Genomic DNA, 57671 nt, shown 5'->3' on the forward strand with positions numbered 1-57671 from the left:
AATGCGTTTCAGGCCGCGAATGCCGACGAAATCCGTTTTCTTCTTGGAGACGGCCCAGGCAAGCCCGGCATCGTCAGGGGTCACCGTGCCGTCCGTATCCTGCCCGACGATGATATAGCCCTTTTCCGCACGCAGAATGTGCATGGTCTCAGTGCCATAAAGGCAGCCGCCCACGGCTTCCGCCCTTTCGCGGATCGCCGACCAGACCGCTGCGCCGTAATCTGCCGGAACGTTGATTTCGAAACCCAGTTCGCCGGTGAATGACACGCGGAACAGACGCGTCGGCACGCCGCAGAATGTGCCTTCGGCCACCGCCATATGCGGAAAGGCTTCCGGCGACAGGTCGATGCCCTCAACGAAGGGCGCGATAACCTCGCGCGCCTTCGGTCCCTGCACTGCAATGACTGCCCATTGTTCGGTGGCAGAGGTGAGCCAGACATTGAGATCGGGGAATTCGGTCTGGAGATAATCTTCCATATGCTGGAGAACGCGCGGTGCGCCGCCCGTGGTCGTCGTCACATGGAAACGGTCCTCCGCAAGACGCCCGACGACACCGTCATCGTAGACGAAACCGTCTTCGCGGGTCATGATGCCGTAACGGCAACGGCCGGGTTTCAGCGTATCCCAGGCATTGGTATAGATGAGGTTCAGAAACTTCGCCGCATCCGGGCCGACCACTTCGATCTTGCCGAGTGTGGAGGCGTCGAACACGCCGACGCTGTCACGCACCGTCTTACATTCGCGATTGATCGCCTCATGCATGTCCTCGCCCGCACGCGGGAAGAACCAGGCGCGCTTCCAGTTGCCCACATCCTCAAACACCGCACCCGCCGCAAGCTCTTCCTCGTGCATCGGCGTCTTGCGGGTGGGATCGAACAGCGCGCCGCGCGAATGGTTGATGAGCGTGCCAAAGGTGACCGGCGTATAAGGCTGGCGGAAGGTGGTGAGACCGACCTTGGGCAAATCCCGGCCGAGCGCTTCCGATGCGATGGCAAGGCCATGCATGTTCGACATCTTGCCCTGGTCGGACGCCATGCCATTGGTGGTGAAGCGCTTGATGTGTTCGACCGAATGCATGCCTTCGCGCACGGCAAGGCGAATATCCTTGGCGCAGACATCGTGCTGGAAATCGATGAAGGCCTTGACGCCGGCGCCCTCGCCAGCACCTTCGGCCGCACCGATCATGCCGCCTGTCCAGGCCCGGGCATTCTCGCCGGAAAACGCCACCGAACCGCCGCCAGCAGCTGCTGCCTCGGCAATGATCGCGGCAAGATCATCCGTGCCGTTGCACGCGCCGATGGAAACGCAGTTCTGCACATGGATATCTGGAAGGAAACGCTGGTTCGCCGCGTCAAACTTCAGCTTGCCGCGCGATTGCGAGAAGAGATGCACCGAAGGCGTCCAGCCCGCCGAAACGACCAGCGCATCGATGGCGATCTTGCGTTTGTTGGAACCGCCATTGCGGCCAACGGTCATCGAGGATACGCGCAGGCGGCCCGCGGTGTTGTAAACGCTGTGACCCGCCAGCACTTCGATACCGAGAGCGCGCGCCTCGTCCAGCAGGCGTTGATCCGGGTTCTCGCGGCAATCGACGATGGCGGCGATCTTCACCCCGGCCTTTTTCAGGTCGAACGCTGTCTCATAGGCCGAATCATGGGCGGTGTAGACACCAACATTGTGGCCGACGGATACACCATACTGGTTGAGATAGGTACGGGCAGCCGCAGCCAGCATGATGCCGGGGCGGTCATTGTTAGCGAAGACCATATGGCGCTCGATTGCGCCAGCGGCCAACACCACCTTTTTGGCGCGCACCTGCCACAGCCGCTCGCGCGGCTGATGCCTGGCAGGCGTGGCAAGGTGATCGGTCACCCGCTCCGCCAGCGCGACGAAATTATGGTTATAATAACCAAAGGCCGTCGTGCGCGTCAGAACCCGCACATTCGGCATCGACTGCAACTCGGCGAGAACCTTTTGCGCCCATTCGTAACCGGGCAGACCATCGATGACCGCACCGGTATCGAAACGCAGCGCGCCGCCAACTTCGGCATTTTCATCCACCAGAATGACGCTGGCTCCGGTTTTCGCGGCAGCAAGCGCCGCCGTCAGGCCGGCGACGCCGGCGCCGGCCACCAGCACGTCGCAATGGGCATAACGACCGGAATAATGATCCGCATCCGGCTCGCTCGGTGCCTTGCCGAGACCGGCGGCGCGGCGGATCAGCGGTTCGTAAATCTTGTGCCAGGCGGCCTTCGGCCACATGAACGTCTTATAGTAGAAACCCGCGGCGAACATCGGCGACAGAAGATCGTTGATAGCGCTCAAATCGAAGGACAGCGACGGGAAACGGTTCTGCGAGGCGATGATCGCGCCGTCGAAGACTTCCTGCACAGTGGCACGCACGTTCGGCTGCTTGCGCAGGCTGTCGCGCGACACGTCGATCAGCGCATTCGGCTCTTCAGGGCCGGCGGACAGGAAACCGCGCGGACGGTGATATTTGAACGAGCGGCCGACCAGATGCACGCCATTGGCCAGAAGCGCCGATGCGACAGTGTCGCCCTCTAGCGCCGGATAGATCTTGCCGTCGAAGGTGAAGCGCGCGGTTCTCGCCGGAGTGAGACGGCCCGCGCCCTTGATACGATAATCGCCGCTCATTTCCCGGCTCCCTTTTCTGCGGAAAGGACCGTTTCAGCATCGGGTTTCGGTTCACCCGCCTTGTAGGTCATCAAGAACTTGTCGCTGACTGAATCGCGGGCGGCGTTGAAGAAGCGGCCGCAGCCGTGAATGTGACGCCAGCGCTCGAAAACGAGGCCCTTGTCATTGTCGCGGATGAAGAAATATTCCGCGAAGGCCTCATCGGAGATATCGGCAATATTTGTCGGACGCGCGATATGGGCTTCGCCCGCCCAGCGGAATTCCAGTTCGGAACGGTCTTCCCCGCAATAGGGGCAATGGATCAGAAGCATCGTCGCTCCACCTAGAGAGAATTTTCCGGAAGTATGGTTCCGGCGGGTTGGTCACACAGCCGCTTTCCCATGGCTACGAAAGGGGAAAGCCGCTTTAAAAGCTGCTCGAAATTATCAAAGGGGCGCAACGCCGAGGCCCGGCCCATATTGACGATGGCGACCGCCATCATGTCGGTATCGATCGCGAAAGGGTAATCCTGCTCGCCATCCTCCTTCTCGCCAACAAAATAAACCATCTTGTTTGCGAGACTGGGAGCACAGAGAAGCAGGCCTTTTTCCGCCTTGAACGGCCAGTCTTTCTCACCCTGCATCTTCGCAATCTTCTGACTACGAAAATCCCTGGCCTCGGGAATGACGGCGCCGACGGGCATGGCGTCGGCCACGCCTGATATATTGATCGCAAGCATGGCAGCCGCCAGCATCAATGCGCCACCGCGGCAGCGGCAGCCTCATCGATAAGACGGCCGGTGCGGAACCGGTCGAGCGTCAACCCCGCCGCCAGACGATGCGGTTCACCCCGCGCAATGAGATGCGCGAAAAGATTGGCCGAACCCGGCGTTGCCTTAAAACCACCCGTGCCCCAACCGCAATTGACGAAGAGGTTCGGCACAGGCGTCACGCTCTGGATGGCGGAGCGGTCGGGTGTGTTGTCGGTGATACCGCCCCATTGGCGCATCATCTTGACCCGGCGGAAGATCGGGAAAAGCTCGCAGATGGCATCGAGCGTATGCGTGATAATCTGCAGGCCGCCGGTTTGGGAATAAGAGTTATATTGATCGGTGCCTGCGCCGATGACCAGTTCGCCCTTGTCGGATTGCGAAATATAGGCGTGGACCGTGTTGGACATCACCACGCAAGGGAAGATCGGCTTCAGCGGCTCCGACACCAGCGCCTGCAGCGGGTTGGAATGCAGCGGAACCCTCACATCCGCCATCTTCATGATGATAGAGGAATGACCGGCGGCGGAAACCCCGATTTTTTTCGCGCCGATGAAACCGCGATTGGTCTCCACGCCCGTCACCGCTCCGTCCGGCCCACGGCGAATGCCCGTGACCTCGCAGTTCTGGATGATGTGCACGCCGCGGTCGGACGCCGCACGTGCATAACCCCACGCCACCGCATCGTGGCGAGCCGTGCCGCCGCGGCGCTGGAGCGCTGCGCCATTGATCGGATACCGCGCATTGCCTGAGATATCGAGAGGCGGGCAATAGGCCTTCGCCTGTTCCGGCGTCAGCCATTCATTGTCGATGCCATAAAGACGGTTGGCATTGATATGGCGGCTGAAGGACTGCCGGTCATGAATATTGTGCGACAGCATCATCACGCCGCGCGCCGAATACATGACATTGTAATTGAGATCCTGGCTCAAGCCTTCCCACAGTTTCAGGGAATGCTCGTAAATATCCATGCTCTCTTCATAGAGATAGTTGGAGCGGATGATGGTGGTGTTGCGGCCCGTATTGCCGCCACCGAGCCAGCCCTTTTCCAGAACTGCGACATTGGTAATGCCGTGTTCCTTGGCAAGGTAATAGGCCGCTCCGAGCCCATGGCCGCCGCCGCCGATGATGATGACATCATAGTCCTTGCGCGGCTCGGGTGAGGCCCATTGCGCATCCCACCCCTTATGGCCCCGCAACGCCTCACGCGCCACGGCAAAAACGGAATATTTGCGCATTCGCAATCTGCTCCTCAAGAACCGGCCAGAGGCCGTAAAGATAGTCCCGGCCCGTATCATACACATGGCAAATCGGGAGGGGAGGCAATATTCATTTTGCGACGTCGCGATGATTTTGTTTCGACATTGCGGGACAGCCCGTATTTTGCAGGCGGATTATGCGCTACCGGCTGGACTTGGCGCAAATGATCTGTTATTGCACGTCACCAATCGCCCAGCTGGACAGCCGGACGAACCATTTTTCGTTTGCGTGCGAATGCCTTTATTCTCACAGCAAGATAACCAAACTAAAGGAACGGGTTTAACGTGCAGGTACTAGTCCGCGACAATAACGTTGATCAGGCGCTTCGCGCCCTCAAGAAAAAGATGCAGCGCGAAGGCATTTTCCGTGAAATGAAAATGCGTGATTATTACGAAAAGCCCTCCCAGAAGCGCGCCCGCGAAAAGGCTGAAGCCGTTCGCCGCGTTCGCAAGCTGGCACGCAAGCGTGCACAGCGCGAAGGTCTGGTTGCAGGCCCCCGCGCAGGCCGTTAATAGGCCGTCTTTTGGACGTTTTTGAATGCTTGTTGGGCGGGGGCGATCAATTCGCCGCCGCTCTTTGTGTTTGTGGCCGGAGAATGTTCTTGAGACCGGCCTGCGAGGGAACCCACACCGAATGATCGCTGTCGACGCCTGTGTTGTGAAAAACGCCGATGCCTCCGCGCGCCGGTTGCCACTGAAAAACAACAGAGGGTTCCGCGCTTCTCTGGTCATCTGCACCATCCTTGCCGGTCTTTCCGGCTGCGCGACGTCCAATCAGACGGAAGATGTGTTCAGGATCGACCGCGCCCAGGGCTCGCAGGAAAACATCGCCTCGCTCACCTCGGTCATCAACGCCAATCCGCAGGACCCTGAAGGTTACAATGTCCGCGGTTCGGCCTACGGCCGCGCCGGCGATTCGCGCCGCGCCATTGAAGATTTCAACAAGGCGCTGCAGCTGAACCCGCGCTTTTACCAGGCCTATGCCAACCGCGCGCTGGTTTACCGCAATAGCGGACAGCAGCAGCAGGCCCTTCAGGACTACAACGCCGCCCTGCAGATCAATCCGAGCTACGACGTAGCGCTGATCGGACGTGGCAATCTCTACCGTCAGTCCGGACGCGTGAACGAAGCTTTCAACGATTTCTCCCGCGCCATCGAGCTGGAAACAACCGACGGACGCGCCTGGCACAATCGTGGCCTGATTTACCAGCTGCGCAACCAGCATGCCCAGGCCATCGAGGACTTCTCCAAGGCGATCTCGCTGTCATCGACCTCGCCGGAACCTTATAACGGCCGCGGACTTTCCTATGTCGCCCTGAACGACGATGAAAACGCCTTCGCCGATTTTAACCACGCCATTTCGCTGGATGGCAATGTGGCGGAATCCTGGGCCAACCAAGCGCTCGTTTATGAGCGCCGCGGTGAGATGGCCAAGGCGGCCAAGTCCTATGCGCATGCGGCCCGGCTTGACCCGAAATACAAGCCCGCGCTCGACGGCGTTGCACGCACACGCGGGGCCGGCGCTTCCTGAGGCGTCCGGAACCAATAAAAAGCCGGCTGGTTTATAACCCGCCGGCTTCTTTTATTGAAGAAAAAGAACCATCAATGGCTGTCGCGGCGGGCCTCGGGCGCGGCGTCCCCCGCCCACAATTCAGCCTGCACGGCGTTTTGAAATTCCATGACCTCGCGCCGCATGGCGGCGTCCTCATAGCCAAGCGCCGTCAGACGGGCGGCCAGTTCACGGCACTCCCTGCGCCAGAAATCATTCGCCTCCACACCATGCAGCCGGTCGAGCATGGTTGCACATCGTTTTACGTCGGCAATGCGGTTCTTTGCCGGAAAGGCGATTACTTCTGAACTCGTCGTCACGCGGGCACCCTGCTCTTCGAGGAATCAATACCGACTTTTTAAAGGCGAGATGGTTAACGAAGTCTGCAGAGCGGGACAGACAACCCGCAAGGGCCGCCAGCAGCACGGTTCTGGCGCATCCAGACGCAGGAACCGGTGTCGCCAGGCAGGCCTGATCGGCGCGAATCGGCAGTTATGGAGGAATTTACCAATCAAGATTACCGAAATTTCATGCCGCAACCGTTAGAAGAAGTATATGTGTGTTGAAACAGCACCGGTCTCATCGTATATTTCTTGCAAAGAAAAAAAATGCCGCAGCGCAGTCAAAAATGGAGAAATCGTTCTCGGGAGGAGAGCACCATGTATGCACCTCGTGTCTTTTTCAGCATGATCGGTGCATTGCTTGCCTTTGCGGTTGGCACGTATTTCATCCACGGATCATTCTATACCGCATTCATCCAGACGCTCATCTGTGCAGTCATTCTGCAAATCGGCTATTTTATTGGAATTCTGGTTCTCGTCGCCCGAGAAAAACGGCGGATGCGGGAAACCTTTTCGCGGGATCGCAGCGCCGAGACCATGACGGCGGAACCGGCAAAAAGCGCCCCGCCGCACGGCGCCAAACTCACCGATATGTAAGCTTTTACGCAGCTTCTTTTATTGCGCCGCAAAAAATCGCTTGCATCCATACGCCTGACACTTTCTGCTGGCCAAATCCTGACGGTTGGTCAAAGCAGAAGGACACCACATGGTGAGCGGTTCACAGCCCATTTGCGTCATCATCGCTGCGAAAAACGCATCTGAAACCATCGATACCGCCATTCGCTCCGCTCTTGTGGAGCCCGAGGTCGGGGAAGTCGTGGTTATCGACGATGGCTCCACCGACACGACAAGCGACGTGGCGAATGCGGCAGATGATGGCACGGGCCGTTTGCGGGTCGTGCGGTTCGATGTGAATCGCGGTCCTTCGGCCGCGCGCAACCACGCGATTTCGATTTCATCTGCCCCGCTCATCAGCATTCTTGATGCGGACGACTTCTTTTTCAGGGGTCGCTTCACTGTGATGCTGGCCGATGACGACTGGGATCTTGTGGCCGACAATATCGCCTTCATCCAGCAATCGGTTCCCGGCGCTTCCTCCATGCAGCCGGACCGTTTCGAGCCGCAGGCGCGGTTTTTGTCGCTCACAGAATTCGTGGAGGGCAATATTTCCAGGCCCGGCGTGGAGCGCGGGGAAACCGGGTTTCTAAAACCGGTGATACGCCGCTCTTTTCTCGACAAACATGCGCTGCGTTATGACGAGGCTCTGAGGCTTGGCGAAGATTACGAGCTTTACGTGCGCGCGCTGGCCGCCGGCGCGCGTTACAAGGTCATCCGCCATTGCGGTTACGGCGCGATCGTGCGCGGCAACTCGCTGAGCGGTCGGCATCGGACCGAAGATCTTCGCCGCTTATACGAGGCGGATAAAGCCATCCTCGCTGGCTGCCGGCTTTCGGCGGAGGAAACGGCGATCCTGCGCGAACATGAAAAACATATCCGCGCGAAATTCGAGCTTCGCCATTTTCTCGATACAAAAAAGCAGAAAGGCATGGGCGGCGCGTTAAGCCACGCCCTTGCGCGCCTCCCCGCCCTGCCCGCCATCACGCGCGGAATATGGAGCGACAAGACTGCCCGATTCCGCAAATCGCCGCCGGTGCGTGATGTGCGTTATCTGCTGGACGGTACGCCGGTTTCGTAAGGGAAAAGGCGACCTCCGCCAATTTCTCGCCGTCATCCTCGGGCTTGTCCCGAGGATCTACTCACGTATCGTATGGTCGGTCGGTTGCAGATGCTCGGGACAGGCCCGAGCATGACGATAGAGACCCTAGAGGATGGCATCCTCAAGCGAAGGCGGCAGAAAATTCTCTGCCGCATCCACTCTTCGCCCTCAGAGATAATCCCGCTTCACCGTTTCCAGAACGGCGGCGAAACGCTCCTTGCGCTCTTCCAGCCGGCCATCCGGGCTGAGACGCGGCTCCGCGCGGCTTGCCTGCCACAGCGCCAGCGTGGAAGGCGCGGCCAGCACCTGCTTGGCCAATTTGCGCAATGACCGGGACTGCGTTTCCTGCGGCCGCACCAGCACGTCACCCTCATGCGCCGGACCTTCATGCACCGGAACGGAACCGGCCTCGGCAATGACGGGGCCGGGCGGCGGCGGGAAGCTCATACCCCAGAAGCGCGAGCCCTTTTTCGCCGCCTCGGCGCGGGTCGAAACCGGCACATAGCGCGGCTGATAGTCGACACCGACGCTGCCGGCCCAGTCGCTCCATTTGAAGCTGTTGATCGACGGCGAGGTGCTAACCGCGACCCATGGCACGCGGAAGGCATCGGCAAGGATTGCACCATGCATGGATTCAGCCACGATGAATTCCGATTGGGCAATGGCGCGGATGACCGCTTTCGCCTCGCCGCGCGGGTCGAGATAGGTGAGCCCTGCCGGCTCGCAGACCGTTTCCCACATACCGAATTCCGCCGATTCCCAGTGCGGAACGAAGGTCTTCTTGTAGAGTTTCGGCAGGCCTTTGAAATCGGGCATCTCGGTGACCATAACGGCCGGATCGACAATGCCTTTTTCGGGAGCGAGCCCGAGCTTGGCGGCGGTTTTTTCGCCGCGCACACAGCGAATGTCCCAGAATTCGGTGCTGGTATCCGGCACCGCGCCGTAACCATAACCGCTGCCGATCACCAGCTTGCGCTGTTTTCCCGGCAAAAGAACATCGTTCAGGACAGTGCCGACGCCGACGAGCATGACATCGTCATGCACATCGCGCAGGCCCGGAAGCAAAAAGTCCCACAGCCACAGGTTGAGATCGTCGCCGAAATTTCCGTGATGAGATTCCCAGTGGTAAGGTTTCATGAGGTCACTCCTGGGTGAAAAAACATATAGATTCTTGCAGGCGAGAATTCGCTCATCGCGAGCGGACGATTTTTCCGGCGCCGAGTTCGAAAGCGGCACGCAGCAGTGCCGGATCACGCATCGCCCACTTCAACAACAGTCCGAATTCGGGCGCCTTTCGCCGTTTCAAGTTGCCCGCCTGGCTCCACAGCGCCTGTTTGCGCGCCGTGTTTTTATAGGACGCAATGGAGGCGACATCGTCCGGCCGGCGTGAAAAACGCCCCTCCAGCGTATCGAGCGCCACCCAGGTATTGAACTGCTGGCGCAGGAATTCCGGCGAGGTATTGTCGATGCTGTGGAAGATATTGACGCCCATTCCGCGCATCGCACCGGCATCGTCACAGAGCAGCGTCCGCTTCGATGCGAGGATGGAATCGCAGAAAAACAGCACGTCTTCCGCCGCCAGTCTGAGCGCCGGATCGAAGCGGATTTTCTCAAAAAGAGGACGGCCAATCACCATGCAGGAGAGATGCAGGAAGCTCCAGTTGCGCAGCATCACACTTGCCAGATCCGGCAGTTCGATCACCAGCGGCTTCTCGGAAAGCCGTGCCGCGCCCTCATTTTTCTCCAGCTCGGAAATGGCGAAATGATAATAAAATTCGTCACTTGCCTGCATCGATGCCCAGTAGCACTCGCCGTCGTAAGTCTCTAGCGCGAAGGCCGCATTCTGCAGATGATCTGGCGTCCAGATATCGTCGGAATCGAGAAAGGCAACGTAGTCGGTGCCGTCAGGCACATGGTCGAGACCGGTGTTGCGCGCGCCGCCCGGGCCGGCATTGGCCTGCTTAATGACAAGAACCCGGTCTTTCTCACCCTGCGAAAGTTCCGCAAGTTCCTGATCGATCGGGTATGGCGATTCGTCATCGACGATGACAAGATCGAAGTCCTGGTAGGTCTGCGCAAAAACCGATGCGAGTGCACGTCCCAGGACACCGTGCTGCTTTTGGTAGTAGGGAATGACGACAGTAAATCTTGCCATTGTTTCGCCCCTTGCGTTGATCAAGAAGTGTCGGGCCCGATCCTAGAAACGGCCCCGATGGTATCGGCAACTCCCAACCGGCTTCCTCCCGCCGGCCTCCAGAAACAGGATGCTTGTATGCCCCCAGCGCCAAATGTAAAGACCATCACCACGAATGTCGGCTGGAGCGTTTTATCAAAAACAGGGACATTCGGGCTTAAATTTGTCACGGTCCCAATTCTCGCTCGTCTCCTCACGCCGGAAGAATTCGGGGTGGTGGCGGTAGGACTTACGGTTGTACAGTTCCTGACCATGATCGCCGGGGCGGGCCTGACGTCCGCCCTTATCGTTGAGAAGGAAGAGGATATGGAAACGATCCATACCGTCTTCTGGGCCAATCTCGCCATCTCCTGCACCATGGCCGCCGCCCTATACATCTTCGCGGAATTTTTCGGCGAACTGCTGGGTGCGGTGGAAAGCGCCTATCTGCTGCGCATCATGGCATTTCTCATCCCGCTGCAGCTTGCCGGTGATGTCGCCTATTCGCTGCTGGCGCGACGGATGAATTTCAGCAAGGACGCGCTGTGGAGCATGGCATCGGAAAGCATCGCGGCCATTGTCGCGGTCGCGCTTGCCTTTATGGGTTTCGGCGTCTGGGCGCTGATCATCCAGCTTTTTGCCGCGGCCCTCATCCGGCTTGTCGGGCTTTATGCCGTTTCCCGTTATTGCCCGCGCTTCGTCATGAAACCGCGCCGACTGGTGCCGCTTCTCGGCTTCAGTTCGGGGCTGATGGGCTCGGAAATCGCCAATTTCGTTACCTTCCAGTCACCGATGGTGGTCATTGCCCGGCATCTTGGTCTGGCAGATGCCGGCGCCTATTCCGCCTCCAACCGCTTTGCCAGCATTCCCAACCAGGTGGTTCTGTCTGCCGTCATGGGCGTTCTGTTTCCCGCGTTCAGCCGGATGATGGACGATCCACAGCGCCGTCGTGATGCGCTGATGTTCAGTACGCAGGTGCTGACCGTGCTTCTGGCGCCGATGATGTTCGGGCTCTGGGCCGTGGCGGAGCCGGCAATGCTTGTCATCTTCGGGCAGAACTGGGCCTATGCCTGGCCCGTTCTCGGTCTGCTCGCCCTGTCGAAGGCCATTCTGACGCCGTGCAGCACCTTCATCCCGTATTTGAAGGGAGCAGGTTATGGCCGCGTGCTGTTCTGGTCGGCGACGATCCGCGCCATCGTCACCACCGTCGCGGTCTGGCTTGCCGCGCTTTATGGCACCCTGATCGACGCGATGGTTTGGCTCTGCATCGTCAATGCGGTAACGCTGGTCGCCTATTCCTGGGCGGTGTTCAAGGCAAGCGATACGCCCTTCTTCCGCGGCCTTTATGTCAGCAGCCGGCCGATGATCGCAGCGCTGATCATGGCCGGTGCGGTGCGTTATCTGCTTCACGTTCTGGCTGAGCGCGTTCCCAATGCCACGCTTCAGGTTCTCATCGGCGCTGCCGTGGGTGGCGTCATCTATGCGGTGCTGATCCTGCTGACTGAACGGGCGCTGCTCGGGAAGATTCTCGGAATGGTCAAATCGCGGCGCATGCGGGACACTGCAACCCAAGGTTAGATCAACCGTAGAAAAACGCGCCTCATTTCCGCCGTTAACCGGCCTTTTCCGCGGTGATTTCCCTCACCGCGGCATGGCCGGATGGCGGTTCTTTTTGCAGCGCAATATCACGACAAATGACAATTTCACACTCTATGGCGATTTTTAACGATGGCCAGATTTATAAAAAGTATAGTAATTTCAAATATTTGATTTTTTACAGCGAAAGGAATGACGGGAACGCCAGACATTCACCCGCAAAATCTAAGCTTGTGTTTTTCCCGCGTCGCCACATTTTATCCCAAAGTCGAAACCAGACTTTCCAGTGCGGGCTTAAGTTCGCTCTGGTTGCAACGCGGCGTGGGTGGACGCCGCCCAATAGGGGTGACTGATGTGACTGTCGATCAGAACCTATCCTCCCGTATCAATTTGATGCGCATATTGCTGATTTCAGGGATCGTGTTCGTGCATGTGCCGCACGATGCCGAAACCAGTCCCTTTCTTGGCCTTTACGGCTTCTTCGATTGGCTGCGCGTTTTCCTGGGCGATGCGCTGTTCCGTATCGGCGTGCCCTGCCTCAGCGCCATCTCCGGTTACCTGCTGTTTCGCCGCGGCATGAGTGAATTCAATTATCCGGCAACAATCCGCTCCAAATCGAAGACCGTGCTTTTGCCCTTCCTTCTGTGGAATGGCGCGCTGTTTGCCGCCGTATTGCTGATCCAGCTCTTCGATGTCGGCGTGGGGTATTTCCCCGACCTCTGGAACGCCAGCCCGCGCGAAATCCTCAGCCATGGTACGGCGCTCGAAGAACTGCCGGTGAACGTGCCGCTTTATTTCCTGCGCGACCTTTTTGTCTGCATTCTGCTGTCGCCGGTGCTCGCATTTCTGATGCGCCGCTTCGCGCTGCCGACGCTCGCTATTCTTCTGATCATCACGGCCATGCCGGACCTGACGATCTTCATCGTGCAGAAGAAATCGATCCTTTTCAGCTTTTCGCTCGGCATTGCGCTTGCGCTGCACCGGGTCGATGTCAAGGCGCTCGATCCCTACGCCCTGCCGATCATGGTGCTAACCTTCACGGCATCCGCCATTCTTGCTACGGGTCTTTATTTCACCGGCCCGGAATTCACCTTCTGGCTGAACATGTCGCGCAATCTGCTCGCGGTCTTCGGCGCGCTTGGCTTCTGGGTGTCTTCATCGATCCTGATCCGCAGCAGGCTTGGCCAGCGGCTTGCCGAGACCGGCAGCCTCAGCTTCTGGATATTCTGCGCCCATTACCCGCTGCTTGTCATCATGTGGATGGTCTGGAACAAGGGCGGGCCGGACTTTTATCCCGCCTTCTATATCAGCGCGACATTGTCCGCCTTCGTCATCCTGATCATCAGCAACGCGCAGACACGCAAATATATGCCCACCGTCTATTCCGTGCTCACCGGGAGCCGCAGCGGCAAACGCAAGACGGCAACTGTTTCCGCGACCAAACGGGCCTCCATAATCGGCCCGCCCACATCCGAAACGCTTTATTCGCAACGACAGAGGTGAACCAATGACAACATTTGTCACCCGCGTTCAGACACGCATTCTTCTTGCCGCAGCCCTTTCGGCCACGGCTTTCGCAACGCCGATGCACGCGCAGGAAGGCAATGGCGCGTCCTTCATCGAGAATTTCGACCAGATGGACAGAAGCTTCTGGTATGTTTCCGACGGCTGGAACAACGGTGCGCATCAGAACTGCACCTGGTCGAAAAAACTGGCGACGGTGGAAAACGGCCAGCTGACACTCGGTTTCGAAGAAGCCAAGGCCGGAGACCGCAAATTCGCCTGCGGCGAAATCCAGACCAAGGGGCGTTATCGCTACGGCACCTATGAGGCACGGATGAAGGCCGCCACCGGCTCGGGCCTCAACTCCGCCTTCTTCACCTATATCGGCCCGACCGACAAGAAGCCGCACGACGAAATCGACTTCGAGGTTCTGGGCAGGAATACCGGCCAGGTGCAGCTCAACCAGTATATCTCCGCCAAGGGCGGCAATGAAAAGCTGGTGCCGGTGGAAGGCGGGGCCGATGCCGGCTTCAACGACTATGCCTTTGTCTGGGAACCGCAGCGCCTGCGTTATTACGTCAACGGCAAGCTCGTTCATGAAGTCACGGACGCAACGAAAATCCCGCAGAACGCCCAGAAGATTTTCTTCAGCCTTTGGGGCACCGACACGCTGAAGGACTGGATGGGCAAGTTTGCTTATGCGGGGCCGTCGCAAATGGTCGTCGACCGCTTCGCCTTCACGGCGCTCGGCGACGAATGCCAGTTCCCGGAATCCATTGCCTGCGCCCTCAACTGATTTTTGAACCAAAACGTAATCCACAGCGTCTCTGACGCATGAAACCAACCGGACCCTTGCATGACCCATGTCCTCTATCTCGCGCATGACCTGTCGGACCCCGCCATTCGCCGGCGGGTGCTGACCTTGCTCGCGGGCGGGGCGCGGGTGACGCTGGCGGGTTTCCGGCGCGGGCAGAACCGGCTGGCGGAAATCGAGGGCGTCATGCCCGTCGTGCTCGGGGAGACCGCCGACGGGCAGTTTCTGCAGCGCATGGCGGCGGTGGCAAAAGCCAGCCTTTCACTTGGAAAGGTCCTGCGCGGCATTCCTGTACCCGACGTCATTCTTGCCAGAAACCTCGAAATGCTGGCTCTGGCAAAGCGCGCCATGTCGATCTATGGCGGCCAGCCAGCACTGGTTTACGAATGTCTCGATATTCACCGCCTGCTTCTCAACGAGGGCAAGCCCGGACAGTTGCTGAATGCCGCGCAACGTTATTTCGCACGCGACGCCGAACTGCTGGTCACGAGTTCTCCGGCATTCGTGGAGCATTACTTCAAGCCCGTGTCGGGCCTCGACCTTCCCGTCCTGTTGCAGGAAAACAAGGTGCTGGCGCTCGACAGCACCGTTGCCGCCGCGCCGCAACCCCGCCCCCCCAAGCCCGGCGAACCATGGAAAATCGGCTGGTTCGGTGCGCTTCGCTGCCGCAGGTCCCTTGAAATCCTCGCTGACTTTGCCCGTCGCATGGAAGGCCGGGTCGAAATCATCCTGCGTGGCCGGCCGGCCTATTCGGAGTTTGCCGATTTCGATGGCTTCGTGGCCGCTGCCCCGCATTTGCACTTCCACGGACCTTACAAAAACCCCGAGGATCTAGCCGCGATCTACAACGAGGTGCAGTTCACCTGGGCGATCGACTTTTTCGAAGAAGGCCAGAATTCCAGCTGGCTGCTGCCCAATCGGCTTTATGAAGGCGGCCTTTATGGCACCCTGCCGATTGCGCTTTCCGGCACGGAAACGGCTCGCTTCATTGAAAAACGCAATATCGGCTTCGTCCTGCAACAGGCAGGCGCTGACGATCTTGCCGCCCTCTTCAACCAGATGATCCCGCAAACCTATGCGGACGCCTTCCACACCCTGTCGGCAACAGACAGGAAACAATGGCTGACCGACCGCGACGATTGCCGTCAGCTGGTCCAGCACTTGTCCTCGCTTGCCAAATCCGCTTCCGGCCACGCCCGGCAAGCGCAGTTTTCACCCGTGTAGTGCGTAGGGGGCAAATTATGGAAGGTCTTGGTCATCCCGGCATCAGAACGCTGATCGTCATTCCCTGCCTCAATGAGGCGAAGACGATCGAGGGACTGCTTGTCAAATTCACCAATGCAATGCAGGGGCGTCTCTTCCGTATCGTAGTTGCCGATGGCGGCAGCACGGATGGAACCCGCGATATCGTTTCCGCCTTTGCGGCGACGGATGACCGCGTCACACTTCTCGCCAATGCGAAGCGCATCCAGAGCGCTGGCATCAACCTTGCCGTTGCCACCTTCGGCGAGGATTTCGATTATCTCATCCGCATCGACGCCCATGGCGATTATCCCGATGATTATTGCCAGCGACTGATCGACGACGCCGAACGGACGGGTGCGGATTCCGTCGTCGTCGCCATGGATACGGTCGGCCACGGCCTCTTCCAGAAGGCGACAGCGATCGCCCAGAATTCCAAGCTCGGCAATGGCGGTTCCAAGCACCGCGAGGGTGCCAAAGGCCACTGGATCGACCATGGCCATCACGCCTTGATGCGGATTGCCGCCTTCGACGCGGTCGGCGGTTATGACGAGAGCTTCAGCCACAATGAGGATGCCGAACTGGATTTCCGCCTGCGCAAATCCGGGTTCCGCATCTGGATGACCGACAAGACCCGCATGACCTATTATCCGCGCGCCAGCGTCATGCCGCTGTTCCGGCAATATCTCGCCTATGGCCGCGGCCGGGCGAAAAACCTGTTGAAGCATCGCTCGATCCCGAAAATCCGCCAGATGATTCCGCTCGCCGTGCTGCCGGTGTTCATCTTCGCATTGCTGTCGCTTGTGCATTGGGCGGCGCTTATTCCGCTCGGCCTCTGGATCGCCGCATGTTTGGGCTATGGCGTGTGGATGGCAATAGGTCAGAAAAACCCATACGGCCCGCTCGCCGCCTTTTCGGCGATGGTGATGCATCTGGCCTGGTCCACCGGCTTCTGGCTGGAACTCCTGAAATTCCGGGGAAGAAAGGCTGTCTCATGACCGACAACACCGTCACCGGCACGCAAAATTTCAAGAGCGTCGATATCGGCATCTGCACCTACAGACGCCCCGCACTCGTCGCCACACTTCTGTCACTCTTCGAGGTGGATGTGCCGGAAGGCGTGAAAGTTCGGCTGATCGTTGCAGATAATGACGAGGAGCCAAGCGCTAGGGCGAGCGTCGATCGCCTGCGCGAAACCGCGCCCTTCGAGATTACCTATGTACATTGCCCAAAATCGAATATTTCGATTGCCCGCAATGCGTGCCTGTCGGAATGCCGGGCGGATTATCTGGCCTTCATCGATGATGACGAGACCGCCCCGCCGCACTGGCTCTCCGCCCTTCTGGAAAAAGCCGACGAGACCGGTGCGGAAGCGGTTCTCGGCCCGGTGACGGCTGTTTACCGGGATAATGCGCCGGAATGGATGAAACGCGGCGATTTCCACTCGACCGTTCCGGTCTGGGTGAATGGCGAGATCATCACCGGCTACACCTGCAACACGCTGCTCAAGATGGATGCGCCTTCGGTGAAGGGCCGGCGCTTCGCGCTGGCGCTCGGCCAGAGCGGCGGCGAAGACACCCATTTCTTCTCGCATCTTCACGCCGCCGGCGGCCGCATCGTCTTTGCGGAAGATGCCATGTTGTCCGAACCCGTGCCGGAAAACCGCGCAAGCTTCCTATGGCTTGCCAAACGCCGCTTCCGCTCCGGCCAGACCCATGGCCGCGTGCTGGCGGACAGGAAACCCGGTCTACGTCGCGTGGTACAGGTGCTGAAGGCAGGTTCGAAAGTGCTTTATTGCGCGCTCTTCGCCGCCTTGAACGGTTTCAACCCCGTGCGCCGCAACCGTTATGCGCTGCGTGGCACGCTGCATATGGGCTCGATGAGCGGCGCTTTCGGCGTGCGTGAAATCCGCCAGTATGGCGCGGTGGAGGCGACCTGATGGAAAACCTTGCCTCACCGCCCGATATCAGCTTCGTCATCGCCGCCTATAATGCCGCCGATACGATCGAAGCCGCCATCCAAAGCGCGCTCGACCAGCGGGGTGTGACGCTGGAAGTTATCATTGTCGACGACCGTTCCGCCGATGACACCATTGCGCGCGTGGAAGGTATCGCCATCATCGATCCGCGCGTCCGCCTGCTCGCTCTTGCCGAAAATCTCGGCCCTGGCGGGGCACGCAATGCCGGCATAGAAGCCGCGACCGGGCGCTGGATCGCCGTGCTCGATTCCGACGATGTCATCCGTCCGGAGCGCTCCGCCTGCATGATGTGCCGGGCGGAGGCCGCGAATGCTGAGATCGCTGTCGATAATCTCGATGTCGTCTATACCGACGGCAGGCCGGTGGAGACGATGTTTCCGGAAGAATTTCTGGAGGAACGATCCGCCCTCACGCTCGAGGACTTCATCTCCTCCAACATCCTGTTCCGCTCCACCTTCAATTTCGGCTACATGAAACCGATGTTCCGGCGCGATTTCCTCAATAACGAGGCGCTACGCTTCCGCGAGGATATACGCATCGGCGAGGATTATATCCTGCTCGCCTCGGCGCTCGCCGCCGGCGGTCTCTGCGTCATCGAACCGAAGCCGGGCTATATCTACAACATTCGCGAAGGCTCGATTTCGCGCGTGCTCGAACTTCATCACGTCGAAGCGATGATGCGGGCGGATCAGGAGTTCCTCAGCCATTACACTTTGCTGCCCGCAGCCATGGATGCGCAGCAGGCGAGAAGCCGCAGCCTGCGGCTGGCGCATAATTTTCTGACATTGGTGGAAAACATCAAGAGCCGCTCGGTACTTGGCGCCTTGAAGACCACGATAAGGGATCCTGCCGTGCTGGGGCATTTGCGAATGCCGATTGCAGTGCGGCTGAGGAGGTTGCGGGACGCCATGTTTGCGCCCGCGGCGAATACAGGGGTGAAAAGACAGATTTCGTAAAATTGACGCGTGGACGAAATCTGCGCGGGGACTGGGGACAGATCAAACCTTGATAAAGGAGAACGCGATGGACCTGAACAAAACTGTCAGAAAAGCCGTCATTCCCGTAGCTGGCAACGGCACACGGTTTCTGCCCGCCACCAAGGCGATGCCGAAGGAAATGCTGACGATCGTGGATCGTCCCGTCGTGCAATATGCCGTCGATGAGGCCATGCAGGCCGGCATCGAACACATTATTTTCGTGACGAGCCGCAACAAGACCGCCATCGAAGACTATTTCGACAGCGCGCCGGAACTCATCAATACGCTGACCCGCTCCGGCAAGACCGTGCAGGTGCTGCAGCTGGAAAAGATGCTGCCGGTTGCCGGCACCGTCAGCTATACGCGCCAGCAGGTGCCGCTCGGTCTCGGCCACGCCGTCTGGTGCGCGCGCGAGCTGGTAGGCAAGGAGCCTTTCGCGCTGCTTCTGCCGGACATGGTTTCTTACGGCGCACGCGGCTGTATCGCCGGGCTGATGGAGCTTTACGATGAAGTCGGCGGCAATATTCTCGGCGTCGAGGAATGCCTGCCTGAAGAAGTCTCGTCCTATGGCGTCGTTGGCGTCGGCCAGAAGGTCAATCACGGCTTCGCCGTCACCGAAATGGTTGAAAAGCCGGAACCTTCGAGGGCGCCTTCGAATTATTACCTCAATGGCCGTTACATCCTGCAGCCGGAAATCTTCGATATTCTCGCCAAGCAGGAGCGTGGCGCGGGCAATGAAATCCAGCTGACCGACGGCATGAAGCGGCTCGCCGAAAAGCAGTCTTTCCATGCGCAGAAATATTCTGGCCGCACCTTTGATTGCGGCAGCAAGCAGGGCTTCATTGCCGCCAACGTCGCCTTTTCGCTGATGCGCGCGGACATGGAAGCCCAGGTTCTCGCTTCGGTGAAGGAACTGGTGGCGAACCACGAAAGCCGCGTCCAGGCGGCCTGACTTTCATCGCGCCGCCGGGGGAGGCGGCCGGCGCACCAATAACGGGAGGCGGGAAGGCGAGTTTGCTCGGCTTCCCGCGTACCATTTTTAGTTCACAAGGTAGGTCCATGCACCACAAGACCTTTAAATCCAATATCGGTTTTCCGGAGTCCGGCAAGGATTCCGACACGTTCATCGACCTCGACCGCCTGTGGGCCGCCGTGGTGCGCCGCGCCAATGTCATTGCCGCCTCCGTCATCGCCGCCGTGGTTCTGGCCGGCCTCTATCTGGTGCTTGCGACCCCCGTTTACACCGCGATGACGCAGGTGCTCCTGGATGAAAGCCTTTCCCGCTATGCGGAAGAGGAATCACCGGTGCCCGCCGCACAGATCGTCGACAACCGCATCGCCAGCGCCGTGGAAATTCTGAAATCCAAGGAAATGGCGCTGACAGTAGTCGACAAGGCCAAGCTCGATGAGAACGACACCATCGTCAATCCGCCGATGTCGCCGGTCCAGCTCGTCAAATCCTCCGTCCGCGGCATTCTCGATCTCGTCCTGCCGGGCGATCCGCCGGTTTCCGAGGCCGCAATCCGCGCCGGACGCCGCGAAAAGGCCGCCGCGGTGCTGCAGCAGTCGCTGACGGTGGAACGTGTCGGCCGCAGCTCGGTCATCGCCATCTCCACCCGCTCGACCGACCGCCAGCTTGCAGCGCAGATCGCCAAGACTTATGCGCAGGCCTATCTTACCGAACAGCTGAACGCCAATTTCGACGCCAGCGAGCGCGCTTCGGTATGGTTGCAGGAACGCATGACCGACCTCAACCAGCGCGCCCAGGCCGCTGAACTGGCGGTACAGAAATTCAAGTCGGACAACAACATCGTCTCCTCGCGCGGCGAACTGATGTCGGAAAGCCAGCTTGCCGACCTCAACGGCCAGCTGATTGCCGCGCAGGCGGATGCGGCGACGGCCTCCGCCCGTTACAACCAGTATAAATCAATCATCGACCGTGGACCGGAAACGGCGGTCGATAACGCCGTTGTCTCGGCCCGCGATACCGACAATTCGGTCATTCAGGATCTGCGAAAGCGCTACATCACCATCTCCGACCGGCAGCGGGGTATCATCCAGCAATTCGGCGCCGACCATCCGCAGGCGACCGCGCTTGAGACCGAGAAGAAAGAAGTATCGCAGCAGATCTTCCAGGAATTGCAGCAGCTGACCGGCAGCTTCAAGAACGAATATGACGTCGCCAACTCCCGTGTGCAGTCGCTCCGCGACAATATCGACCGGGTGGCGGGCCGCAATTCACAAGCCAATATCACCATGGTCCAGCTGCGCGAACTCGAGCAGCGGGCAACCGCTCTGCGCACGCTCTACCAGTCCTATCTCGGCCGCTTCGAGGAGGCGTCGCAGAAACAGTCATTGCCGATCGCCAAAGCCCGCATCATCTCCGAGGCGGGACTGCCGACCTCGCCTTCCAGCCCGAAAAAGACCATGACCATGGCACTTTCGGTCGTTCTCGGCCTGATGCTGGGCGGCGGCATTGCAGCGCTTCTCGAATTCCGGGATCGCTTTTTCCACACCGGCAACGATGTACGCGACAATCTGCGCATGCGCTTTCTCGGTTACCTTCCCTTTATCGGGGAAAGGGGCGTGGAAAACGCCAAGACCGGCGACAGCGCCGCCACCCCCGGCGGCGAGAACGCCACGCTTGATGACAGCGGCCAGGTCTCGTTCCAGAAGATGCTGCGCCTTGCCGTCGACAGCCCGCGTTCCAGCTTTGCGGAAACGCTCCGCAATGTGAAGTTGACGGCCGACGTCGTCATTCAGGAGCGACCCTGCCGGGTCATCGGCGTCATTTCCTGCTTGCCGAACGAAGGCAAGTCGGTCGTGGCGCTCAACCTCGCCGGCCTCATCGCCTCCACGGGCAAACGAACGCTTGTCGTGGATGCCGATATCCGCAATCCCGGCCTCAGCCGCATGCTGACCACACGGCAATCCGCCGGTCTGGTGGAAGTGGTGCTCGATGAAGTTCCGTGGACGCAGGCGGTGAAGGTGGATACGCGCACGAAAATGGGCATCCTGCCGGTTTCCACCAGCAACCAGTTCGCCCATTCGAGCGAGCTGCTCTCCTCCCCCGGCATGCGCAAATTCATCGACTCGGCCCGGGAGGCCTGCGATTACATCATCGTCGACCTCGCGCCTGTCGTTCCCGTCATCGACGCCAAGGCCTTTGCGCCGCAGGTAGACGGTTTCGTCTTCGTTACCGAATGGGGCAAGACGCCGATCCAGATGGTGCAGAACCTGATGGCCAACGAACCGCAGATCGCCAACAAGACGCTTGGCATCGTGCTGAACAAGACCGACATGACGGAATTGCAGCGTTATGCCGGCCCCGGCGGTTCGGAGCATTATCACGAGAAATTCGCGGCCTATTACGGCGATGCAAAGCCGCCGGTGAAGGAAGACGCGTAATCGTATAACGGCTCGGTGAAAACCGGGCCGTTTATTATGTTGACGATACGAACGACAATCCCATGGTATTGCCCGCCGAAATTGCGCATTGATGGCGTGACGCTAAAATCGCAAGCAGGATCAATCTCATGCCATCACCCATAGCCTTTGTTTCGCGGATGAATGCGGAAACGGAGACCGTCTGGAAGCAGGCGCTGCGCGCCGCCATGCCGGAAGAGAACATTCTTTCCTTTTCCGAACTGAGCGCGGAACAGAAAGACCAGGTGGATTTCGCCATCGTCGCCAATCCGGATCCTGCCGATATCGCGGCGCTTCCGGGCCTCAAATGGATCCACAGCCTGTGGGCAGGTGTCGAGCGGCTGATGCTGGAGCTGGGCGAAAAGGCTCCTCCCATCGTTCGGCTGAAAGATCCTGAGCTTTCGCGTGTGATGGCCGAAGCCGTGCTGGCATGGACCTATTATCTGCAACGCGACATGCCCGCCTATCGCGAAAACCAAAAAAAGGCGCTCTGGCAGGAGCTGGACTACCGCCACCCCGGCGAAATGACCATCGGTCTCCTCGGCCTCGGGGCGCTCGGCACGGCTGCGGCGGAGCGCCTCACCCATGCCGGATTCAACGTCGCCGGCTGGAGCCGTTCGGCCAAGGCGGTCGATGGCGTGGAAACGCTGACCGGCGATGACGGGCTGCAGGCATTGCTGGAAAAGAGCGACATTCTTGTCTGCCTCGTGCCGCTTACCGATGCGACGCGCGGTCTTTTGAACGCCGAGCGTCTCGCCGCAATGAAGCAGGGCGCGGCACTCGTCAATTTCGCCCGCGGCGCAGTGATAGTCGCCAATGACCTGATTGCAGCTCTTGATTCCGGCAGGCTTTCGCACGCCGTTCTCGATGTCTTCGAGCAGGAGCCCTTGCCCGCTGCTTCCGCCTTCTGGCAACACCCCAAAGTGACCGTCCTGCCGCATATTTCCGCGCCGACAAGCCGGGAAAGTTCGGCCCGCATCGTGGCCGGCAATGTGCGCACATGGCGCGAGACTGGCGGGCTGCCGGAAACGGTCGACATGGCCCGTGGTTACTGAGCCGGCAAAGCGGCGACGAGCCTATTGCGTCGCCGCGCTCTTTGCCGTGTGGGCCTGTTCGACCGCCGCGACAATCTGCTGTTCGTCATAGGGCTTGGTGAGGAGAACCGCGCTTGCCGGCGCTCCTTCCGGCAAATGGCTATCCCCCGTCGCAAAAACAATGGCAAGCCCTGGCTTTCGGCGCAGGGCCTCCACCGCCAGTTCGCCGCCCTTCATGTCCGGCAAGCCGATATCGGTGACGAGAACGTCGACCTGATCCGCTTCAATAACCTTTAGCGCCTGCGCCGCATTTCCGGCCTCGACGACGGCAAAGCCGCTCTCTGACAGCATCTCCATCGAATTCATCCGTATCAGCTCGTCATCCTCAACCAGAAGAACGCGTATAGACCGGTTTTTACTTTCGACCGGCCTGACCGGCTCGGAAGGTTTCGAAGACCCCGGCGCAGACGTCGGCTGCGCTCTCGACAACGACACCTGTTTGCGGTTGGCGATGACGTGGCGAATGCGCCGCGCCAGCGCCTCGCGCGTATAAGGTTTGGAGAGAAGCTCCACCCCGGCATCCAGCTTGCCGCCGTGCACGATGGAATTTTCCGTATAACCCGAGGTGAAGAGGACGGCGAGATTGGGCAGCCGTTCCTGCGCGCGGCGCGCCATTTCCCGGCTTTTCAATGGTCCGGGCATTACTACGTCGGTGAAGATGACATCGATTGGAATGCCGCTTTCCACCACGGTCAAACCGGCCTGCGCATCACGGGCGGTGAGCACGCGGTAGCCGAGATCGCCCAATGTTTCGACAACGGTGTTGCGCACTTCCTCGTCATCTTCCACCACAAGAATTGTTTCGGTTCCGCCCTCAACGGGACCGTTCGGCGTCACCACCTCCCTGTCCTCATCGGCGGCGGAGCGGGGCAGATACATCTTCACTGTCGTGCCCTGCCCCACCTCGCTATAGATGTTGACATGGCCGCTGGACTGCTTCGCAAAACCATAAACCATCGAAAGCCCCAGCCCGGTGCCCTTGCCTTCCGGTTTGGTCGAAAAGAATGGTTCGAAGACCTTTTCGAGAATCTCCGGCGACATGCCCGACCCCGTATCGGTGACCGCGAGCATCACATATTGCCCCGCCGAGACTTCCGAGTGCTTGCGGGCATAATCGCGGTCGAGAACCGCATTTCCGACCTCGATGGTCAGCTTGCCCTGCCCTTCCATGGCGTCGCGCGCATTGATGGCCAGATTGAGAAGAGCGTTCTCCACCTGGTTGGGGTCGGCATAGGTGTTCCACAGACCGCCCGAGGTGATCACTTCCACCTCAATCGCCTCGCCAAGCGAGCGGCGAAGCAGATCGTCCATGCCGGTTACGAAACGGGCGATATTGATGACACGCGGCTCCAATGCCTGCCTGCGGCCGAAGGCCAGAAGCTGGCTGGCCAGTTTTGCGCCGCGATGGACACCGGCAAGCGCATTTTCCAGCCGCCGCTCCGCACGTTCATTGCCGATCACATCCTTGGAGAGCAATTGCAGATTGCCGGCGATCACTTGAAGAAGATTATTGAAATCATGCGCCACACCGCCGGTGAGTTGGCCAATGGACTCCATCTTCTGCGCCTGCTGCAGGGCCTTTTCGGCCTGGCGGCGCTCCGCTATTTCCGCCTCGACACGCGCCTCTAGGCTTTCGTTCAATTGGCGAAGCTGCTCTTCCGCACGGATGCGGTGGCGAATTTCACGCTCGAGATTGCTCGCATGTTCCTTGAGGGTATTTTCGGCCCGCCGCTGTTCGGTGACATCCGTATGGACGCCGACCCATTCGGCGATCGCGCCGGCCTTGTCGAAAATCGGCACGCCACGGATCGCAAACGTGCGGTAGACGCCGTCGTGGCGGCGCACCCTATGCTCCCAGATATAGGTCGACTTTTCGGCGACCGCTTTGTTCCAGCTGTCGACAGACCCCTGCCTGTCCTCGGGATGGACCGCGTCCGCCCAGCCAAAACCCTGATACTCTTCCGGAGTCTGGCCCGTTAAAGCGCTCCAGGCGGGTTGCTCGCCCAGCATCTTTCCTTCGGCGCTATTGGTCCACAGCACGCCATGAACGGCGTCCACCGCGGCGCGGAAGCGATTGTTGCTGATGAGAATTTCCCGCTCCGAGCGCTTGCGATCCTCGATATCGATGATCAGCACATAAATGCCGTCGATGGAGCCGTCGGCGATGTAACGTGGAACATAACGGATTTCGGCGGCGCGCGCTGTGCCGTCCGGTCTGCTGATCACGGTATCCGAAACGATCCTCTCACCGCTAAGTGCGCGGTCGAGATAGGCCCTGCGGGCCTCGAAAAACGCCTCGCCGACGATTTCGGGAACGCTGCGGCCTATCACCTCGTCGGCGCGGCGGCCAAACCATTCCAGATAGCCGTCATTGGCGAATTTATAAACATAATCACGGTCGACATATCCGACCAGAATGGGCAGGGCATTGGTAAGCCGGCTCAGCTCCCTGCGGCTCTGCTCCAGCGCCTCCAAGGCCTTCACCTTGTCGGTATTTTCAAGCACAGTGCATAAAACGCCGTCCACCGTGCCGCCTTCATTATAGATCGGCGTGTAGAACAGATCGAAGATCACCTCTTCCGGCACGCCATGCCGCTTCAGCGTCATCGGCTGGTCGCGATAGGACATGACCTCGCCGCGAAAACCGGCTTCGAGAATGCGGCTGTTCCAGTCCCATATTTCCGGCCAGATGCCGGGCACGGTTCCGCCCAGCGCCTGCGGGTGATAATTGCCGGCGATCTCCGCATAACCGTCATTATAGATCATCACATGATCCCTGCCCCACATCAGCACCTGCGGAATAGGGGAATTGACGACGGAGTTGGCTTTTTGCCTCAGATTTTGCGGCCAGTCGCAAATAGGACCGAGCGATGTCTTCGACCAGTCGAAGCGGCGCACAAGCTCACCCGTTTCACCGCCGCCGATCGGCCATACCGGGGCAGCACGAAGATTGGTCATTCAACATCACCACAAGTCGAGAGGAAATCTCCCGTAATATATGACGAGAGAAAAGTCCACGAAAACAGAAACTTCCGCTGATTGTTCCAGAAGTTTTTTCAAAAAATCGAAAAAGTTCCACGGTGCCGGAAATTTCCTGTCGCATCCGCTAAAGAGCATGAAAATTCAGGGCCTTCGCACCGGAAAATTTACTCATATCCCCCCGGGGAAAGCGGGTAGCCTGAGAATTGGCATCCTCAATACGCCAGAAATTGCCGCAAACGGAATGGCCACAAAGAAATTATTAAGCCTCAATAAGAGTGCTGGCGGTCGCGGTGTCGTCAGCACCCGGGTCTTCGCCACACCGCGACCAGAGGGAACAAAAATGAAAATACTTTTGGGTGCCACAATTCTTTCAGCCGGCTTCGCCTTTTCAGGGGCCGCCGCCTATGCCGCCGACTGCGGAAACGTGACGATTGCCAGCATGAACTGGCAATCCGCCGAAGTCGCCGCCAGCCTCGATAAATTCATTCTTGACAACGGCTATGGTTGTTCCGCCGAAATCGTGACAGGCGACACTGTGCCGACATTGACCTCCATGGCCGAAAAAGGCCAGCCGGATATCGCCCCGGAAGCCTGGGTCAGCCTACAGCCGGAAATCGTCAAGCGCGGACTGGAAGGCGGCAAGGTCGTCGCAGCAGCCAAGATCCTTTCGGACGGCGCGGTACAGGGCTGGTGGATTCCGAAATATGTCGCCGACGCCAATCCGGATCTCAAGACCATCCCCGACCTCTTCAAGCACCCTGAACTGTTCCCCGCGCCGGAAGACAAGTCAAAGGGCGCCGTTTTCAACGGTCCGCAGGGTTGGGGCGGCACGGTTGTCACCGCACAGCTTTTCAAGGCTTTCGGTGGCGAAAAAGCCGGCTTCACCCTCGTCGACACCGGTTCGGCCGCAGGTCTCGATGGCTCCATAGCCAAGGCGTATGAAGCCAAGCAGCCATGGGTCGGTTATTATTGGGCGCCCACTTCGCTCCTCGGCAAATACGAGATGGTGAAGCTCGGCTTCGGCACCGACTATGATGCCGCCGAATGGAAGCGCTGCACCTCGGTTGCCGATTGCGCGGACCCGAAGCCGAACGCATGGCAGGTGGATGACGTACAGACACTTGTCAGCAAGGACTTTGCCGACCGCGCCGGCCCAGCCATGGACTATCTGAACAAGCGCGCCTGGACCAACGACACCGTCAACAAGCTGATCGCCTGGATGACCGACAACCAGGCGACCGGTGAAGACGGTGCCAAGCACTTCCTGAAGGAAAACGAAGCACTGTGGACAGGCTGGGTATCTCCCGACGTCGCGGAAAAGGTCAAGGCCGCCCTTTAAAAGTTGGTTCCTGCATATCTGCCTGGGAAACGGCGTCCGCCAGCGGCGACGCCGCATCCGCATCGGCTCTGGAGCGCCTTCCGGCTTTCCGGTGACGATGCGTCGGCTCAACAGAGCGTTCCGCCCTTTCGTTCCGATGGACGCGCGGCGCTCTTGCGATTTTACTCCCGGAGCGCGGAGGATATCGATCCCCGCCTCCGGTTCGTCATGGAGAACAGGATATGGAATGGCTTTTCAAATTTCCGAGCATGAATGACGATGCTCTGCGCGCGCTGAAAAAAATCATCGACGAAGGGTTCCGGGGCTTCACCCGAACCTATGGCGGCGCGATAGAGGGGCTCTTCACTCCCCTCCAGAGCTTTCTCATCTGGGCGGAAAGGCTTTTGATCGGTACCCCCTGGCCGATCGTTATTCTTATTGTCGGGGTGCTAGCCTGGTTCGGCAGCCGCAGCGCCACCATTGTTTCGCTGTGTTGCGGCATTCTTTTCGCCATCGGCTGGTTCGGCATGTGGGAAGACACGATGAAGACGGTCTCGATGATCTTCGTCTGCGCCGTGCTGTCCATCATTGTCGGCCTGCCGATCGGTATAGCCATGGCACGCTCCAACCGCCTGCAGAGCGTGGTCAATCCCATTCTCGACGTCATGCAGACGATGCCGAGTTTCGTCTATCTCATTCCTGTCGTCATGCTGCTCGGCATCGGCCGCGTGCCCGGCGTCATAGCCGTTGTTATCTACGCCATTCCGCCGATGATCCGGCTCACCAATCTCGGCATCCGCATGGTCGACAGCGATGTGCTGGAAGCAGCGGACGCCTTCGGTTCTTCGAAGCGCCAGAAGCTTTTCAAGGTGCAGCTGCCGCTCGCACTGCCCACCATCATGGCCGGCATCAACCAGACCATCATGATGGCGCTCGCCATGGTCGTCATCGCCTCCATGATCGGCGTGCAGGGTCTTGGCCAACCGGTGCTGAAGGCAATCGCCAACCAGTATTTCACGCTCGGCGTGTTCAACGGGCTTGCCATTGTCGGCATCGCCATCATCTTCGACCGCATCAGCCAGGCCTATGGCCTTCGCCTGCAAAAACACCGGGAAGTGGCGCATGGCTAGTCAATCGATCGAAATTCGCAGCCTTTACAAGATTTTCGGACCCAAGGCGGCCGACTATGTCGGACCGGTCCAGACCGGCATGTCCAAGGCGGATCTCAATGCCAAACATGGCCACGTGCTCGGCCTGCGTGATATCAACATCACTATGCCGGGCGGACAGATCACCGTTATCATGGGCCTTTCCGGCTCGGGCAAATCGACACTGATCCGCCACGTCAACCGGCTGATCGACCCGACAGCCGGTGAAATCCTCTATGGCGGCACCGATGTCTGTCGCCTCAACGAAGCGGACCTTCTTGAGTTTCGTCGCCACAAGACGGCGATGGTGTTCCAGAAGTTCGGGCTGCTCCCACACCGCAACGTGCTGCAGAATGTCGTCTACGGCCTCGAGGTGCAGGGCGTCGACAAGCGCGAGCGGGAGGAAAGGGCGGAAGTCTGGATCAGGCGCGTGGGGCTGGAAGGCTTCTCCAGCCATTATCCGAACCAGCTTTCGGGCGGCATGCAGCAGCGTGTGGGCCTTGCGCGGGCGCTGACCAACAATGCCGAAATCCTGTTGATGGACGAAGCCTATTCGGCGCTCGATCCACTGATCCGCGTCGACATGCAGACGGTGCTGCTGGAACTGCAAAAGGAACTGAAAAAGACCGTCGTCTTCATCACCCACGATCTCGATGAGGCGCTGCGGCTCGGCGACAAGATCGCCATCCTGCGCGACGGCGAGATCATCCAGCAGGGCACCGCCGCCGAAATCGTCATGTCGCCTGCCGACAGCTATATCGAGGCCTTCGTGGAGGAGGTCAATCGCGGCCGGGTCATCCGTCTCGGCGCCGTCGTCCAGCCGGAATTTTCCGGCCAGTCGCGGCTTCAGCTCGATGCGGACATGACGGTTGAAGAGGGCCTGCGTGCGCTGGTCCGGGAAAATGTCAGCAGCGCCACGGTCGTGGGAGAAAACGGCAAGGCGCTCGGCGCCGTCACCACCGACGCCATCATGCGCTGCCTTGTCAGAACCGCTTCCGGCGACGATGCAGGCATGGCGGAACGGCTGTCAGGCTAAGCCTTCAAGCCACGCGGCCATGCCCTTTGCAGCGGCCTTGCCGGTGGCGAAACAGGCGGTCAAAAGATAACCGCCGGTCGGCGCCTCCCAGTCCAGCATTTCCCCGGCAGCAAATATGCCGGGGAGCATTTCCAGCATGTAATTCTCATCGAGACCGCTCCACGCGACGCCGCCGGCCGATGAAATCGCCTCGGCGATCGGTCTCGTCCGCAAGAGCGGTATCTCGGCATGTTTTATTCTCGCGGCGACGAACTCATCCGGCATGGCGGCGATGTCGGGAAAAATTTCCCGCAGAAGCCCGACTTTCACCGCCGATAAGCCGGCCGTCTTGCGCATGCGGTTTGCAAAACTCTCCTTCCGCCCGAGCTTCGCCAGATCGCGGCTGAGGCGTTCCACCGTACGTCCGGGCGCAAGATCGGTTGCGAGGGACACTTTGCCCGCCTCTTCCAGCCGGTCGCGCAGCGCAGCGGAATGGGCGTAGATAACGCTGCCCTCAATACCATGCTTCGTGATGACGAATTCGCCCTGAAAGGCCCCTGCCGGCGAAATGGTGATCGTGGATTTCACCGCTTCACCCGCAAAACGCGTGCGGAAGACATCGCTCCAGTCGACGTCAAAACCGCAATTGGCGGGGCGGAACGGGGAAAGCGCCACGCCTTTCTCCGCCAGCGCCGGAACCCATGCGGCATCGGAGCCGAGACGCGGCCAGCTTGCGCCGCCGAGCGCCAGAAGAACGGCATCGGCCTTGATGGTGATCTCGCCCTCCGGTGTCGCGAAAACCAGGTGCCTGCCGGAAAAACCCGTCCAGCGATGCCGCGTCCTGATCGTCACCCCCTGCGCCTCCAGCCGGGCGAGCCATGCCCGCAGCAGCGGCGAGGCCTTCATGACGGTCGGAAACACCCGGCCCGAAGTGCCGACGAAAGTTTCCTGCCCCAGCCCCTGCGCCCAGTCGCGCAGCCTATCCGGTGTAAAATCATCGAGAGCGGCACGCAGCCTCGGTTCCGCATCACCGAACCGGTGACAAAAGCTGTCATAGTCTTCGGCATGGGTGATGTTGAGGCCGGATTTTCCGGCCATCAGCAATTTGCGCGCCACGGTCGGCATCGCCTCGAACACCGTCACGGCATGGCCTGCGGCCGAAAGCATCTCGGCCGCCATCAGCCCCGCCGGTCCGCCGCCGATAATCGCGACCTGCTTCGCCTTTGCCAAAACCCTCTCCATCGCCATCTTCGCCATTCCGAGCCTTATACCGATTTCCGCATGCGAATATATGCGATATTGAAACGCCCATGTTCACGCTCGACCGACCCGTCACCTTTTCGCAGGATATCAAGAAAAGCCGCTTCATCGCCTTTGCCGCGCCGGTGACGGGTGAAGAGGACGCGAAGAACTTTCTTGCGGCGCATTCCGATCCGGATGCGAACCATAATTGCTGGGCATGGCGAAGCGGCCAGGCCTATCGTTTCAGCGATGACGGCGAACCCTCGGGAACGGCCGGAAAACCGATCCTTCAGGCCATCGACGGCCAGACACTCGATAATGTCGCCGTTCTCGTCATCCGCTGGTTCGGCGGCATACTCCTTGGCAGCGGCGGCCTGATGCGCGCTTATGGCGGCACCGCGGCTGCCTGCCTGCGACTTGGCGAGACATCACCGGTCATCGCCTATGTCATTGCGACGCTCAGCTGCCCTTTCTCCGATCTGGCGCTGGTGAAATCGCGCCTCTCCGCCACACCGAACCTGCGTCTGGAAAGGGAAGATTTCACCGGCGCCGGTGCGGATATGCTGCTCTCGGTTCCGGCCGAGGAAGCCGAACGGCTCACCCGCCTTCTCAGCGACCTGACCAGCGGGCGGGTCAATCTCCGTATTCCCGACTAGAGTTTTTTCGCTTTTCCTGGAAATGCTCTAGTGCCTGTCCGAATGCGCAATTCGTGCTAAGGAAGCGACATGTCATCCAAGCTTTCCAACCCGGTCTATCATCCGCCGCTCGACCCCTGGCTCACCATCGTGCACCGCGACGACGATCTTCTGGTGCTCGACAAGCCAAGCGGGCTTCTCTCCGTGCCGGGGCGCGATCCGGCGCTTTCGGACAGCCTCATGACGCGGGTGCAAAAACAGTTCCCGAAAGCGCTGATGATCAACCGGCTGGACAAGGACACATCAGGTATCGTGCTGATGTCCCTGAACCGCAAGGCGCATGCGGCGATTGCATCCCAGTTCGAAAACCGTGAGACACGCAAATCTTATGTGGCCATTGTCTGGGGAGATGTCGCGGGCGAAGAGGGCGAGGTGGATTTGCCGCTGGCCATCGATCCCGAAAACAAGCCTCGCCACCGGGTCGACCGTGAAAACGGCAAACCGGCGCAGAGCCTTTGGCGGGTGCTGGAGCGACTGCCGCTTCCCGCAACCAGACTTGCGCTGACCCCGCTTACCGGCCGCACCCACCAATTGCGGGTGCATATGAAGGCGCTCGGCCATCCGATCCTCGGTGACGAATTTTATGCCGAAGGCGAAGCGCTTGCCGCTGCGCCGCGGCTGATGCTGCATGCGCAGGAGGTGGGCTTTCGCCATCCGGATGGCCGTGACGTCACCTATACCGTACCCTGCCCGTTCTGAGGTCCAGATGAAGGAACAAAACGAAAGCTTCGTGGTGGATTTTGTCGGCGGCGCGGTCGGGCACCGTTTCCGCTCCGGCGAAGGGCGCGGGCAGGCCCTGCCGAAAGCCGCCGGTTTCACCAAAGGGCGCATGCCAAAAATCGTCGATGCCACGGCCGGGCTCGGGCGGGATGCCTTTCTGCTTGCCTCACTCGGCGCGGAAGTGACCCTCATCGAACGCTCGCCGGACATGCATGCTCACCTCGCCGATGGCATTCGCCGCGCGCTAGAGGCGGGCGGCGCTTATGCCGAGGCGGCGGCGCGCATGACGCTGCTTCTCGGAGATTCACGCCAGTTGCTGAAAGAACTTTCACCGGAGGTGGTGATCGTCGACCCCATGCATCCGCCGCGCCATAACACGGCGCTGGTGAAAAAGGAGATGCGAGCGTTGAGGGAACTGGTTGGCTCCGACCCGGACCAGGTGGAGCTGATGGAGGCCGCACTGGAGAATGCGACAAAGCGGGTGGTTCTGAAATGGCCGCTCCGCGCCGATCCGATGCCGGGCATTCGCAAACCTTCGCATCAGATAATGGGCAAGAACACCCGCTATGATGTCTTCATGATCTTCGGAAAATCTATCGACCGGCAAGAATGATCAGCGAAAGCTCGGCTTGCGCTGCGCATTCATCAGAAGCTCGTGCCGCGAAGCAAATTCGCCGAACAGCTTTCTGAGCCGGGTTTCCTCGGCCTTGTCCAGCCGGTAACGCCGGCAGAATTCCGCGACGTTGAGGATCGGCTTGGTTCTGTTCCCGTCTATGGTCTTGTTGTCAATGATCTGCATGTCGCCCTCCGTGTAACAAAGAGGAAAACGTGACCGCAGGCCGGCGGTTCCTTATGAATTCGCATGGATGAGAAAAGAGCGTGCCGTCTGCACACGCAATGATCAAGTTTTCTTGAAACTATCGCAGGAAACGAAATGCTCACCAAATGGTTCTCGACCTGACGTAAACGATGGAAGGGAGACCCATGTTCCACAACAACCGATTTCTGAGTTCGACGATCCTGTGTGCGCTGCTCACCGTGCCGCTTGCCGGGATTGCGCAGGCCCAGGCCCCGGCTGCCGAAACGAAACGGCCGAACGCGCCGGATCAGAAACCGGCTTTTGAGGGGCAGACCCGCGCGCCGCAGGCCGCCGCGCAGCCAAGCGTTGAAAAAACCGTGATCGCTGACGGCCTGCCGCATCTCTGGTCGATGGAGTTTCTGCCCGATGGCCGCATGATCGTCGCGGCCAAGGAAGGCGCGATCCATATCGTCGCCGACGGCAAGGCCGGCCCGGCGATAGAAGGTGTACCGGAGGTGGCGTCCGACGGACAGGGCGGACTTCTCGACATCGCGCTGGCTCCCGATTTCGAAACATCGCGCACGATCTTCTTCTCCTTCTCCGAACCGCGCGATGGCGGCAATGGCACGTCGGTAGCCTCGGCAAAACTGACCGAGGAAAGCGGCGCGGCAAAGCTGGACGATGTCTCGGTTATTTTCCGTCAGATGCCGACCTATGACGGCGACAAGCATTTCGGCTCCCGCCTCGTTTTCGGGCCAAACAGCGAGCTTTATGTCACTGTCGGAGAACGTTCGGACGCAAAGCCGCGCGTGCAGGCGCAGGACCTGTCGAGCGGGCTTGGCAAGGTCTTCCGCATCGACACACAGGGCAAGGCCTTTGAAGGCAATCCTTTCGCCAGCCAACAGAACGCCCTGCCCGAAATCTGGAGCTATGGCCACCGCAACCTGCAGGCGGCGGCACTGGACGGAGAAGGTAGGCTCTGGACCGTGGAACACGGCCCGCGCGGCGGCGATGAGCTGAACATGCCGAAAGCCGGCCTGAACTACGGCTGGCCGACCATCACCTATGGCGTCGAATATAGCGGAAGGTCGGTCGGCAAAGGTGTTACCGCAAAGGAAGGCATGGAACAGCCGGTCTATTATTGGGACCCGGTCATCGGCCCCTCCGGCATGGCCTATTATGACGGCGACCAGATTCCCGAATGGAAGGGCGCTTTCATCGTCGGCGGCCTGGTAAGTCAGGGTCTCATCATCCTGCATATCGATGGCGACAGGGTCGCGACCGAAAGCCGGTTGCCACTGGAGGCGCGCATTCGCGACGTGAAGGTCGGGCCGGATGGCGCGATCTATGCCGTGACCGAAGAGCGCGGCGGCGGGAACTCGCAGATTCTGCGGATCGCCAAGGCCGGCTGATTAAAAAGACCGGCTGAGAAAACTCACGATTGGAGCGACAGGCCGCCGGAACGAAGTCGGCCTGTTTTTCGTTTGCCGCAGCGTGAAACCTGCCGGAAAAAACAATGCCACAACCGCCCGCCCGCCTTCTTGCCAAAATCGGACTTGCCTATGTCAACGATCAGGAGCCGGGTATTGCCCGGGAGAAACGCGGGCGCGGTTTCTGTTACCGCCTGCCGGGCGGCGAGCTTCTCTCCGACAGCCTCGAACTGAAGCGCATCAAAGCGCTCGGCGTGCCGCCCGCCTATAGAGACGTCTGGATATGCATCGACCCCGCCGGCCATCTGCAGGCTACGGGTTTCGATTCCCGGGGGCGAAAACAATATCGCTATCATCCCGACTGGCACGCGTTCCGGGGCGAGACGAAATTTTTTCAGCTCAAAAGCTTCGGCAAGGCGCTGCCCGCCATCCGCCGCCGCGCCATCGCTGATATAGAAAAACAGGACCACGGGCAGGAAATGACGCTCGCGGCGCTCACACTGCTGCTCGACGCCGCCTATCTGCGCGTCGGCAACCGCTCCTATCTCGAAACCAACGGCACCTATGGCGCAACGACACTGCTCAAGCGGCACGTCTCCTTCGGTGAAACTATCGAGTTGCGATTTGCCGCCAAGGGCGGGCAGAAGGTAAAACGGCAATTGCGCCACCCGCGCCTTCAGAAAATCCTCGAGGAGATCTCCGACCTACCCGGCAAGGAACTCTTCGTGTGGCAGGACAGCGAAAACCGCGTGCATTCGGTCGATTCCAGCGACCTCAACGCCTACCTCTCCCGCATCGGCGGACAAGGCATTTCCGCCAAGACCTTTCGCACCTGGGGCGGAACATTGGCGGCCTTCTGCAACGCAATGGAACATGTGGCGGCGGGTGACAAGCCGAGCATAAAGGGCATGTGCCAGGCAGCGGCGGCCGAGCTTTCCAACACGCCCGCCATCTGCCGCAAGAGCTATGTGCACCCGGTCGTCCTCGATATCGCCACAGAAGAAAAAGCGCAGAAAAAACTTGGCCGCATCTTGAAGGTCGGGGCAAAGCCCGTCTCCGGCCTCAGGGCGGATGAAAGACGGCTGCTGGCCTTCCTGCCTTGAGCATTTCCAGTAAAAGTGCGTAGCGGTTTTAGGTCCGGATAATGCGATAAAACGAAAAGATAGAGCACATCCGCCGCTTCCGTTTAGAGCGGATGTGCTCTAGGGCTCAGCGGCCGCCGGCCCATTCCGCCAGTTCCCGTTCGGCTCTTTCCAGCGCGCTGTAATTCAACAGCTTGCGCAGGAAAGCGACGGTAACCGCGCGGGTGCGGAGATTATATCGCCCCTCCGCCTCGTCGTCGCCGACTGCCTGATGCACGTTCAGCTTCTCGTAGAGGCTTTGCAGCCGGTTCTGCACGCTGCGCAGCGACAGGTTGCGGCGGCGGGCAATCGCCTTGTCGGTGAGGCCGAGCGCGACATCGATCAGGATTTCATATTCGGAATCGGTAAAGCCATGGGCCTTGCCGAGGCTCTTTTCCTGCAGCCCGCGCACCTCCCGGTCGATCACGCATTGCGCCTCGATGAAGATGCTGCGCAGCGCCAGGCGCAGGCGGTCATCGGAGGCCGATTTCAGCACGTAGCCATAGGCGGCGCCTTCCGGCACGATGCGCGAGACCCCACGCACATAGGCCTCGTCGGAATAGTTGGACCAGAACAGGATGCGGGTATCCGGCCTTTCCTTCCAGATGGCGCGCGCCGCCTCGATGCCGTTGCGCTCGTTCATCTGCAAATCCATGACGATATGGGCGGCCCGGTTTTCCCGCGCAAGCTTCTCGCCGGTCCTGCCGTTCGCCGCCTCCAGCACATTGTCGCATTCCGGCAGCGCGGCACGCACCGCCTCGTTCAGATAAGCGCGGTGCAGCGCATCGTCCTCGACGATCAGCACGTCCATGTCACAACTCCTCCCGCCGGTCGAAAGCGCCTGCCGGCAAGGTCACGGTGATGCGGGTTCCCGCGCCCACCCCATTGCCGCCAATATCGAATCTGGCTGAAATCAGCCGCGCCCGCGTCTTCATATTGCCGATGCCGAGGCCGCCGGAGGCCCCGCCTTCGCCGCCGCCGCTGCCGTCGTCGCTGACCGTGACCCGCAAGCCGCCGTCGATTGCGGTCAGTTTCACGGCAATCGCTTCTGGCTGGGCATGGCGAATGGCATTGTTCACGGCCTCCTGCACGATGCGGAACAGCGATATGGCCACCGTCTTGTCCAGCCTTTCCACCAGCCCGTCCGTCTCATCCGTCACCGACCAGTCGATTGCCGATCCGCTATCACGCACGGAGCGGCCCACATAGGTCTCGATGGCCTCAACCACGCCAAACAGTTGCAGGATTGAGGGCTTCGCCTCCTCGATGATCTCGCGCAAATCCTGCATGCAATGCTGCAGGCTGCGCACCACCGGTTCCAGCATCTCGCCTGACAGGTCGGGGGTATGGCTCATGCGCTCGATGCGCCGCGCCAGCCGCGTCAGGTCCGCCAGCGTCTGGTCGTGCAGATCCATGCCGATACGCTGTCGTTCGGCCTCCAGCGCCTCCGTCAATTGCAGCGCGCCCAGCCGCAGGCCCTCTTCGCGGGCATTGGCGCGCGCCTCCTCGATGGCGGAGCGTTTGGCCTGCTCGGCGGCGCGGATGGCGTAAAAATAAGGGGCCAGCAAATCCGCGACGGCACGGGCATTCGCCACATCCTCCATCGTATAGGCGTCCGACTGGTGGGAGGAGCAACTCAGCGCGCCGATAATGTCGCCATGCACCTTCATCGGCACATGCAGCCGGCTATGCAGGTTAAGTTCGATGATCGGGCTCGAAAACGACCCTTCGAAATGAAAGCGCGGATCGGAGCAGGCATCGCCGCTCAAGAGGTATTCCACCTCGCCTGACAGCAGTGTCCGGATCGGACTGCCGGTCAGAAGGGCGGGCGGCTGCCGGCTCCAGGCGCTGACGAGGCCGCTCTCATAAGCGATGTGATATTTGTCATCCAGCTGCTTGATGCAGACATCCATATGGTCATGCGGGATGATATGGCTGATCTCGGTGGCGACCGCCTGGATGATGGCGTTGAATTCGAGCTGCCCGGCAAGCAGCCGCGAAATGCCCATATAATGATGAAAAAGAGCGCTTTTCGGCGTATCCAGCATGTGCGGACGCCCTCCCAAGCGCCTGCCTTCAAACATCGCGGCGAAGATTCAATCCCTTGGGCGCCGCACCGTTCATTCTGCGCCCGGCTGCGGCGTTTCGTCCTGCGGGTTCCCGCATGCTTTCTGCGGAAACCCGCAGGAAGATTGCCGCGATCCGCCTATACAAGCCAAATCTTCTTGGTCATTCTCACTTCTACTGGGGAAAGGAGCTCCAGTGCAAAGGAATTCCGCCTGCCGCCGAGGAGATTTGCGGTGTTGCGAGAATTCCCGGCTCGAAAAGGGCAAGCCACGAGGGAGGAAATCAAATGGCTTTCAGGAAGATGCTTATGGCATCGGCCGCTGTCGCATGCGCAGCTTTGCCGATCACCGCTCATGCCGATACGTCGGCCAAAAAAATCGCGCTTTCAAACAATTATGCCGGTAACTCCTGGCGTCAGGCGATGCTGACGAGCTGGGACAAGATCACCAAGCAGGCGGTCGCCGACAAGCAGGTCGCCGCCGCTGACGCCTTCACCACAGCCGAAAACCAGGCGACCGAACAGGCCGCGCAGATTCAGAACCTCATCCTGCAGGGTTATGACGCCATCGTCATCAATGCCGCCTCCCCCACCGCACTGAACGGCGCGGTGAAGGAAGCCTGTGATGCCGGCATCACCGTCGTGTCGTTCGACGGCATCGTCACAGAGCCTTGCGCCTGGCGCATCGCTGTCGACTTCAAGGCGATGGGCGCAAGCCAGATCGACTACCTCGCCAAGGCGATGCCGAAGGGTGGAAACCTGCTCGAAATTCGCGGCCTCGCCGGCGTTTCGGTCGATGACGAAATCCATGCCGGCATCGTCGACGCCGTCGCCAAGAACCCGCAGTTCAAGATCGTCGGTTCGGTCAACGGCGACTGGGCGCAGGATGTCGCTCAGCGCGCCGTCGCCGGCATTCTGCCGAGCCTTCCCGAAATCGCCGCTGTCGTCACGCAGGGCGGTGACGGTTACGGTGCGGCGCAGGCTTTCGCCGCCGCCAAGCGTCCGACCCCCACCATCGTCATGGGCAACCGCGAAGACGAGCTGCAATGGTGGAAACAGCAAAAGGACGCGAGCGGTTACGAGACCATGTCCGTTTCCATCGCCCCCGGTGTTTCGACGCTGGCTTTCTGGGTGGCGCAGCAGATTCTTGATGGCAAGGATGTGAAGAAGGACCTGACGGTTCCGTTCCTGCGCATCGACCAGGCCAATCTTGAGGAGAACCTCAAGAACACCCAGAAGGGTGGCGTGGCGAATGTGGAATATTCGCTTGAGGATGCCCAGAAGGTGATTTCGTCGACAAAATAAGTCGCGCATTCACAAACTTCTCCTGCGGCGCTTTAGAAAGAAGCGCCGCAGTGACCCCCATATTCAATTTCAGATCACTGGCGTAATTGCTCATGAATGACATCATCGAGGCGCAAGAAGTCGTCGCCGCGCGCGGCGTGAAGGTCGTGTTCGGCGCGGTAAGAGCGCTGGATGGGGCCGATCTCGTCATCCGCACGGGGGAATGCCTCGGGCTCGTTGGCCATAACGGCGCTGGAAAGTCCACCATCGTCAACGTCATCAATGGCGGGCTGACGCCGCATGAGGGTTCCGTTTCCTATGGCGGCGACGAAAACCGCCACGGCATTGCCGCCGCGCGCGCGAACGGCGTTCGCTGCGTGTTTCAGGAACTGTCGCTCTGTCCGAACCTGACGATCAGCGAAAATGTCCGCATCATGCATGCCGCCGCGGGTGGGCGAAACTGGCGCGGCCGTGCGCTGACGACGATCCGGCAGACACTGGACGAGATTTTTCCCGGCCACGGCGTCGATTGCGAGCTGACCGTGGCCGAGCTTTCCATCGCCGAACGGCAGATGGTAGAAATCGCCATCAATTTCTGCCGCATACCGCACGCGCCGAGACTGGTGATCCTCGATGAGCCGACGTCCTCCCTCGATGCCGGTCTTGCCGAGCAGCTGATGGATTATGTCCGCCGTTTCGTGCGTGAGGGCGGCTCGGTTCTGCTGATCTCGCATATTCTCGGCGAAATTCTTTCGACGGCCACCCGTATCGTGGTGATGAAGGATGGCCGGGTGGTGGCCGACCGGAAGGCCGCCGACTTCACCACCCGCTCGCTGGTTGAGGCGATGGGTAGTGTCATCAAGGAACAGGACAGGCGACGGGGTGAAAGCCGCAAGGCAGGCGAGAAGGTGCTTTCCATGCCGGCACGCCGGGGAGAAGGCCTTGCCTTCGAGGCCTTTCGCGGCGAGATCGTCGGCCTTGCCGGTCTCGGCGGCCATGGCCAGACCGAAGCGCTGCTCGATCTTTACCTTGCCCGCAACAATAGCTGGCTGCCCGCGCGCAAGACCGATCTCGCCTTCGTGGCGGGCGACCGCAGCCTTAACGGTACTTTTGCGCTTTGGAGCATCCTAAAAAACCTGTCCATCGCCTCGCTTAGGGATATTTCAACAGCAGGTATGGTGGACAGAGCCAAGGAAACCGACCTCGGCGCGCAATGGAAAAAGCGCATCGAAATCCGCACGCCCGATATGGGCAACAAGATCCTCTCCCTCTCCGGCGGCAACCAGCAGAAGGTGCTTTTCGCCCGCGCGCTCGCCACCACCGCCAGCACCGTTCTGATGGACGACCCGATGCGCGGCGTTGATATCGGCACCAAACAGGAGGTCTACGACATCTTGAGAACCGAAGCCTCGAACGGCCGCACCTTCATATGGTACTCCACCGAAATGGATGAAATCCGTCTCTGTGACCGGGTCTATGTGTTCCGTGACGGCGCTATCCAGGCGGAACTCGTCGGCGACGATATTACCGAGCAGAATGTGCTGGCGGCCTCCTTTGCCGGAGAAGACCACGCATGAAACTCTCGGCAAACGCGCTCCGCCTCATCATTCCCGCCGCCTCGCTCGCCTTCCTGCTTGCCGCTGTCTTCTACATGCAGCCGCGCGCCATGAGCTATACCGGCATGAACCTGCTGTTCAATCTGGCGGTGCCAATTGCGCTCGCCACCATTGCGCAGATGCTGATCATGTCGGTCAACGATCTCGATCTGTCGATGGGCGCCTTCGTCAGTTTCTGCGCCTGTGTGACCGCCACTTTCCTGCAAACCACGCCCATCCTCGGAATTGCGATTTTTGCCGGTGCGATTGCGGTTTATGCATTGCTCGGCGCCATCATCCATATCCGCAACCTGCCCTCCATCGTGGTCACACTCGGCATGAGCTTCGTCTGGGGCGGCCTCGCCGTTCTCATCCTCCCCTCGCCCGGCGGACAGGCGCCTGCCTTCATCCGCACGCTGATGACGGCGAAACCGCCGCTCGTGCCGATCGCCATCGTCGCCAGCATCCTGATCGCGGCGGTCGCCCATTACATCGTCATGCGCTCTTCCTTCGGTGTGCTGATGCGCGGCGTCGGCGGCAATTTCCGTTCCGTCGAGCGTTCCGGCTGGTCTGTCGTCGGCATACGCGCCGCCACCTTTGCGCTGGCCGGTTTCTTTGCGGTGCTGTCCGGTATCGCCCTTGTGGGTCTGACAACATCGGCCGACGCCAATATCGCGCTGCGTTACACGCTGCTGTCGATCGCCGGCGTCATCCTCGGCGGCGGCGAATTCGTCGGCGGCCGGGTATCGCCCATAGGCGCGGTTATCGGCGCGCTGACGCTGACGCTCGCCGGTTCGTTCCTCTCCTTCATGCGCATTTCGCCAGACTGGCAGATCGGCGCTCAAGGGGCGATCCTCATCATCGTGCTGGCGCTGCGCATCCTGCTCAACCGTCTTGAAAAGCGGGAGAAAAACCAATGAACGGGCTCTCTTCCCTCACCAGAAAACCATGGATCTGGTCCTTTGCCGCAACCGTTGCGGTGTGGATCGTCACCGTGCTCTTCACCGGCGGCGCAAGCTCCTTCGGGCTGTCGCATGCGGCACTCACCTTCGCGGCCTTTTCGGTCATCGTCGGCATCGGCCAGATGTTCGTCATCACGCTCGGGCCTGGCAATATCGACCTCTGCGTTCCCGCAACGATGACACTGTCAGGCACACTCGCCCTGAAATTCATGGATGTATCCGACAGCCTCATCCTGCCCGGACTGCTGATCGCCATCCTGATCGGCATCGCTATCGGCATCGGCAATTATGCGCTAATCAAGCTCCTGCGCATTCCGCCGATCATCGCGACGCTCTCCATGAGCTTCATCGTGCAGTCCATCGCCATCTGGTCGAACCGCGGCCTGCGCATCAAGCCGCCGGACACTTTGGCCACATTCGCCACATCGAGCTTCTTCGGCATTCCCAATGTCGCCCTCGTGGCCCTGCTGCTTTCCGTCATCGCCTGGCTGCTTCTCGACCGCACATTTTACGGACGCTGGATTTCCGCCATCGGCCAGAGCACCTTTGCCGCCCGTATGACCGGCATTCCCGTGGACGGCGCACGTTTCGTCACCTATGTGCTCTGCGCGGTGCTGGCGGCGATTGCCGGTTATCTGCTCGCCAGCTTCTCCGGCGGTGCTGCGCTCAACATGGGCTCGGAATATCTGCTGATGTCCATCGCTGTCGTCGTCATCGGCGGCACGGCGGTGGCGGGTGGGGATTCCAATGTTCCCGGCATCTGGGGCGCTTCGCTCTTCATGTTCCTGGTGGTGTCGATGCTGAATACCTACGGTTTCGGCGCCGGCATCCGTCTCATCCTCACCGGCCTCATCATCATCTCCGTCATTCTTCTGGCAAGCGGCCCCAAGGCCACGCGCTGAACCCCGAACGACAAGGCTAAAAGCGGACCACGCTCATGACTACAGACACGACCTCCCCTTACGAAATCCACGATGACCGCTTCCGTCACCTGATCGTCGGTAATGCCGAGCTGGAAGAGCTTTATTCCGGCTGCCGCTGGGCCGAAGGCCCCGTCTGGTTCGCCGATCTGAACTGCCTGTTGTTTAGCGATATTCCCAATGAGCGCATGCTGCGGTGGGTGCCGGATGGCGGGATATCGGTATTTCGCCAGCCCTCTAACTTCGCCAACGGCAACACGCGCGACCGGCAGGGGCGACTTGTCTCCTGCGAACATGGCGGCCGCCGCGTCACCCGCACCGAGGTCGATGGCTCGATCACGGTTCTTGCCGACAGCTACGGCGGCAAGCGGCTGAACTCACCCAATGACGTGGTAGTGAAATCCGATGGCAGCGTCTGGTTCACCGATCCCACATACGGCATTCTTTCCGATTACGAGGGCTACAAGGCCGAGCCGGAACAGAAGACGCGTAATGTCTACCGGCTCGATCCCGCAACGGGACAGATCGACATCGTCATTGACGACTTCGTGCAGCCGAACGGGCTTGCATTTTCGCCTGATGAGACGAAGCTTTATATCGCCGACAGTTCCTACAGCCACGACACCTCCCGCCCGCGCCATATCCGCGTGTTCGATGTGGTGGACGGCGCGAAGCTCGCCAACGGCCGGGAATTCTGCAATCTCGACAATGGTTTGCCAGACGGTTTCCGTCTGGATACGGCCGGCAATCTCTGGACCAGCGCCGGTGACGGCGTTCACTGCTTTGCGCCGGATGGCGCGCTTATCGGCAAAATCAAGGTGCCGCAGACCGTTGCAAACCTCACTTTCGGCGGCCCGAAAAAGAACCGCCTGTTCATCACCGCGACGAAATCGCTTTATTCGGTCTATGTCGCCGCAACCGGCGCGCAAACGCCTTGAGGTGCTGAAAAACCGGAGGAGACCGGCCGGGCGGGAACTGGCAAGACGGCTTCGCCGCGCTATAAAAGCGGAATGAACGATGATTCCAGCCCCTTCCTGACCGACGATATGGCCCTGGATGGTGAAACGCCGGCCGTTGAACCCACCAGCCGCATGCTGTCCTGGGCGCGCAATTCCGCTCTCTACCGGCTCGAGCAGCGCATGATGACTGAAAAACAGCTGCGCGACGCGATCATGCGCAAGGCGCGGGAAAAATTCGAGGATATCAGCCCGGCGCAGGTCAGGGCGCTCGGGGAATTTGCCGTCACTTTCGCTTATGGCATCAAGGCGCTTGATGACACCGCTTTCGCGGAAATTGCCGTGCGGAGCGGCCAGCGCAGCGGCAAATCGAGACGCGGACTCGCGCAGAAACTTCAGGTCAAGGGTATCGCACGGGAAACGGCCGCCGTTGCGCTTCAGGAGACCGATGATCTGGTCGCGGCCGTCATTTTTGCACGCAAACGCGCCTTCGGGCCGTTTCGCCGTGTCGAACTGGACGAGAAGCGCAAGGCCAAGGAATTTTCCGCCTTTGCCCGCAATGGCTTTGGCTTCGAGATCGGCGCGAAAGTCATGGCGATGACCTTCGAAGAAGCGCAAGAGATTATCGCTGAAGCGCCGCTCTGACGGCTATTGCGGCATGGGGTGCGTTTTCAGATAGGCGATCAGATCCGCAATATCGGTTTCGCTCCACAGCCCGAAAAAGCGCATGGCATTTCCCGGTATCGCCTTTTTCGGGCTGGCGATGAATTTTTGCAGTTCCTCTTCCGACCACACCCGGCCAGCCGCGCCAGCATCTTTCAGCGCCTGCGAATAGTGGCCGTAATCGGTTACGGAAGCTATCGGCCTGCCGACGACACCCATCAGATGCGGCCCCATGCGGGTGCGTGGCGTGTCGATGCTGTGACATGTGGAACAGCGACTGAAGACTTTCTCCCCATGAGCCGCCTCCCCCTCGGCAAAAGCGGTTGTCGCAAGAAGGAAAGAACAGGCGGTCGCTGCCGCGATGCTTCTGAATGTGGACATCATGGCCCGGATAATACAACGCCCTCTCCGTCTGACAACGAAGAGGGCGTTTTTTGACATGCGACAGAATGCCCGGCCGGGGCCGGGCACGTTGCCGATCAGTTCATGGCCGTGAGCGTCACGGAGGTGCCGGTGGCGGCGAGGTTAAGGCCAACCTGGCCCGTCACGCTGACCGTCTGCAGCTGGATGGAACCGGACGTGCCGCCAACGAGAACGTTGGTGCCGACGCCGAGACCGACGGTGACTTCAGCCGTTGCGCCCTGATAGAGGCCGCCCAGCGAACCGCGGTGATAACCGGCGGTCGGGGCGAAAACGGCCCAGACAAGACGGCCCTGCGTAGTGAAACCGAGGTCAACGCCCATCTTGCGGATCGCGCCGGTGTAATGGTCCGTGCGACGCGCGCCCATGGTGGACTGGAAGGTGCAATCCAGTTCCTTGGCCGAGCCGATCACGTAACCGACGCCGCCGCCGATATCGCAGGTGAGGTACCCGATCTTGACGCCGTTGCGATCGTCCTGCTCCTGCGGAGCCGGCTCATATCTTGCAAGGTCGGCAGCGAGCGCGGATGCGGTTCCGCCGAGGCCCATGGTCAATGCGGCAAAAGTTACGGCAACAGCCTTTTTCATCTGATTTTCTCCTGTTTTATTCCTACCCGCAGCAGCCCGTCTTGCCCTCTCCGGATATTGAATTCCGCACTGTTAACGTTTGTTCCCTGAAATCGATCCAAAACAACTTATTTGGAGGCGATGAAAGCGGAACAGTTAACAATGTCTGATGGCGGTAGGATGCCATTAAGACATTGTTAGGGCGGGAAATGCGCGCGGAATCGCCATCAACAGCCAGCGTTGCCCGCCGTTGTTTTGCTGCAACAACCTCAAAGTGGCAGGGCGACGGGAAAGCCGGTGGCGGCGTGGGTCATGACATCCATGCGAACGCCGTAGATGCGCTCCAGCGTCTCCGGCGTCATGATCTCCTGCGGCGTTCCGCGGGCAATCAGTTGGCCGGAATGCAGCGCGACGATTTCGTCGCAGAAACGTGCCGCCATGTTGACGTCGTGAAGCACCACGATGACGCCGAGGCCCTTTTCACGCGACAGTCTCTGCACCAGAGACAGCACCTCGAGCTGGTGCGCCATGTCGAGCGCGGAGATGGGTTCGTCGAGAAGCAGGCTTTCGGCGTTCTGGGCCACCAGCATGGCAAGCCACACGCGCTGGCGCTCGCCGCCGGAAAGCGTATCCACCAGCCGGTCGCGGAAGGCGACGGTGTCGGTGAGTTCGATGGCTTCGTCCACCTTCTCCTGATCGGCTTTGGTGAACTGCCCAAGGGCGCCGTGCCAGGGATAACGGCCAAGAGCCACCAGTTCCTTAGCCAGCATGCCGGAGGCGGCCGGCGTATACTGCGGCAGATAGGCAAGCTTTCGCGCAAATTCGCGGTTACCCCAGGCGCCGAGCGTCCTACCCTCGAATGAAACCCTGCCCCCCGTTGGCTCCTGAATCCGCGCGAGAATCTTCAGCAGCGTGGATTTCCCCGAACCGTTATGGCCGATCAGGCCAATGGTCTTGCCGGTCGCAAAACTGGCCGTCAGCGGCTGCAACAATATCCTGCCCGGCACTTCCATGGTGACGCCATCAAGAGAAAAAAGCGGGGCGTCATCGTTGTCGACGGCCAGCACTGCCTTACCCATGGTTCGTATCTCCGTAGATCGACTGAAACATCATGATCGCCTGCCTGAAAGCCAGATCAGGTAAGGCGCGCCGGCCAGAGCCGCAAAAAGCCCGAGTGGCAGCTCATAGGGAAAGGTCACCGTTCGCGCACCGAAATCGGAAAGTGCCATCAGAACCGCACCGAACAGGAAAGAGGCGAACAGATGATCGCGCGGCGTGGTGAAACCGGCGCGCAGCGCAATATGCGGCGCCATCAACCCAACGAAACTCAAGGGGCCAACGAGCAGCGAGGCGGCACCGGTGGCGATGCCCGCCACCGCGATAACGGCGATACGCCCGGTGCTGAGCGGCAGGCCAAGCGATAACGGCACGTCCCGCCCAAGCGGCAGGATCGTCAGCCACCGTGTCACCGAAAGGGCCGCCGCCAAGAGCACGACGGAAAGAATAACGAGAAAGATCGCCGAAGCCGGCGTCGCGGTCGAACCCGAGCCGCTGAGCCAGGCGAGGATTTGCCACGCCCGCTGGTCGCCAATGGCAAGCAGCGCCGAGAGAACGGCCGAGCAGAGCGAACTGATGGCGATGCCCGCGAGCAGGATTTTTTCCGGCGCGAGGTGCCGGCGCATGGAAAACAACAGGACGAGGATCATGACGGCCGCAGAGCCGATGCCGGCGCCGCAAAACAGTTCGAAAAGACCGGCGGCCGGAAAAATCGTGATGGCGACGGCAAAACCGAGGCCCGCACCGCCGCTGACGCCGATCACTTCCGGGCTTGCCATGGGATTGCCGGTAAGCCGCTGGAGAAGCGCGCCCGCCATGGCCAGAAGACCGCCCGCGGCCACGGCCGCCACCAGCCGCGGCCAGCGGAAGGGCAGCAGGCTTTGCAGATCGTCAGCCTTCAGCACCGTCCAGCCATCAGGCCCCTTGCCGATGGCGAGCGCTGCAAAGATCAGCCCCGCCATGACGGCAAGTACCGGCAGCAGGGCCGTAAACCGGCGTCTTGTCGCCAGCTCGACACCTTCACCGCGATGCACATCGGTCGGCCGGATTTTCGGCAGCAGCCACAGAAGCAGCGGACCGCCGATCAGGGCCGTTACCGCGCCAGTCGGGAAAACTTCAGCCGTCGTACTTGCCAGAAGCTGCACGAGACCGTCGCAGAACCACAGCAGCAGACCGCCCAGAAGCGGGGAAACCAGGAGCACCGAAGAAGAACGCCGCACACCGAGCGCTCGGGTGAGCGCAGGGGCGGCAAGACCAATGAAGCTGACGAGACCGACCGCCGAAGCAACGAAGGCGGCGAGCATGACCGCGACGGCGGCGACCGCCAGCCTGATCGAAAACAGCGAGACGCCGAGCGATCGCGCACCGGCATCGCCGAGACCGAGGACCGTCAGCGGCTTAATCAGCAGGCCGGTCAGAACGAGCCCGGCAAGAAGCTGAAACGCAAGAGACAAGGCGTTCGACCAGTCCTGCTGGCTGAGCGAGCCGCCGTTCCAGACGACCAGCGACATCAGATATTCGCCCTGCGCCAAAGTCAGCGCGGCGGAAACGGACGCGGCGGTGATGCCGACCAGCAGCCCCGACACCACCATGGTCACCGGCTCGAAGGAGCGTCGCCAGCCGAGAAGAAACACAATCCCGGCCGCAGCGGCCGCGCCGGCGAGCGCGACCAGGGCGCGGTTGCCATCCAGCACCGAGGGAAAGAACAGGGTGGCGATGACGATGGCCAGTTGCGCGCCGGCCGAGATGCCGAGCGTCGAAGGATCGGCAATCGGATTGCGCAGCAATTGCTGGAACAACGCACCCGACAGTCCCAGCATCGCGCCCGCCAGAATGGCGACCGCCACGCGCGGCATCAGGCTGAAGGCGAAAATCACCTGATCCATCGACATGGTGGCAGTATCGAACGGCAGGCCGGGCCATGCGCCGAAAGGCAGCCGCAACAGCCCGGCATGCAGGGAAAAGCCGCAGGCCAGAACGAACAGCAGCCCGAAGAAAAACTGAAGAGGCCGCGCCGTCACAGGGCTTCTCCCTGCGCCGAGAGCGCTTCGGTCAGAAGCCGCGCAAAGCGCATGCCGGCGGTGATGCCGCCATAGGGACCGACATTGCCGAGCGTGACCACCCGGTTTTCCCGCACGGCAGGCAGCGCGCGCCATATGGCGCTGCTGCGCAACGTCTCCCGCGCCTCGACCGGAATGTCGGAGACGATGACGATGCGCGCATCGGGCGACGCGGCGAGGTTTTCAAGCGGCACCGGGGCCGCGAAGGTGAATTGCGAACGATCCACCCAGGCATTGGAGAGCCCCAGCCGGCCAAGAACATCCCCGAACATGCTGTCCGCACCGAAAGCGCGAAAATGCCGGGCGTCGCCGATGTTGATCACATAGGTCGGCCGCGCCGCAAAACCGGCAAGGCGGGCCCGCATGGCCTGCAGTGCCGCTTCCGTTTCGCCCAGCACCCTGCGCGCCTCGTCTGCCCTGCCGAGCTTGTCGCCAAGGGCTGAGACCGCCGCCAGCGCCTTTGCGAAAGGCGGTTCGCCCTTCACGTAAAAGGGCAGCGAGAAGACCGGGGCAATCGCTTCCAGCCTGCCGATATAGCGGGTGTAGAAGGGCGAAATCAGAATGAGATCGGGCCGGGTCAGTTGCAGAAGCTCGAAGTTCGGCGCACCGCGCAGGCCGAGATCGGCGACGGTTGCAGGGATTTCCGGCTCGACCGCGTCCACCCGGAACTGGATGAGCTCGGTCGCCGCCACCGGCATGACGCCGAGCGCCACAGAGGTCTCCAGCATGGCCCAGTCGATGGCGGCAAGGCGTGGCGTGACCGCCGCGCGCGCCTTGCCGGCAAGAGCCGAAGCAGCGACCAGGCCTAAAAATTCCCGTCGTCCCCAAAGGGGGGACATCCATCGATCCTTGCGCGTCATGCCCCTGCTGCTTCACTTTGATATGGCGTCACCAACGATAGGTCAGCTTGCCCATGACCGTTCTTCCGTCACCGTAATAACATCCGAAAGTGGAGCAACTAGAAATATATTCTTTATCAGTCAAGTTTTGCACCAGAAGCGAGGCGCGGTAGCCGTTCTTCTCGTAATGCACGCCGAGATCGAGCAGGGCGAGGCCCTTCATCTCGAAGGTATTGGCGGCATCGCCATAGCGTTTTCCGACATAACGCACACCGCCGCCGATGCCGAAACCCTCAAGGGCGGTATCTTCCGGGAAAGTGTAATCCAGCCAGAGGCTTGCGGCGTGGCGGGGCGTGCTGTCCAACTCCTTGCCGTCATTCACGCGTCCGGAGACCTCGCTGTCCATGTAGGTATAGGCAGCGCGCAGGTCGAGCCCGTCGGCAAGGCTTGCGACGCCCTCGAGTTCAAGGCCTTTCACATGCGCCTCGTCCATCTGCTGCGTCACGCCGCCCACAGTCGTCGTGACGTTTTTCTGTGTCAGATCGTAGACCGCGGCGGAGAAGAACCCATCGAAACCCTCGGGCTGGTATTTGACGCCCGCTTCCCATTGTTCGCCGGTGGTCGGTTTCGGCGCATCGCCGACAGCCGGCTGCGGCACCGGTTCGAAGGAGGTCGCATAGCTGACATAGGGCGCGATGCCGCCATCGAACAGATAGCTGACGCCGACGCGGCCGGTCAGCTTGTGATCGTCCTTGTCGAGCGAGCGGTAGGTGGCACCGTTGAAGGTCGTGCCGCTGGTGCTTGCCCAGTCCTGCCGCAGGCCAGCGGTGACCCGCCAGTTCTCGAAGGCCATCTCGTCCTGCGCATAAAGGCCGATCTGGGAAATATCCGTCTTCACATCGGCATAGAGCGTGCGCGACGTGAGGCTGATCGGCCCGCCATAGACCGGATTGACGGGATTGAGCGGCGTCGCGGCCCAGAACTCGGTTTTGACGTTATTGTCGAAATAACGGTAGTCCAGCCCGACAAGCAGGGTGTGGTCGATTGGCCCCGTGGGGAAATCCGCCTGCAGGCTGTTGTCGATGTTGAAGGTGTTCAGCAGCTCGTCCTGGAACGTCGCATTGCGACGGATGAGATTGCCGATCATGCCGCTGTTGGCCGACGACATGCCGAGCGCGCGGTAGGACCAGTCGAAATTGGAATAACGCGCATTCTGCCGGAAGGTGAAGGTCTCGTCGAAACGGTGCTCGAACTCATAGCCGATATTGGTGAATTTACGGTTCGACGTATCGAAGGACGGATCGCCGACATAAAAGCTGCGGTCCAGCATATTGCCGGGTCTGAGATAGCTCAGCGCCGCCGGCAGGCCGGAGGGCGAACTCGGATTATCACGCTGATAGGAGGCAAGAACCGTCAGCTTCGTATCCTCGTCCGGCTGCCAGGTGAGCGCCGGTGCGATGAAATAGCGGTCGTTCTGCAGATTGTCCGTCTGAAGGTGGGCGTTGCGCGCAAGACCTGTCAGGCGATAGGCGAAACTGTCGGCGCCCGCGACCGGTCCACCGATATCGAACATCGACTGGTAATAATCGAAGCTGCCGATCTGCGCGCCCACTTCGCCGAAACGCTCGAAGATCGGTCGCTTGCTGATGAGATTGATGAGGCCACCGGGATTGCCCTGACCATAAAGCACCGAGGCCGGCCCGCGAATGACTTCCACCCGCTCCAGACCATAAACTTCATAGGACGGCGCACCGGCAGTGCGCATCAACCGCAGACCGTTTAGAAACTGCAACTGGTTCCCCTGAAAGCCGCGGATACGCGGCGCATCGAAACGCGGATCGGCGCCGAACGGCTGCGCAACCACACCGGGAACATAGTTCAACGCCTCGCCGAGAGTGCGGACGTTCTGCACATCCATCTGGTCCTTGGTGATGACGGAGACGGATTGCGGCGTCTCGATCAGGGATCGCCCCGTCTTGGTGGCGCTGGCGCTCGTTTTCGCCACATAGCCTTTCACCGGAGCTTTGGGATCCTGATTTTTGGCGCTGTCCACTGTGATGGTCTGCAGCACCGTCGTACCGGCCTCCTGCGCAAAGGCGGAAGCCGGGGCAAAAAACGCCGCATAAGCGATGACGGCGCAACCGCCAGCCAGAATGGAAATGTGTTTGGTTTTTCCCTGCACGCCAAGACCCTTCATCACCCGCACCACCACAAGACGGTATTTTCTGGAGAATTTAAGTCATCTTATTACGCAAGGGACGGATTGTGATCCAATAAGCGCAGCCGGTTTTTTTCAGAACTGTTGATTATGAAAACTCACATCGATAATAGCTTTGAATTATTCAAATCTGCCGGGAAAGGCCGTGACGATGGGCAGGAAACCGGCAAGCCGGGCGGAGACATTCGAATTACGCCACCTGCGCTATTTCACCACGCTGGTAGATGAGCGCAATTTCGAGCGCGCCGCCGCCCGCCTCGGCATTGCCCAGCCGGGCCTGAGCCAACAGATCATGGCGCTCGAACAGATTGTCGGCATGCCCCTTCTCGACCGGACGCGCCGCTCGGTGAAGCTGACCACGCCCGGGCAGCTTCTCTATGAGGACGCCCGGAAGATCCTCGCCAATGCCGAGGCGACGCTTGCGGCGCTCAAACGCGTCGACCGCGGCGAAACCGGGCGCATTTCCATCGGTTATGTCGCCTCGGCCGCCTATTCCGGCCAGATGATCCGGTCCATCGCCGGTTTCCGTGTTTCCCATCCCGATGTGGAGATGCAATTGATCGAGATGGAGATGCGGCTGCAACTGGCCAAGATTGCCGACGGCAATCTGGATTTCGCCTTCATCCGCCCGCCCGCGCCCGTTCCAGAGGGTGTAACAACCCACGTGGTGCTGCGCGAACCGCTGATGGCCGCGCTTCCTGAGAACCATCCCCTGGCCTTTGCGATGCAGGTCGATCTGAAAAACCTTGGCGGCGAGACCTTCATTACCCCGCGACAGCCGCCGGATGTCGGGTTTCACTACAATACGATAGAGGCCTGCAATGAAGCCGGGTTCCAGCCGGCGATCACCCCGGAAGGCAGGGACTACACCACGATCGCCAGCATGGTGGCCATCGGCCTCGGCGTCGCACTGGTGCCGCGCTCGCTTAATTGCCTGAGGTTGCCCGGTGTGCGCTACCTGCCGCTTGCCGCCAGTTCCACGACCTCGGACCTCGCCATCGCCCACCGGAAAACGGAAGCCTCTCCCGCCGTCAGGGCCTTCATTCTCCACATGCGCAATTGAAGCGGGGCAGCATCCGCCCGCCTGTCGATCCCGTGGACGAAAAATCCGTCATCATCCGTTTGCGCTGCATTGGCGGCAACAGGCGGGGGCGCCGTAACCGCATGGGATTGCGAAAAGAATGACGCTCTTGCGGGCAGGCCCAACACGAGACCGAAATCCTGTCCGGATATTTCCTGTACCCGCTTTTCCCCGCAGCCGCAGCGCACCCCATAATCGCGCCAGATTTCGATTCACGGGAGACAGCAATGGCTGAGACTTACGAACACCACGCCGCCGGCCTCGAATCCCCGGCATCCCACGCTTTCGACGTCGTTCCGGACGATACGAGCCCGCTTCCTTCCCCCACCCGCGCCATCTATGTGGGCAATGGCGGCCATCTCTGCCTGACCCTGCTTTCCGGGGCGACGGTGACCTTCCAGAACCTGCCCGCGGGCAGCCTGCTGCCGGTCAGGGCCATGCGCATATTTGCAACGCGCACCACCGCCACAGGCATCATGGGCCTCAATTAAGGGCTCTATCGTCATCCGCCAAACGGCCAACACGAAGTGTGACACTTTCATGACAAGCTTTCAGGTTGATGTCAGCAAAATGACGCATCCGCCATTGATCGGCCCATGCGGCAGCCTGGACGGCGGCGTTTTCGCCCCGTCTCCGTTGCCGCCGGCCTATTGGAAATCTGGTGGATCTGACAGTGGCTCTTTTTACCGCGAAAGCGACGGGAACAGTAACATATCGTCCGGAAATCGGCAGCGTACCGCTCAGCCTGCTGACGGCGGCCTATCTGCTGTTTTTCACCAACCGGACATTCTGGTCGAAGGTTCAAACATATCTTTCGGCCTATCCGGTCGCCATCGTCGCGCTTTATGGCGCCATGGCCGCCCTTTTCGGCGCGCTTATCATTATTTTTTCCGCCAAATATCTCATCAAACCGTTCTTGATCTTCCTGATCTTCGCGGCGGCGGCCGCTTCCTGGTTCATGGATCGCTACGGCATCGTCATCGACAGCGACATGATCCGCAACGCCATGGAGACGACGCAGGCGGAAGCCGGCAATCTGATCACGCCCGGCTTTCTCTGGCACATGGCGATTTACGGGCTGGTGCCGTCCCTCCTCATCGTCGCCGTGCGTGTGCGGCACCGGACGATCCTCGACAAGCTTTTATGGAACACGATCAGCATCCTGATCTGTCTTACCATCGCCGGCATCATCAGCTTCGCCAATTCCAAGACCTTCACCACCGCCGTGCGCCAGCACAAGGACATTGTCAAAAGCGTCAATCCCCTGTCGCCGATCATGTCGGCCATTCATTATTTCACGCTGGCCGGCAAGGAAGTCGATATTCAGGTCAGCCCGGTCGGCAGGGATGCTAAAATCCTGCCTTCATTGGGCGGCGTTCGCAAACCCCGCATCACCGTCATCGTGGCGGGCGAGACCGCGCGGGCCGCGAACTTTTCCCTGAACGGTTATGGGCGCGAGACCAATCCCGAACTCGCAAAACGCGGCGTGATTTATTTTCCAAACACGACCAGTTGCGGCACCGCGACGGCGATTTCCATTCCCTGCATGTTCTCGAAGTTCCCGCGTTCGCAATATAGCCACAACAAGGCGCTCGCCAATGAAAACGTCATGGATGTTCTCGTCCATGCCGGTGTCAGCGCCACATGGCTGGACAACAATACCGGCAGCAAGAACGTGGCCGACCGTATCCCTTATTTCGATCTGCCCTCGACCAATGACAGCCGCTTCTGCACTGGCGGAGAATGCCGCGACGATATCTTCTTCGACAAGCTCGATTCCTGGCTCAACAACGTCACCAGAGACAGCGTGATCGTGCTGCACCAGATGGGCAGCCACGGGCCGACCTATTATCTGCGCTATACCGACGAATTCCGCAAATTCACCCCGGATTGCCGCACGGCCGAGCTCGGCAACTGCTCCGACGCGGAGATCGTCAATTCCTACGACAACACGCTTCTTTACACCGACCATTTCCTCTCCACCGTGATCGACAAGCTGAAGGCCCGTTCCGACAGGCTGGCGACGAGCATGATCTATGCATCGGACCACGGCGAATCGCTTGGCGAGAGCGGCGTCTACCTGCATGGCGCGCCGTATCTGCTGGCGCCCGATCAGCAGACCCATGTGCCGTTTCTCGTCTGGTTCGATGACGATTTTGCCAAATCCATGGGGCTCAACAAAGCCTGCCTCGCGAAAACCGCGGCGGAGGGCGGGCGCTCGCACGACAATTATTTCCACAGCATCCTCGGCATGATGAACGTCTCCACATCGGTCTACGATCCCTCGCTCGATGTGTTCGGCGGCTGCACCCAGCGTCAGAACAGCTGAAACACTGTGCTTGACGCTTATCCGGAGAAAGAGATACGCAAGACGAAGCGATAGAGGGAGCTGTCTTGCGGGTTCTGCTTGTTGAAGACGATCATGTGCTGGGCGAAGCGCTGCGGGACCATGTCGCAGCGGCGGGTCACGCTGTCGACTGGTTCAAGACGCTGGGTGACGCCATGGCCGCGACGCTGACGATGGGTTACGGCCTCATCCTGCTCGACATGCGCCTGCCGGACGGCGAGGGCATCACCCTTCTGCAAGGCCTGCGCCAGCGCGATGATGCGACGCCGGTCATCATTCTGACGGCTCATGACCAGGTCTCCGACCGGATTGCCGGGCTGAACGCCGGTGCGGACGATTATCTGGTCAAGCCCTTCGATCTCAACGAGCTTTCGGCCCGCATGCTGGCCGTCTCACGCCGTTACGAAGGGCGTTCTGCTCCCGTGATCCGCCTGCCCGGCATCGAGATCAACCAGGTGGCGCGCAACATCACGGTCGATGGGACGGCGCAGACGCTGAGCGCCCGGGAATGGGCCGTGCTGGAAAAACTCGTCGAACATCCAGGCGCGGTCGTTTCCAAAGCGCAATTGCACGACACGCTTTATGAATTCGGCGCGGAAATAGAAAGCAACACGGTCGAGGTCTATATCAGCCGGCTGCGCAAGAAAATCGGCCATGACCGCGTCGAAACCGTGCGCGGCGTCGGCTACACCATCCGATAGTCAGAATTACAAGCAGGCAGAAATGGCCAGACCGACCAGCATGACCCGCAAGCTCGTGACGGCGCTGACCAGCGTTGTCGCCATATCCTGGCTACTTGCCTGCGGACTGGGCGTCATGGTGATGCAGGATGAGTTCGCCGAGATTTTCGACGCGGGCCTTGAGGAGACCGCAGAAAGGCTTCTGCCGCTGTTGCTGGACGACCTTCGCGAAAACAATATCGCCCCCGCCGCGCAGAAACTCAACAAGTCGGCGGAAGGGGCGGAATATCTGACCTACCAGGTTCGCGACCGTGAAGGGCAAGTCGTGCTGCATTCACATGACAGTTCGACGGAACCTTTCGAGGTACCGCTTGATCCCGGTTTTTCAGAGACATCGTCGCAACGTATCTTCACGATCGCTTCGCCGGACGACAATTATTTCCTGCAGGTCGCCGACGCCTTCGCCAATCGCCGCGAGGCGATCGAAGAGGCGGGCGCCGCGCTGCTTCTCCCCGTTCTCATCCTCATTCCCGCCAGCATTTTTGCTGTCATTGTCGTGGTACGCAGAACGTTGCGACCGATACAGACCCTGCGCGACGACATCAGCAAAAAGGACGGCGGCAATCTCGCGCCGCTGCCGACGCAACCATTTCCGGGCGAACTCCATCCCATTGCCCGTTCGGTCAATCTGCTACTCGGACGATTGCGATCGGCAATCGAGGCGGAACGGGAATTCACCGCCAACAGCGCTCATGAATTGCGCACGCCGATTGCCGGCGCGCTGGCGCAGGCACAACGGCTGCATGCCGACATTCCGCCGGAGCTTGCGCCGCGTGTGGAAAACATCGAAAAATCCCTGCAGCATCTTGCCCACCTGGCCGAAAGACTGCTTCAGATGTCGCGCGCTGAAGCGAGGATCGGGGTCACCGACACGGCAAACGATCTCATTCCCGTTCTCGAACTCGTTATCGACGACATGATGAGAACGGCCATCGGCTCATCCCGCATCCGCTTCACCAATCGCTGTGAAGGCGGTCTGTCCTGCAGGATCGGTGCGGACGCCTTCGGCATCGTCATCCGTAACCTTCTCGAAAACGCGCTGATCCACAGTCCGGCGGAAAGCCCGGTGCAGGTCGTCGCCGCAGCAGACGGCACGATCCACGTCGTCAACTCCGGGGCGGCTATCGACGCGGCGCTCTTACCCAAGCTGACGACGCGTTTTACCAGGGGCCAGACCACGGCGGATGGAACCGGGCTTGGTCTGGCCATCGTCAAAAGCCTGATTGAGCAAGCCGGCGGAGAGCTGGTGCTTTCCTCTCCGGTACCGGGCCGGCAGGATGGTTTTGAGGCCCGCATTGTCCTTCCTGTCGAACCCGCCTGAACGCTGAAAGGAACAAGCCCCGCCGGAAGGGCGGGACTTTTGCCGGTCTGGATGCGGGTCGCTCAATCCTCGTGAATATGGCTGTGATCGCGCGTGTCGCGCATCTTCACATAAACCACCAGCGACAGGGCGATCATGATCGTCACATACCAGAAGAACCAGCTTTCGTGGCCGATTTGCTTGAACTTCAGGGCCACGAATTCCGCCGTTCCGCCGAATATGGTGTTCGCCAGCGCATAGGGCAGAGCCACGCCAAGCGCGCGGATATGGGCTGGGAACATTTCCGCCTTCACCACCGCATTGATGGAAGTATAGCCGGTAACGATCAACAGACCGATCAGAACGAGGGCGAAAGCCATGATGGGATCGGTCGTCGTCGAAAGCGTGCTGAAGATCGCATAGGTGCACAGCGTTCCGAGAATACCGAAGCCGACCATCAGCAGCTTGCGGCCGATCTTGTCGGACAGCGCGCCGGCAAGCGGCTGGCACAGCATGAAGACGAAGAGCGCCGCCGTGGTGATCTCCGTGGCGCTTTCCTTGCTGAAGCCGGAGGTGTTGACGAGGAATTTCTGCAGATAGGTCGTATAGGCGTAAAAGGCGAGCGTGCCGCCGGAGGTGAGCGCCATGACCATCAGCGCTTCCCTTGGATAGTGTTTGAACAGCGCCCATCCGCTGGACTTCGGCTTGTCGACAGCACCGGTCTTGGCGTTTTCGAAGGACTGCGTCTCGACAAGGCCCCGGCGGATATAAAATACCGCAATCGCCAGGATGCCGCCGATGAAGAAGGGAATGCGCCAGCCCCAGGAGCCGAGTTGTTCCGGCGTCAGAACCCGCTGCAACACCAGAAGCACAGCCAGCGCCAGAAGCTGACCGGAAATGAGCGTCACATACTGGAAACTGGAGAAGAAACCACGGCGGTTCTTGCCGGCCATTTCGCTGAGATAGGTCGCGCTCGCGCCATATTCACCGCCGACGCTGATACCCTGCAGAAGCCTTGCGAAAACCAGAATGGCCGGTGCGGCGATGCCGATCGCCT

General features: G+C 60.2%; 52 protein-coding genes (2 of these 52 running past the window's edge). 33 read left to right on the plus strand and 19 right to left on the minus strand.

What is annotated here, in order from left to right; all coding sequences use genetic code 11:
* The 4 genes in view from AGR1_RS27040 to AGR1_RS27055 are tightly spaced (at most 11 nt apart) and all read right to left on the minus strand, a layout consistent with a single transcriptional unit that may run on beyond the window.
* On the minus strand, positions 1-2655 hold the 5' portion of the coding sequence (locus tag AGR1_RS27040) for a sarcosine oxidase subunit alpha (RefSeq protein ID WP_080794417.1). 306 nt of this gene lie to the left of the window's left edge; only the first 2655 of its 2961 coding nucleotides appear in the window; its start codon is at positions 2653-2655; its stop codon lies beyond the left edge, outside the window.
* The gene (locus tag AGR1_RS27045) at positions 2652-2966 is read right to left on the minus strand and encodes a sarcosine oxidase subunit delta (protein ID WP_149149025.1); all 315 of its coding nucleotides are present in this window, start codon (positions 2964-2966) and stop codon (positions 2652-2654) included. Before AGR1_RS27045 ends, AGR1_RS27040 begins: the two co-directional genes overlap by 4 nt.
* 11 nt (positions 2967-2977) lie before the next feature.
* Positions 2978-3388 (minus strand): hypothetical protein, encoded by a 411-nt coding sequence (locus tag AGR1_RS27050; RefSeq protein ID WP_162927567.1) that lies wholly within the window; start codon positions 3386-3388, stop codon positions 2978-2980.
* Positions 3388-4641 (minus strand): sarcosine oxidase subunit beta family protein, encoded by a 1254-nt coding sequence (locus AGR1_RS27055; RefSeq protein WP_149149026.1) that lies wholly within the window; start codon positions 4639-4641, stop codon positions 3388-3390. Before AGR1_RS27055 ends, AGR1_RS27050 begins: the two co-directional genes overlap by 1 nt.
* A 306-nt stretch (positions 4642-4947) precedes the next feature.
* Between AGR1_RS27055 and rpsU the strand changes: the two genes are divergently transcribed.
* On the plus strand, positions 4948-5175 hold the full coding sequence (rpsU, locus tag AGR1_RS27065) for a 30S ribosomal protein S21 (RefSeq protein ID WP_003508541.1): 228 nt from the start codon (positions 4948-4950) through the stop codon (positions 5173-5175).
* 121 nt (positions 5176-5296) lie between these two features.
* Positions 5297-6193, plus strand: coding sequence for a tetratricopeptide repeat protein (locus AGR1_RS27070; RefSeq protein WP_080794421.1), 897 nt, complete (start codon positions 5297-5299; stop codon positions 6191-6193).
* A gap of 71 nt (positions 6194-6264) precedes the next feature.
* On the opposite strand, the gene AGR1_RS27075 is transcribed toward AGR1_RS27070, so the two are convergent.
* A complete protein-coding gene (locus AGR1_RS27075) occupies positions 6265-6531 on the minus strand; it encodes a DUF6074 family protein (RefSeq protein ID WP_080794423.1) in 267 nt (88 codons plus the stop codon).
* Positions 6532-6870: 339 nt separating this feature from the next.
* Here AGR1_RS27075 and AGR1_RS27080 point away from each other — a divergent pair, with 339 nt between their 5' ends.
* Both AGR1_RS27080 and AGR1_RS27085 read left to right on the plus strand, forming a co-directional pair.
* Positions 6871-7149, plus strand: coding sequence for an exopolysaccharide production repressor protein (locus AGR1_RS27080; protein ID WP_080794425.1), 279 nt, complete (start codon positions 6871-6873; stop codon positions 7147-7149).
* A gap of 109 nt (positions 7150-7258) precedes the next feature.
* Positions 7259-8248 carry a glycosyltransferase family 2 protein gene (locus tag AGR1_RS27085; protein WP_149149027.1) on the plus strand — a complete coding sequence of 330 codons (990 nt, stop codon included), beginning with the start codon at positions 7259-7261 and terminating at the stop codon, positions 8246-8248.
* Between the two features lie 189 nt (positions 8249-8437).
* On the opposite strand, the gene AGR1_RS27090 is transcribed toward AGR1_RS27085, so the two are convergent.
* Positions 8438-9406 carry a polysaccharide pyruvyl transferase family protein gene (locus AGR1_RS27090; RefSeq protein WP_149149028.1) on the minus strand — a complete coding sequence of 323 codons (969 nt, stop codon included), beginning with the start codon at positions 9404-9406 and terminating at the stop codon, positions 8438-8440.
* A gap of 52 nt (positions 9407-9458) precedes the next feature.
* Positions 9459-10424 (minus strand): glycosyltransferase family A protein, encoded by a 966-nt coding sequence (locus AGR1_RS27095; protein ID WP_149149029.1) that lies wholly within the window; start codon positions 10422-10424, stop codon positions 9459-9461.
* 117 nt (positions 10425-10541) lie between these two features.
* On the opposite strand from AGR1_RS27095, the gene AGR1_RS27100 reads away from it, so the two are divergent.
* The 10 genes from AGR1_RS27100 (at position 10542) to AGR1_RS27145 (ending at position 23033) form a co-directional block, all read left to right on the plus strand.
* On the plus strand, positions 10542-12020 hold the full coding sequence (locus tag AGR1_RS27100) for a lipopolysaccharide biosynthesis protein (RefSeq protein ID WP_149149030.1): 1479 nt from the start codon (positions 10542-10544) through the stop codon (positions 12018-12020).
* Between the two features lie 372 nt (positions 12021-12392).
* A complete protein-coding gene (locus tag AGR1_RS27105; RefSeq protein WP_080796485.1) occupies positions 12393-13541 on the plus strand; it encodes an acyltransferase in 1149 nt (382 codons plus the stop codon).
* 4 nt (positions 13542-13545) lie between these two features.
* On the plus strand, positions 13546-14337 hold the full coding sequence (locus AGR1_RS27110) for a glycoside hydrolase family 16 protein (protein ID WP_149149031.1): 792 nt from the start codon (positions 13546-13548) through the stop codon (positions 14335-14337).
* Between the two features lie 60 nt (positions 14338-14397).
* On the plus strand, positions 14398-15579 hold the full coding sequence (locus AGR1_RS27115) for a glycosyltransferase family 4 protein (protein ID WP_149149032.1): 1182 nt from the start codon (positions 14398-14400) through the stop codon (positions 15577-15579).
* Between the two features lie 17 nt (positions 15580-15596).
* Entirely contained in the window at positions 15597-16595 is a 999-nt protein-coding gene (locus tag AGR1_RS27120) for a glycosyltransferase family 2 protein (protein WP_149149033.1), read from the plus strand.
* Positions 16592-17536, plus strand: coding sequence for a glycosyltransferase family 2 protein (locus AGR1_RS27125; RefSeq protein WP_149149034.1), 945 nt, complete (start codon positions 16592-16594; stop codon positions 17534-17536). Before AGR1_RS27120 ends, AGR1_RS27125 begins: the two co-directional genes overlap by 4 nt.
* A complete protein-coding gene (locus AGR1_RS27130; RefSeq protein WP_149149035.1) occupies positions 17536-18531 on the plus strand; it encodes a glycosyltransferase family 2 protein in 996 nt (331 codons plus the stop codon). Before AGR1_RS27125 ends, AGR1_RS27130 begins: the two co-directional genes overlap by 1 nt.
* A gap of 67 nt (positions 18532-18598) precedes the next feature.
* Complete coding sequence (locus tag AGR1_RS27135) at positions 18599-19504, plus strand: UTP--glucose-1-phosphate uridylyltransferase (RefSeq protein WP_035263633.1); 906 nt, start codon at positions 18599-18601, stop codon at positions 19502-19504.
* 107 nt (positions 19505-19611) lie between these two features.
* Positions 19612-21960, plus strand: a complete 2349-nt coding sequence (locus AGR1_RS27140; protein WP_187772311.1) for a Wzz/FepE/Etk N-terminal domain-containing protein — start codon at positions 19612-19614, stop codon at positions 21958-21960.
* Positions 21961-22088: 128 nt separating this feature from the next.
* The gene (locus AGR1_RS27145; RefSeq protein WP_149149037.1) at positions 22089-23033 is read left to right on the plus strand and encodes a glyoxylate/hydroxypyruvate reductase A; all 945 of its coding nucleotides are present in this window, start codon (positions 22089-22091) and stop codon (positions 23031-23033) included.
* A gap of 21 nt (positions 23034-23054) precedes the next feature.
* Here AGR1_RS27145 and AGR1_RS27150 read toward each other — a convergent pair whose 3' ends face one another.
* Positions 23055-26030, minus strand: a complete 2976-nt coding sequence (locus tag AGR1_RS27150) for a PAS domain-containing protein (protein WP_149149038.1) — start codon at positions 26028-26030, stop codon at positions 23055-23057.
* Between the two features lie 364 nt (positions 26031-26394).
* Here AGR1_RS27150 and AGR1_RS27155 point away from each other — a divergent pair, with 364 nt between their 5' ends.
* From AGR1_RS27155 to AGR1_RS27165, 3 genes are all read left to right on the plus strand, one after another.
* Positions 26395-27393, plus strand: a complete 999-nt coding sequence (locus AGR1_RS27155; protein ID WP_080794454.1) for an ABC transporter substrate-binding protein — start codon at positions 26395-26397, stop codon at positions 27391-27393.
* Positions 27394-27614: 221 nt separating this feature from the next.
* A complete protein-coding gene (locus tag AGR1_RS27160; protein WP_080794455.1) occupies positions 27615-28502 on the plus strand; it encodes a proline/glycine betaine ABC transporter permease in 888 nt (295 codons plus the stop codon).
* Positions 28495-29556 carry a glycine betaine/L-proline ABC transporter ATP-binding protein gene (locus AGR1_RS27165; RefSeq protein WP_149149039.1) on the plus strand — a complete coding sequence of 354 codons (1062 nt, stop codon included), beginning with the start codon at positions 28495-28497 and terminating at the stop codon, positions 29554-29556. The genes AGR1_RS27160 and AGR1_RS27165 overlap by 8 nt, the downstream gene beginning before the upstream one ends.
* Here the strand turns inward: AGR1_RS27165 and AGR1_RS27170 are convergent.
* Entirely contained in the window at positions 29548-30792 is a 1245-nt protein-coding gene (locus AGR1_RS27170; protein ID WP_149149040.1) for a TIGR03862 family flavoprotein, read from the minus strand. The two genes, AGR1_RS27165 and AGR1_RS27170, sit on opposite strands and share 9 nt — an antisense overlap.
* A 53-nt stretch (positions 30793-30845) precedes the next feature.
* On the opposite strand from AGR1_RS27170, the gene AGR1_RS27175 reads away from it, so the two are divergent.
* The 3 genes from AGR1_RS27175 (at position 30846) to AGR1_RS27185 (ending at position 32805) form a co-directional block, all read left to right on the plus strand.
* On the plus strand, positions 30846-31433 hold the full coding sequence (locus AGR1_RS27175; protein WP_149149041.1) for a YigZ family protein: 588 nt from the start codon (positions 30846-30848) through the stop codon (positions 31431-31433).
* A 69-nt stretch (positions 31434-31502) separates the two neighbouring features.
* Positions 31503-32171, plus strand: a complete 669-nt coding sequence (locus tag AGR1_RS27180) for a pseudouridine synthase (RefSeq protein ID WP_080794462.1) — start codon at positions 31503-31505, stop codon at positions 32169-32171.
* Between the two features lie 7 nt (positions 32172-32178).
* A complete protein-coding gene (locus AGR1_RS27185; protein WP_080794464.1) occupies positions 32179-32805 on the plus strand; it encodes a class I SAM-dependent methyltransferase in 627 nt (208 codons plus the stop codon).
* Here the strand turns inward: AGR1_RS27185 and AGR1_RS27190 are convergent, their stop codons facing one another.
* Positions 32806-32991: a hypothetical protein gene (locus AGR1_RS27190; RefSeq protein ID WP_003508485.1), complete on the minus strand. Its 186-nt coding sequence runs from the start codon at positions 32989-32991 to the stop codon at positions 32806-32808.
* Positions 32992-33176: 185 nt separating this feature from the next.
* Between AGR1_RS27190 and AGR1_RS27195 the strand changes: the two genes are divergently transcribed.
* Both AGR1_RS27195 and AGR1_RS27200 read left to right on the plus strand, forming a co-directional pair.
* Positions 33177-34403 (plus strand): PQQ-dependent sugar dehydrogenase, encoded by a 1227-nt coding sequence (locus AGR1_RS27195; protein WP_149149042.1) that lies wholly within the window; start codon positions 33177-33179, stop codon positions 34401-34403.
* A gap of 104 nt (positions 34404-34507) precedes the next feature.
* On the plus strand, positions 34508-35524 hold the full coding sequence (locus AGR1_RS27200; protein WP_149149043.1) for a DNA topoisomerase IB: 1017 nt from the start codon (positions 34508-34510) through the stop codon (positions 35522-35524).
* Between the two features lie 106 nt (positions 35525-35630).
* Here the strand turns inward: AGR1_RS27200 and AGR1_RS27205 are convergent, their stop codons facing one another.
* Positions 35631-36353: a response regulator transcription factor gene (locus AGR1_RS27205; protein WP_149149044.1), complete on the minus strand. Its 723-nt coding sequence runs from the start codon at positions 36351-36353 to the stop codon at positions 35631-35633.
* A 1-nt stretch (position 36354) separates the two neighbouring features.
* On the minus strand, positions 36355-37590 hold the full coding sequence (locus tag AGR1_RS27210; RefSeq protein ID WP_080794475.1) for a sensor histidine kinase: 1236 nt from the start codon (positions 37588-37590) through the stop codon (positions 36355-36357).
* 305 nt (positions 37591-37895) lie between these two features.
* Here AGR1_RS27210 and AGR1_RS27215 point away from each other — a divergent pair, with 305 nt between their 5' ends.
* From AGR1_RS27215 to recX, 6 genes are all read left to right on the plus strand, one after another.
* Complete coding sequence (locus AGR1_RS27215) at positions 37896-38912, plus strand: ABC transporter substrate-binding protein (protein WP_077984853.1); 1017 nt, start codon at positions 37896-37898, stop codon at positions 38910-38912.
* Positions 38913-39004: 92 nt separating this feature from the next.
* Entirely contained in the window at positions 39005-40468 is a 1464-nt protein-coding gene (locus AGR1_RS27220) for a sugar ABC transporter ATP-binding protein (RefSeq protein ID WP_149149045.1), read from the plus strand.
* The gene (locus AGR1_RS27225) at positions 40465-41406 is read left to right on the plus strand and encodes an ABC transporter permease (RefSeq protein WP_149149046.1); all 942 of its coding nucleotides are present in this window, start codon (positions 40465-40467) and stop codon (positions 41404-41406) included. Before AGR1_RS27220 ends, AGR1_RS27225 begins: the two co-directional genes overlap by 4 nt.
* Entirely contained in the window at positions 41403-42350 is a 948-nt protein-coding gene (locus tag AGR1_RS27230) for an ABC transporter permease (RefSeq protein WP_149149047.1), read from the plus strand. The genes AGR1_RS27225 and AGR1_RS27230 overlap by 4 nt, the downstream gene beginning before the upstream one ends.
* Before the next feature lie 35 nt (positions 42351-42385).
* Positions 42386-43306, plus strand: a complete 921-nt coding sequence (locus AGR1_RS27235) for an SMP-30/gluconolactonase/LRE family protein (protein WP_080794484.1) — start codon at positions 42386-42388, stop codon at positions 43304-43306.
* A gap of 72 nt (positions 43307-43378) precedes the next feature.
* Entirely contained in the window at positions 43379-43969 is a 591-nt protein-coding gene (recX, locus tag AGR1_RS27240; protein ID WP_121459742.1) for a recombination regulator RecX, read from the plus strand.
* 3 nt (positions 43970-43972) lie between these two features.
* Here recX and AGR1_RS27245 read toward each other — a convergent pair whose 3' ends face one another.
* The 6 genes from AGR1_RS27245 to AGR1_RS27270 form a co-directional block, all read right to left on the minus strand.
* The gene (locus AGR1_RS27245) at positions 43973-44371 is read right to left on the minus strand and encodes a cytochrome c family protein (protein WP_187772312.1); all 399 of its coding nucleotides are present in this window, start codon (positions 44369-44371) and stop codon (positions 43973-43975) included.
* A gap of 95 nt (positions 44372-44466) precedes the next feature.
* Positions 44467-44994 (minus strand): DUF992 domain-containing protein, encoded by a 528-nt coding sequence (locus AGR1_RS27250; RefSeq protein WP_080794490.1) that lies wholly within the window; start codon positions 44992-44994, stop codon positions 44467-44469.
* A 248-nt stretch (positions 44995-45242) separates the two neighbouring features.
* A complete protein-coding gene (locus AGR1_RS27255; protein WP_080794492.1) occupies positions 45243-46052 on the minus strand; it encodes an ATP-binding cassette domain-containing protein in 810 nt (269 codons plus the stop codon).
* A gap of 30 nt (positions 46053-46082) precedes the next feature.
* Positions 46083-48050, minus strand: coding sequence for a Fe(3+)-hydroxamate ABC transporter permease FhuB (gene fhuB, locus AGR1_RS27260; protein WP_149149049.1), 1968 nt, complete (start codon positions 48048-48050; stop codon positions 46083-46085).
* Positions 48047-48949 carry an iron-siderophore ABC transporter substrate-binding protein gene (locus AGR1_RS27265; protein WP_187772313.1) on the minus strand — a complete coding sequence of 301 codons (903 nt, stop codon included), beginning with the start codon at positions 48947-48949 and terminating at the stop codon, positions 48047-48049. Before AGR1_RS27265 ends, fhuB begins: the two co-directional genes overlap by 4 nt.
* 28 nt (positions 48950-48977) lie before the next feature.
* The gene (locus AGR1_RS27270) at positions 48978-51140 is read right to left on the minus strand and encodes a TonB-dependent siderophore receptor (RefSeq protein ID WP_187772314.1); all 2163 of its coding nucleotides are present in this window, start codon (positions 51138-51140) and stop codon (positions 48978-48980) included.
* Positions 51141-51297: 157 nt separating this feature from the next.
* On the opposite strand from AGR1_RS27270, the gene AGR1_RS27275 reads away from it, so the two are divergent.
* From AGR1_RS27275 to AGR1_RS27295, 5 genes are all read left to right on the plus strand, one after another.
* Complete coding sequence (locus AGR1_RS27275; RefSeq protein WP_080796496.1) at positions 51298-52209, plus strand: LysR family transcriptional regulator; 912 nt, start codon at positions 51298-51300, stop codon at positions 52207-52209.
* A gap of 245 nt (positions 52210-52454) precedes the next feature.
* Complete coding sequence (locus tag AGR1_RS27280) at positions 52455-52718, plus strand: hypothetical protein (protein ID WP_149149051.1); 264 nt, start codon at positions 52455-52457, stop codon at positions 52716-52718.
* A gap of 170 nt (positions 52719-52888) precedes the next feature.
* Positions 52889-54556, plus strand: coding sequence for a phosphoethanolamine--lipid A transferase (locus tag AGR1_RS27285; protein WP_149149052.1), 1668 nt, complete (start codon positions 52889-52891; stop codon positions 54554-54556).
* Positions 54557-54621: 65 nt separating this feature from the next.
* A complete protein-coding gene (locus AGR1_RS27290; protein ID WP_077984751.1) occupies positions 54622-55275 on the plus strand; it encodes a response regulator transcription factor in 654 nt (217 codons plus the stop codon).
* 22 nt (positions 55276-55297) lie between these two features.
* Positions 55298-56635 (plus strand): HAMP domain-containing sensor histidine kinase, encoded by a 1338-nt coding sequence (locus tag AGR1_RS27295; RefSeq protein ID WP_149149053.1) that lies wholly within the window; start codon positions 55298-55300, stop codon positions 56633-56635.
* A 62-nt stretch (positions 56636-56697) separates the two neighbouring features.
* Here the strand turns inward: AGR1_RS27295 and AGR1_RS27300 are convergent, their stop codons facing one another.
* Positions 56698-57671 carry the 3' portion of an MFS transporter gene (locus tag AGR1_RS27300; protein WP_187772319.1) on the minus strand. The gene runs 331 nt beyond the window's last position, so 974 of the gene's 1305 nt are visible here — the last part of the coding sequence; its start codon lies off the right edge, out of view — the gene reads right to left on this strand; the stop codon is at positions 56698-56700.

This window comes from Agrobacterium sp. B1(2019) (assembly GCF_008274755.1).
Classification (GTDB): domain Bacteria; phylum Pseudomonadota; class Alphaproteobacteria; order Rhizobiales; family Rhizobiaceae; genus Agrobacterium; species Agrobacterium salinitolerans.

Coding starts and splice junctions, on each gene's coding strand:
- AGR1_RS27045 (WP_149149025.1), bottom strand. CDS start 2,966: ATGCTTCTGATCCATTGCCCCTATTGCGGGGAAGACCGTTCCGAACTG.
- AGR1_RS27050 (WP_162927567.1), bottom strand. CDS start 3,388: ATGCTGGCGGCTGCCATGCTTGCGATCAATATATCAGGCGTGGCCGAC.
- AGR1_RS27055 (WP_149149026.1), bottom strand. CDS start 4,641: ATGCGCAAATATTCCGTTTTTGCCGTGGCGCGTGAGGCGTTGCGGGGC.
- AGR1_RS27070 (WP_080794421.1), top strand. CDS start 5,297: ATGATCGCTGTCGACGCCTGTGTTGTGAAAAACGCCGATGCCTCCGCG.
- AGR1_RS27080 (WP_080794425.1), top strand. CDS start 6,871: ATGTATGCACCTCGTGTCTTTTTCAGCATGATCGGTGCATTGCTTGCC.
- AGR1_RS27085 (WP_149149027.1), top strand. CDS start 7,259: ATGGTGAGCGGTTCACAGCCCATTTGCGTCATCATCGCTGCGAAAAAC.
- AGR1_RS27090 (WP_149149028.1), bottom strand. CDS start 9,406: ATGAAACCTTACCACTGGGAATCTCATCACGGAAATTTCGGCGACGAT.
- AGR1_RS27095 (WP_149149029.1), bottom strand. CDS start 10,424: ATGGCAAGATTTACTGTCGTCATTCCCTACTACCAAAAGCAGCACGGT.
- AGR1_RS27100 (WP_149149030.1), top strand. CDS start 10,542: ATGCCCCCAGCGCCAAATGTAAAGACCATCACCACGAATGTCGGCTGG.
- AGR1_RS27110 (WP_149149031.1), top strand. CDS start 13,546: ATGACAACATTTGTCACCCGCGTTCAGACACGCATTCTTCTTGCCGCA.
- AGR1_RS27115 (WP_149149032.1), top strand. CDS start 14,398: ATGACCCATGTCCTCTATCTCGCGCATGACCTGTCGGACCCCGCCATT.
- AGR1_RS27120 (WP_149149033.1), top strand. CDS start 15,597: ATGGAAGGTCTTGGTCATCCCGGCATCAGAACGCTGATCGTCATTCCC.
- AGR1_RS27125 (WP_149149034.1), top strand. CDS start 16,592: ATGACCGACAACACCGTCACCGGCACGCAAAATTTCAAGAGCGTCGAT.
- AGR1_RS27130 (WP_149149035.1), top strand. CDS start 17,536: ATGGAAAACCTTGCCTCACCGCCCGATATCAGCTTCGTCATCGCCGCC.
- AGR1_RS27135 (WP_035263633.1), top strand. CDS start 18,599: ATGGACCTGAACAAAACTGTCAGAAAAGCCGTCATTCCCGTAGCTGGC.
- AGR1_RS27140 (WP_187772311.1), top strand. CDS start 19,612: ATGCACCACAAGACCTTTAAATCCAATATCGGTTTTCCGGAGTCCGGC.
- AGR1_RS27145 (WP_149149037.1), top strand. CDS start 22,089: ATGCCATCACCCATAGCCTTTGTTTCGCGGATGAATGCGGAAACGGAG.
- AGR1_RS27150 (WP_149149038.1), bottom strand. CDS start 26,030: ATGACCAATCTTCGTGCTGCCCCGGTATGGCCGATCGGCGGCGGTGAA.
- AGR1_RS27155 (WP_080794454.1), top strand. CDS start 26,395: ATGAAAATACTTTTGGGTGCCACAATTCTTTCAGCCGGCTTCGCCTTT.
- AGR1_RS27160 (WP_080794455.1), top strand. CDS start 27,615: ATGGAATGGCTTTTCAAATTTCCGAGCATGAATGACGATGCTCTGCGC.
- AGR1_RS27165 (WP_149149039.1), top strand. CDS start 28,495: ATGGCTAGTCAATCGATCGAAATTCGCAGCCTTTACAAGATTTTCGGA.
- AGR1_RS27170 (WP_149149040.1), bottom strand. CDS start 30,792: ATGGCGAAGATGGCGATGGAGAGGGTTTTGGCAAAGGCGAAGCAGGTC.
- AGR1_RS27175 (WP_149149041.1), top strand. CDS start 30,846: ATGTTCACGCTCGACCGACCCGTCACCTTTTCGCAGGATATCAAGAAA.
- AGR1_RS27180 (WP_080794462.1), top strand. CDS start 31,503: ATGTCATCCAAGCTTTCCAACCCGGTCTATCATCCGCCGCTCGACCCC.
- AGR1_RS27185 (WP_080794464.1), top strand. CDS start 32,179: ATGAAGGAACAAAACGAAAGCTTCGTGGTGGATTTTGTCGGCGGCGCG.
- AGR1_RS27190 (WP_003508485.1), bottom strand. CDS start 32,991: ATGCAGATCATTGACAACAAGACCATAGACGGGAACAGAACCAAGCCG.
- AGR1_RS27195 (WP_149149042.1), top strand. CDS start 33,177: ATGTTCCACAACAACCGATTTCTGAGTTCGACGATCCTGTGTGCGCTG.
- AGR1_RS27200 (WP_149149043.1), top strand. CDS start 34,508: ATGCCACAACCGCCCGCCCGCCTTCTTGCCAAAATCGGACTTGCCTAT.
- AGR1_RS27205 (WP_149149044.1), bottom strand. CDS start 36,353: ATGGACGTGCTGATCGTCGAGGACGATGCGCTGCACCGCGCTTATCTG.
- AGR1_RS27210 (WP_080794475.1), bottom strand. CDS start 37,590: ATGCTGGATACGCCGAAAAGCGCTCTTTTTCATCATTATATGGGCATT.
- AGR1_RS27215 (WP_077984853.1), top strand. CDS start 37,896: ATGGCTTTCAGGAAGATGCTTATGGCATCGGCCGCTGTCGCATGCGCA.
- AGR1_RS27220 (WP_149149045.1), top strand. CDS start 39,005: ATGAATGACATCATCGAGGCGCAAGAAGTCGTCGCCGCGCGCGGCGTG.
- AGR1_RS27225 (WP_149149046.1), top strand. CDS start 40,465: ATGAAACTCTCGGCAAACGCGCTCCGCCTCATCATTCCCGCCGCCTCG.
- AGR1_RS27230 (WP_149149047.1), top strand. CDS start 41,403: ATGAACGGGCTCTCTTCCCTCACCAGAAAACCATGGATCTGGTCCTTT.
- AGR1_RS27235 (WP_080794484.1), top strand. CDS start 42,386: ATGACTACAGACACGACCTCCCCTTACGAAATCCACGATGACCGCTTC.
- recX (WP_121459742.1), top strand. CDS start 43,379: ATGAACGATGATTCCAGCCCCTTCCTGACCGACGATATGGCCCTGGAT.
- AGR1_RS27245 (WP_187772312.1), bottom strand. CDS start 44,371: ATGATGTCCACATTCAGAAGCATCGCGGCAGCGACCGCCTGTTCTTTC.
- AGR1_RS27250 (WP_080794490.1), bottom strand. CDS start 44,994: ATGAAAAAGGCTGTTGCCGTAACTTTTGCCGCATTGACCATGGGCCTC.
- AGR1_RS27255 (WP_080794492.1), bottom strand. CDS start 46,052: ATGGGTAAGGCAGTGCTGGCCGTCGACAACGATGACGCCCCGCTTTTT.
- AGR1_RS27265 (WP_187772313.1), bottom strand. CDS start 48,949: ATGACGCGCAAGGATCGATGGATGTCCCCCCTTTGGGGACGACGGGAA.
- AGR1_RS27275 (WP_080796496.1), top strand. CDS start 51,298: ATGGGCAGGAAACCGGCAAGCCGGGCGGAGACATTCGAATTACGCCAC.
- AGR1_RS27280 (WP_149149051.1), top strand. CDS start 52,455: ATGGCTGAGACTTACGAACACCACGCCGCCGGCCTCGAATCCCCGGCA.
- AGR1_RS27295 (WP_149149053.1), top strand. CDS start 55,298: ATGGCCAGACCGACCAGCATGACCCGCAAGCTCGTGACGGCGCTGACC.